This is a genomic window from Paractinoplanes durhamensis, from assembly GCF_016862175.1.
GTDB classification, from domain to species: domain Bacteria; phylum Actinomycetota; class Actinomycetes; order Mycobacteriales; family Micromonosporaceae; genus Actinoplanes; species Actinoplanes durhamensis.
This window is the reverse complement of record NZ_BOML01000018.1, coordinates 1-55,539: the sequence shown is the minus strand read 5'-3', so window position 1 is coordinate 55,539 and position 55,539 is coordinate 1. Positions and strand designations below refer to the sequence as shown.

The window sequence follows — 55,539 nt, the reverse complement described above, 5'->3', positions numbered from 1 at the left end:
TGGCCACGTAGCCGATGAAGACGCCGCCGGGCACCAGCGACCGCTCGACCATGTCGAGCGCTTCCCACGGGGTCAGCATGTCCAGGATGATCCGGTCGAAGCCGGTCTCGGCGTTGTCCGCGACGTCGCCGTTGTGCAGGTGCCACGCCGGGTGCGGGCCGCCGAAGAACGCCTCCACGTTCTTGCGGGCGATCGCCGCGAAGTCGTCGCGCAACTCGAACGAGTGCAATTCGCCGGCGCTGCCCACCGCCCGCAGCAGCGAGCAGCTCAGCGCGCCGGAGCCGGCTCCGGCCTCCAGAACCTTCGCACCCGGGAAGATGTCGCCCATCGCGACGATCTGCGCCGAGTCCTTCGGGTAGATCACCTGGGCGCCGCGCGGCATGCTCAGCACGTAGTCGCTGAGCAGCGGCCGCAGCGCCAGATATTGGGTGCCGCCGGCCGAGCTCAGGACGCTGCCTTCAGGCAGGCCGATGATCGCGTCGTGGTCGAGGGCACCACGGTGCGTGTGGAACGACTTGCCCGGCTCGAGCACGATCGTGTGCATCCGCCCCTTGGGGTCGGTGAGCTGGACGCGGTCACCCACCCGGAACGGCCCGGTGTGCGCGGGCATCGAGTCGTCGACGACGGTGGCAGGCGAACTGGTCACAAACTCTTCTCTCTACTTCATGCCTCGTGGGGTGCGTGGCCGGCGCGGCTCCAGCACCTCGGCGACATCGCCGACCCGGAGCACACCCACCACGTCCTCGCCCGAGGTGACCACGTACTGCCCGGCCGGCTGGGCCTGCAGAGCGCGCACCACCTGCTCGCCGCTGAGCCCGAGCGGCAGCGCGGGCACCGCGTCGCGGGAGCGGGACACGGAGTCCACGGCCACCCACGGGCGACGGTCGACCGGAACCCGCTCGGCGGCGACCGGGTCGACCAGTGCGGTGAGATTACCGGCCGAGTCGGTGACGGCCAGCACCACGTTCGGTCTCGGGTCCTCGGAGCGGCGCCGCTGGGCCTCGCCGAGCGGGGTGCCGGCCGGCACGGTCAGCAGCGGGCGGGCCATCGTGGCCAGGTCGACCAGGGGGAACCGGCGGGTCATCCGGGCCAGCCGGATCGACTGGCCGGCGCCCTGCCACAGGGTGAAGACGACCAGGATGACGAACGCCAGCCCGAACAGCGTGACGAACTCGGCCCGGTAGAGCCAGATCGCCGCCACCAGGCAGACGAACGCGATGATCCGGCCGGACCAGGCGGCCGCCTCGGTGGCCCGGTTACGGTCCCGGATCAGCGCCCACAGCCCGGCCCGCAGCGCCCGGCCACCGTCCAGCGGCAGGCCCGGCAGCACGTTGAAGAGCGCGACCAGCAGGTTGCTGGCGGCCAGCTGGAACGCCACCTGGTCGGCCAGGGTGCGGTCGGGCAGCGCCAGGGTGGCCGCGGTGGCGAGCCCGCCGAGCACCAGCGACACCGCCGGGCCGGCCAGGCTGACCAGGGCGTCGACCTTCGGTGTGGGGGCGTCGCGGTCCATCTCGGTCCACCCGCCGAGCAGCTCGAGGGTGATGCCGCGGACCCCGATGCGGTAGCGGCGGGCGGTCAGCGCGTGGCCCAGCTCGTGCAGCAGCACCGAGCCGAGCAGGCAGACCACGAAGGCCAGGCCGACCAGGTAGCCCACCGGGTCGGGCAGGTCGAGCTCGGCGCGGACCCAGTTGCCGTAGACCACCGTGACGAGCGCCGCGAGCAGCAGCATCGACCCGTTCATGTAGATCGGGATGCGCAGCACGTGGCCGACCGGCCGGGCGGCGCGGCCCGGACGCCGCTGCGGGGTGCTCTCCTGCTGCTCCACCCGGTCGATGCTACGGAGGCGCCGCGTTTTCGTCGTACCCCTGCCCTAGCCTCTCTCTCATGACGGCACAGACGGTCTCCTCACCCCCGCCCGGCGGCACCCCCACGGGTCCCTCGCTGTCGCCGTCGCGGGCGGCCGATTTCAAGACCTGCCCCCTGCTGTTCCGCTTCCGCACCATCGACAAACTGCCCGAGCAGCCCACCGCCGACCAGGCCCGCGGCACCCTGGTCCACGCGGTCCTGGAGCGCCTTTTCGACCTGCCGGCTCTTTCGCGTACGCCGGAGGCCGCGGCCGCCCTGGTCGAGCCGGCCTGGGCCGCGCTGCTGGAGGCCGAGCCGGCCCTGCTCGACATCTTCGCCGCGCCCGCCGCCCCGCGCCCCGCGGTGACCGACCAGGCCGCCCTGATCGCCGAGGCCGACGCGACCGGCCCGGTGGGCGCCGGCGACGAGGCGACCCGCCTGGCCACGTTCCTGGCCGGCGCCACCGACCTGCTGCAGGGCTACTTCGCGGTGGAGGACCCGCAGCGCCTGGAGCCCGCCGAGCGCGAGGCCCTGGTGTCCACCCTGGTCGACGACGAGCTGCTGATCCGGGGTTACATCGACCGCCTCGACGTCTCCCCCGCCGGCGACCTGCGGGTGGTCGACTACAAGACCGGCGGCGCCCCGCGCGAGGCGTTCGAGGGCCGCGCCCTGTTCCAGCTGAAGTTCTACGCCCTGGTCCTCTGGCGCACCCGCGGCGTGGTCCCCCGCGTGCTGCGCCTGCTCTACCTGAAGGATGCGGAGGTCTGCGACTACAGCCCCGACGCCGAGGAACTGGAGCGTTTCGAGCGCACCCTGGTCGCCCTGTCCCAGGCGATCGAGCTGGCCAAACGCACCCAGGATTTCCGCCCCAAACCGAGCCGGCTGTGCGGTTGGTGCAGCCACCAGGCCCTGTGCCCCGAGTTCGGCGGCACCCCGCCCCCGTTCCCGACCGCGCCGGTGGTCCGCATCGACCTGACCCCCGCCGACGACGATCGCCTAGGGTGACGCCCAAGCGCATTCGCCCCTGACCGCCCGCCACCCACCGAGGGCCGGCCGCGGGGCGAGACCGCGGCGGATCGGTGTGAGTGCGGAGGGTGGGTTCGGCGGGGTGAGCGACAGTAGGGCCAGGCCACTGCGCGTGCTGCTGGTCGACCCGGCACCGATGCACCGATCCGGCCTGCGCATGGTCCTCGCAGCCGGATCGGGCACCGGCCGCGACCGCGCGCGCAGCGGCCGCGCGGAGGTAGGCGGCCCGGACGGCGGCGGCCCGGACGGCGGCGGCCCAGATGGCGGCGGCCCGGATGGCGGCGGTGACACGGCCGGCCGTGGCGCGGGCGGCGGTCGCGCGGACGGCGACGGCTGGGCCGGCGACGGCGCGGACGGTTCGCTGGCGCCCGAGATCGTTGTGGTGGGTGAGACCGGGGACGGCGCCGAGGCGGTCGAGCTGGCCCGGCGGCTGCTGCCCGATGTGCTGATCACCGAGATCCCGCTGCCGCGGCTCGACGGGCACGCCGTCGCGCGGGCGGTGACGCAGGCCGGCCTCCCGGTGCGGGTGCTGATCCTGACCGCGCACGACAGCGACGAGGAGGTGCTCGGCGCCATCACGGCCGGCGCGGGCGGCTTCCTGCGCAAGGACGCCCCGCCCGGCGAGGTGATCGCGGCCGTGCGGGCGGTCGCGGCGGGCGGCGCGGTGATCACCCCGATGGTGCTGGCCCGCATCCTGGCCCGGGTGGCCGAGGCGCTGCCCGCCCCCGAGACCACCACCACGTCGAAGCTGGACGCGCTGACCGACCGCGAGCGCGAGGTCCTGGTCCACCTGGCCCGCGGCCACTCGAACGCCGAGATCGCGGTGGCCCTGCAGGTGAGCGAAACCACCATCAAGACGCACGTGGGCCACGTCCTCACGAAGCTCCGCCTGCGCGACCGCACCCAGGCGGTGGTCCTCGCCTACGAAACCGGCCTGGTCAAGCCGGGCAGCTGACCCCACCTGCGTTTCCACCCCGCGGTGCCGCTCTCGCCCACACCGCCACCTTCCACGTCGCCCGCTGCCACCCTCCGTGCCTGCTCGGCCACCGCGCCTGCCTATCCTCCGTGCTCCCACCCCTCTCCGCGATCTTGGAGAGTTGGTACCCCATAAACCTCCAGACTCGACAAGATCGCCCGGTGTCCGCCTGAAGGCGAGCGACGACAGTCGATCTTGTTGACTTCACGCCACGGGCGAACGCAAATTCGACAAGATCGGCCCGCCTGGCCCTGCCAGCACGGCACGCCGGCCGGGCGCCGCGATGCCCGGTGGCGGTAGCCACCGGGCTTGCGGTCAGCGACGTCGTGGGTTTGGGGTGGGGCCTCGGCTCCGGGGCCACTCCGGCGGGGTCATCGCGGCTGCGCGTGTGGAGGCCGGCAGCAGGCGGTGGCGGATGGCGTGGGCTCGGGACTCGAGGGCGAAACGGGAACCGGGGAGCATCAGGCGGCCTTTGCGGTCTCGGTGGTGCGGTGGACGTGGATGTTGCCGCTGGCGGTGCGGATCTTCAGCTCCAAGGACGCCGTGGTGCCGGTCGGGGGGATGTCGCCGGTGGCGGTCAGGTCGCTCGTCGAGCGGCCGGAGGCCGTGTTCAGGTCCATCCAGACGCCCGAACCGGGGGCCACGCCGACCTGGACGTCACCCGACGCCGTCTTGACCGATGCCTTGCCCTGGCGGAGCCGGCCGATCTCGATGTCGCCGCTCGCCGAGCCGGCCCGGACGCCGGATTCGAGGGCTCCGGTGCGGATGTTGCCGCTCGCGGTCTGCGCGTTGACGTCACCGGTGACGTCACCGATGCGCAGGGCGCCGGACGCGCTTTTCGCGACCAGGGCGCCACCGACCCGGCCGATCACGATGTCGCCGCTGGCCGCGTCGAGGTGGGCGTCGCCGGTCACCTCGGCCACGTCGACGTCGGCGGAGGCCACGTTGATCTGGGCCGAGGACCAGACGCCGGCGGCCCGCAGGTCGGCGGCCGAGCTCTTGGCATGCAGGGCGCTGCCGATCGGCACCCGGGCCCTGATCCAGAGTTTCGGGGTGCGGCGCCAGAGCCAGTGCTCGCTGCCGGGGGTCTGCACGATCAGCGTGTCGTCCTCCAGCTCGACGCGGGTCTTCTCGGCCGCCTCCCGGCCGGCGTCGCTGCTGTCCAGCGGCTGGACGTCCACCTCGATATGGAGGCGTTCCTCGGCGATGACCTCGACGAGGCCGCCCTGGGCGCGCAGGACGAGGGTGACGGGTGCGGCGTGGTCGAACTCGTACATGGTCTCTCCTCAAAAAGAAACGAAGGCCTCAAAAAGAAACGAAGGGGGATCAGGCCTGGAAGTAGCCGGTCATCCGCTTCGGGGACCGCTCGGCCCGGCCGGACGGCGGCTGGTTGCGGGAGGTCAGCGCCGAGGTCACCGCGCGGACCAGCCACGCGTTGACCGAGACGCCCTCGGCGGCGGCCAGCTCCTCGACGTGCGTCTTGAGCGACTCGGCCATCCGCAGGGTGAGCCGGGTGAGGTCGCCGGCGTCGCTGATCGGCGGGGCCGGCGGCGTCTCGGACTGCTCGGGGGTGGTGCGGGTGACCACCAGGTCGGCGTCGCGGCCGCGCAGCCGCACCTCGACGGTGGCGTCGCTGAGCCGGGTGGTGATCTCGGCGGCCGCGTCGGAGAGCGCCTCGAGCAGCGCGAGCCGGGCGGATGCCTCCAGCGAGTGGCCGAGCAACTCGGCCGCGCGAGTGGTCTCCGGGCCGCCCGGTGCCGCGGCGGCGGCGAGGTCGGCCCGGAGGGTCTCGAGGTACGGCGTCAGGTCCATGTCACCACTATGACGTCATCGGTGACGTCAGTCAAGCGTCAGCTAGGCGTCACTGATGACATCTCAGGGTCGTCCCTGACACCGGCTCGGGTTCACCCCGTACCGAAATCTCGCGTCCGGCTCCGACTGTGGGCGGACGTTTCGCGCCCGCCGCGCCGAAAGACTGATTCCTGCCGGCCGGGCGAAAGCCCGGCCGGACCAACAGACCAAGTGGGGATCGGACGGCCCGGCCAAACGGGGGCGGAGCCGCACGTCGAGGGGGCAGGACGAGATGACCGGGACACAGGCGCCGGAGCCGATGGCGGCGCGCGCCGAAGAGGTGTGGAAGGTCTACGGGAAAGCGGAGGCGCAGGTCGTCGCGCTCCGCGGGGTGAGTGCGACCTTCGGGCGAGGGCGGTTCACCGCGATCATGGGTCCGTCCGGCAGCGGCAAGTCGACGCTGATGCACTGCCTGGCGGGGCTGGACACGGTCACCCGCGGCACGGTGCACATCGGCGGCACCGAGGTGACCGGGCTGAACGACAAGGCGATGACCAAGCTGCGCCGCGACCGGGTGGGCTTCATCTTCCAGCAGTTCAACCTGCTGCCGACGCTGACCGCGGCGGAGAACATCCGGCTGCCGCTGGACATCGCCGGCCGCAAGCCGGACCCGCAGTGGTGGGACACGGTGATCGAGACGGTGGGCCTGCAGGACCGGCTCAAGCACCGGCCGGCCCAGCTCTCCGGCGGCCAGCAGCAGCGGGTGGCGTGCGCGCGGGCACTGATCAGCCGCCCGGACGTGATCTTCGCGGACGAGCCGACCGGCAACCTGGACTCGAAGTCGGGCGCCGAGGTGCTGTCGTTCCTGCGGGACAGCGTGCGCGAGCACGGGCAGACCATCGTGATGGTGACGCACGACCCGGTCGCGGCCAGCTACACCGATCGGGTGATCTTCCTGGCCGACGGCGCGATCGTGCACGAGCTGGCCAACCCGACCCCGGAGACCGTCCTCGAGGCGATGAAGTCCGGGGAGGTGCTGGTCTGATGCTGCGCGCAACGCTGAAGAGCCTGCTCGGCCGCAAGCTACGCCTGGTGCTGTCCGGCCTGGCCGTGGTTCTCGGCGTGATGTTCGTGGCCGGCGCGTTCGTGGTGACCGACACGCTCGGGCGCTCGTTCGACCAGCTGTTCGCGACCGCGTTCGAGGGCACCGACGTGGGGGTGTCGGCCAAGCCCAAGATCGAGGTCTCGGAGATGGAGGGTGAGCAGGTCGCCTCGACCCTGCCGGCGGCAGCAGTCCAGCAAGTCCGAAATGTCCAAGGAGTCAAGAGTGCCACCGGTGTGGTCAACTCCGATGGCGCCCGGGTGATCGGCTCGGACGGCAAGGTGCTGGCCGGCACCGGCCCGCCCCGGCTCGGCGAGAACTGGGTCGGCACCGACGACCTGCTGCAGCTGCGCGAGGGCCGCGGCCCGACGGCGGACGACGAGATCGCGGTGAACGCGCTGATCGCCAAGCAGGGCAAGCTCAAGATCGGCGACAAGGTGGGGGTGCTCACCCTGGAGCCGAAGAAGATGTTCACCCTGGTCGGCATCTGGGGCTACGCCGGCGACAAGGACTCGATCGGCGGTTCCCAGGAGGTCGCCTTCACCGAGCCGGTCGCCCAGAAGTTGATGATCGGCCGCACCGGCGAGTTCAACATGATCAACGTCAAGGCCGCCGACGGCGTCACCCCGGAGCAGCTGCGGGACCGGATCGCCGCGACGATCGGCGCCGGTTACGACGTGAAGACCGGCGACCAACTGGCCGAGGACAACGCGGCCGGGCTCAAGGAGTTCCTCGGCTTCTTCAACAAGATCCTGCTGGGCTTCGCGAGCGTCGCCCTGTTCGTCGGGATCTTCCTGATCCTCAACACGTTCTCGATCATCATCGCGCAGCGGACCAAGGAGCTGGCGATGATGCGGGCGCTCGGCGCGAGCCGCCGCCAGGTGATCGGCTCGGTGCTGCTCGAGGCGGTGGTGATCGGCCTGGTCGCGGCGCTGCTCGGGCTCGGGGCCGGGGTCGGTGTGGGGGCCGCACTGGGTCAGTTCTTCGCCTCGCTCAACGACGGCTTCGAGATGGCCACCGTCGGGGTGCCGCTGTCCGCCGTGGTCAGCTCGCTGCTGGTCGGCGTGCTGGTGACCGTGGTCGCGGCTCTGCTGCCGGCGTTGCGCGCGTCGCGGATCTCCCCGGTCGCGGCCATGCAGGACGTGGCCACCCCGGACCGGCCGCTCACCAAGGTCAGCGTCGCGGGTGCGGTCGTCGGCGCGACCGGCGGCACGCTGCTGGCGATCGGCCTCTACGGCTCGGGCGGCCTGTGGCTGATCCTCGGCGGCGTGCTGGTCTGTTTCATCGGCATCGCGCTGCTCACCCCGCTGATCTCCCGCCCGGTGGTGGCGCTGCTCGGCCGGCTGTTCTCCTGGTCGGTGCCGGGCCGGCTGGGCCGGCTCAACTCGGGCCGCAACCCGCGCCGCACGGCAATCACGGCGGCCGCCCTGATGGTCGGCATCGCTCTGGTCACCGGAGTGACGGTGGTGATGGACTCGGCCAAGAAGAGCCTGGCCGCGCAGGCCGAGGACACGATCCGGGCGCAGGTGATCATCGGCGGCGATCAGAACGGGCCGCGCCCGCCGACGTTCGACCCGGCGGTCATCGACAAGACCGCGCAGATCGCCGGCGTCCGCGGCGCCGCCGGCATCTGGCAGGACCAGGCCAAGATCAACGGCGAGCTGACGTACGTCACCGCCACCAAGGACCTGGCCGTCCTCGGCGACGCGTTCGGCGGACTGCAACTCAGCCCGCTGAAGGACGATCAGATGGCGGTCAGCACGCAGCAGCTCACCGAGAAGGGCTGGAAGGTCGGCGACACGGTGAGTGTCCAGCTGTCGCACGGCGACGAGCGCCGCTACACGATCACCGAGTCGTACGACGAGGACGCGATGGTCGGCGGCTATCAGGTCCCGTTCGCCGCGGCCAAGGACTTCGGCATCCCGCAGCCGGTGTTCGGGTTCGTCCGGCTGACCGACGGCACCACCGTCGACCAGGTGCTCCCGGCGATCAAGGCGCTGGTCGCGGACAGTCCCGAGGTGAGCGCGACCGACCGCACCACGTTCATCCAGGATCAGCTGGCCGACCTCGACACGATCATCACGATGGTGCAGGTGCTGCTGGCGCTGGCGATCCTGATCGCGGTGCTGGGCGTGGTCAACACCCTGGCGCTGTCGGTGCTGGAACGCACCCGGGAGCTGGGCCTGCTGCGGGCGGTGGGCCTCAGCCGCGGCCAGACGATGCGGATGGTGACGGTCGAGGCCGTGGTCATCTCGGTCTTCGGGGCGCTGCTCGGGGTGGCGGTCGGGTCCGGCCTGGGCGCGGCCGTCGTCCGGGCGCTGAAGGACGACGGCATCGACCAGCTGGTCCTGCCGTGGGGCGGGATGGGCACCTACCTGGTGCTGGCCGCCCTGGTCGGGGTGCTGGCCGCGGTACTGCCGTCGATCAAGGCGGCCCGGCTCAACGTCCTGGCCGCAATAGCTCATGACTGATCAGCAGTGACGCCAGATAGGCGGGGTCCACGCCGACCAGCGATCGGCGCAGGTGGACCCCGTCCGTCGGCGGAAGCTCCAGCTCGGCCGGCACGGCCAGCACGGCCGCCCCGGAGGCGAGCGCGCTGGCCACGCCGGTCGGCGAGTCCTCGATCGCGACGCACCGTTCGATCGGCACGCCCAGCAGGGCGGCGGCCGTCCGATACGGCTCCGGGTCGGGCTTGGGCATGGTGACCTCGTCGCCGCAGACGACGACGTCGAAGTTCTCCCGGCCCAGGGTGTCCAGCGCCGACTCGACCAGGACCCGGCCGGTGGAGGTGACCAGGGCGGTGGGCAGGCCGGCCTTCTTGACCGCGCGGAGCAGCTCGGCCGCGCCGGGCCGCCAGACGAGGCCCTCGCGGAACAGGGTGAAGACCCGCGACGTCAGCCACTTGACGTCGGGTTCCTCGGGACGGTCGGGCTGACCGAGGTCCTCCCGGAAGATCCGCATGCTCGACGCCATGCTGCCGCCGACCATCGCCGCCCGGGCCTGCGGCGAGAGTTCGCCACCCGCCCACGCGGCCAGTTCGTGCAGCGCGATCTCCCAGACCTTCTCGCTGTCCACCAGCGTGCCGTCCATGTCGAAGAGCACCGCAGCGGGATGTTGTGAGTTCATCGCCGCCAATTCTTCCCGCCCGGGCGGGTCTCCGGGCTGCCGTGTGACGCAAGTGGCAGAGTTGACGCCCGTGCAGCCTCCGGAGACGGACTTCGGTACCGACATCGACGTGCCCGCCGCGGTGACCGCGATCGCCGCCGGCCGCCGCCTCACCCCGATCTGGCGAAATGTGGTCGGCGGCCTGACATACCGCATCGATGACGACTATTTTGTCAAATTCGCCCCGAAAGGGGTGAACCTGCCGCTTGCCCAGGAGGCCGGCCGACTGGCGTGGGCCGCCCGCTGGACCCCGGTCCCGGAGGTGGTCAGCGCCGGCCAGGACGACACCGGCGCCTGGCTCGTCACCAAGGCGATCGACGCCCGGTCCGCCGTCGACCGGCACTGGAAAGCGCACCCGGCGACCGCGGTCAAGGCCATCGCCGACGGACTGCGCGAGCTGCACCACGGCGTACCCGTCAAGGAATGCCCTTTCGACTGGAGCGTCGAACGCCGCCTGGCCGGGGCCGACCGCAACCCCGGCAACGGCGCGGCCTGGCGCCGAGCCGCAACCCCACCCCCGATCGACCGCCTGGTCGTCTGCCACGGCGACCCGTGCGCCCCCAACACCCTGATCGGCGACGACGGCCGCTGGCGGGCACACGTCGACATGGCCACCATGGGGGTCGCCGACCGCTGGGCCGACCTCGCCGTCGGCTCGTGGAGCCTGAGCTGGAACTACGGCGACGGCTGGGAGGACCTGTTCTTCGACACCTACGGCATCGCCGCCGACCGGGAACGCATCGCCTACTACCGGTTGCTGTGGGATCTCGGCTGAGCACCGCGTAGGTTCCGACCATGAACGTCGAGCAGGTCACGCCCGAGACGACCCGCCCGGTCGGCCGCCCGATCCTGGGTCAGCGCTGGCTCGACCTGACCTTCCTGCACTGGCCGGCCGATCCGGCGACGGTCGCGCCGCTGCTCCCACCGGGCACCTCCCCCGACCTTTTCGACGGCGTCACCTACGTCGGGCTGATCGCGTTCCGGATGGCCGGCGTCGGCTTCCTGCGGACGCCCGGCGTGCCCTATCTCGGCACGTTCTGCGAGACCAACGTGCGTCTGTACAGCGTGGACGAAAACGGTCACCGCGCGGTCGTCTTCCGCTCCCTCGACGCCGAGCGCCTGCTACCGGTCCTCACCGCCCGTGCCTGGCTGCGCCTGCCGTACATGTGGGCCCGAATGCGCCTGAAACGGGACGGCGAAATCCTCACGTACACGTCGAAACGCCGCTGGCCAGGACCGCGCGGGGCGAGCAGCAGCCTCACCGTCCGCATCGGCGAGGAGATCCCCGAACCCACCCCGCTCGAACACTTCCTGACGGCTCGCTGGGGCCTGCACACCCACGCCTGGGGCCGCACGATCCACCTGCCCAACGAACATCCACGCTGGCCACTGCGCCGCGCCGAGCTGATCGACCTCGACGACGACCTGATCAGCGCAGCCGGCCTGCCAACCCCCACCGGCCCGCCGATCAGCGTGCTCTACTCCCCCGGCGTAGCTGTCACTTTCGGAAAACCACTTCAGGGATACGCTCGCTGAAAAGCCCCCGACCGCACTCGGGCCGCACCCGCCCCAGCAGCCGGCCAGGCGCGGGGTCAAGGCCGTCCCGGGCCGCCGGGTGGCGGGGTGCTGCCACCATCGGGCGCATGGATGACGATCAGTTCAAGGGCAATCCACTGGCGCCGATCGGACTCGTGCTCAGCATCCTCGGCGGCCCGTTCGGCCTGATCGTCTCGTTCCTCGCCCTGCGCCGCTCGGACCGCACCGGTGAGGGCCGCGGCATGGCCCTGGCCGGCCTCCTCATCTCCGCGGCCTGGATCACGATCGGCGTCTTCGTCCTGTCCAACATCGTCAACCCGGCCGATCCCGCGGTCGCCGAGGCCGATCGGGCCCGGCCGACCGGCACCACGGTGACGGTCAACCCGGCGGTCGCCGACGCGACCACGCCCCCGGCCGAGCCGCCGATCACCGCCCGCGAGCTGTCCGCCCTGGCCACCGACCCGGCCGCGGCGAAGGGCAAGAAGTTCTCCCTCCTGGGCGAGGCCGTCACCGCCGACGCCGACGACGTGATCGCCTACGTGCACTCCGCCGATTCGCCGACCGCCACCCGGGTGGTGCTGCGCGGCCCGCTGGTCGGCGACGTGACCGAGGACGACGCGTTCGAGGCAATCGTCACGGTGACCGGCACCAGGGCCGGCGGCCTCCCACTGCTGCAGGTCACCGAGCTCGAGGTGAGCTAGGGCGGTTTCGGGCGACCGGCACTAGAAGTCCAGCCCGCCGGTGGCCCGGATGTTCTGGCCGGTCACCCAGCCGCCGTCCGCCGACACCAGGAACGCGACGACGGCCGCGATGTCGGCGGGCGTGCCGAGCCGGCCCAGCGCGGTGAGTTCGGCGGCCCGGGCGAGGCCCTCGGCGGAGTTGACCGAGCGCAGCATCTCGGTGTCGGTGGCGCCCGGCGACACCGTGTTGACGGTGATCCCGCGCGGGCCGAGCTCCTTGGCCGCGACCGCGGCGACCTGCTCCAGCGCCGCCTTGCTGGCACAGTAGAGCGACAGCCCCGGCCCGGCCGCCACCGTGTTGAGCGTGGAGATGTTGACGATCCGGCCGCCGTCGCGCAGCAGCGGCACGGCCGCCTGGATGGCCAGCAACGGGAACCGGAAGTTGACCGTGAAGACCCGGTCGATCTCGGCCACGGTCAGGTCGGCGATCGTCGTCTGCGACACCGTCCCGGCGTTGTTCACCAGGATGTCCAGCCCGCCCGCGACCCGGTCGAAGATCGCCGCCAGATTGCCCAGGTCGGCCTGGTCGGCCCGCACCCCCACGGTGCCCGGCACCGGATCGGCCGGCTCCTGGTGCGCGTAGGTGAACACCACCTCGGCCCCCGCCGCCGCGAGCCGCTCGACGATGGCCCGCCCGATCCCCCGCGACCCGCCCGTGACTACCGCCGTCTTCCCGTTGAGCGTCATGCCCTCGAAGGCTAGACAGCCGATCGCGGCCGGTCTTGAACAATTGCGCGCAGTTCCCCCGGCGTGACCCCGGCCATGGCCCGGGTCTCCCTGGTCAGGTGCGGCTGGTCGGCGTAGCCGCCGGCGGCCGCGACCTCGGCCAGCCCGACGCCGTCGCCGATCAGCCGCAGCGCCCGCTGGAACCGCGCGATCCGGCCCACGGCACCCGGCGACAGCCCGAACGAGCCGCGGAAGTCGCGCTCCAGCCCGCGCCGCCCGACGCCGAGCTCGGCCGCCAGCTCCCCGATCCGCAGCCGCCCGCCGGACTGTTGGAGTCGCCGCCAGGCCGCACCGGCCACGCCTGCGCCGCCGGTCGCAGTCCCGTCGCCGCCGGCCCTCCCGGAGCCGAGCCGGGCCGCCAGCAGTTCGTCGAGCAGACGGAACCGGCTGCTCCGATCCGGGGCCTGCGCCAACCGCTCGGGCAGCTCCGCAGCATGCGCGCCCGGCAGGTCGTCGAGGGTGAGGGTCGCGCCGACCAGCTCCCGCATCGGGACCCCGAGCAGCGCGTGCACCCCGGCCGGGGTCAGCCCCACGGTGACGCCGTGCCCCCAGGTGGTCGGCCCGTCGGTGGTCGTCGCCGCGCGCGGCCCGGTGACGACCGCTCGTCCGCCGGCGAAGTCGACGATCAACGCGGCCACGCTGATCGGCAGCAGCCGGTGCGCGATGGCCCGGCCGTCCGCCGAGCGGAAGCCGCCGTAGCCGAGCACGTGCCCGCGCAGCGCCGGCGCCGCGGCCCGCTGGACCGTCTCGCAGCCGGCCGCCCCCGCCCGGACCGGCACCGAGTGGATCATCGGGAGAGCCTGAAGTCCGCCACGCTGTCAGCCTGGCGCGGCTGTCAAGGGCTCAGACCTTGGTCGGCAGCCGGCGGTGCAGCTCGGCCAGGAGTACGTCCGGGCCCGGCGACATCAGGCCGACGTCGACCAGGTAGGAGACCTCGCCGCCGCGCTTGCGCATCCGGGGCGCGCGGCCCGGGCCGTCACCGGGCGTGGCGAAATCCGGGGCGACCGGGGTGACGACCAGCTCGGTGAACGGGCCCCGGTGCCGCAGCGCGACCGTGGCCACGCCGGCCCAGGGCAGGTGCACCGGCTTGCGGCCGGTGGCGGCGAAGTCGAGGCCGTGCATCGAGCTGTGCAGCCAGCCCAGCCGCTTCCACGCCATCAGCAGGATGCCGGCGGCCGTCACGACCGGGACGATCAGCGCTATCTCCAGGTAGGTGACCACGTCGTCGCCGGAGAGGGTGTCGCCGACCGCTAGCCGGACGAGGATGTGCAGGCCGAGGCTGACCACCCACACGGCCGCGATCACCCACAGCATGGTCACGTAGACCATGGCCCGGGGCTGGAAGAACGTCACGGTGTCGTCGGCCGGTCCGAGGACTTGGTCGATGTGCGCCACAGTTGCATTATGCGGGTTTATACAACGATTTGTCGGTCTCAACGGGATTATGACGGTATGACGGCGATGGCCACGGAGACGGTGCACCGGCTCACGGCCACCGACGACACCCTCTTCGGCGACGCCGCCGCACTCTTCGACGAGTACCGGCAGTACTACGGCGCCAACCCGGCCCCGGAGGCGGTCGCCGAGTGGATGCTCGAACAGGTGATGTCGTCCCGGACCAGGATCTACGTCGCCGGGACCGCGGCCGAGGCGTACGGCATCTGCTCGATCGCGGTCGTACCCGCCGCCCTCACCCTGCGCACCGCCTGGCTCGTGCGTGATCTCTACGTCGCGCCGCAGGCGCGCCAGAAGGGCGTCGCCAAGGCTCTGCTGGAGTTGATCGCGCACGACGCCCGGACGTCCGGCGCGCACCGGCTGTCACTGCAGACGGAGACCACCAACGTCCGGGCCATCGAGCTGTACGCGAAGAGCGGTTACTCGGTGCTGACCGACGTGGCCCTGATGGACCACGTGCTGTGACTCAGACCGAGACGACGTCCACCGGCTCCCCGGCCTGCGCCGGGATCACGGCCATCTTGCGCTCGTACGTCCGCGTCGCCGTCCACAGCTTGTAGATCAGCAGCAGCTCGAAGCCGGCCAGCAGCACCGCCGAGATGAGCGTCGTCCCGATGATCCAGTTCACCACCGGGCCGATGATGAACACGAACATCATGAACTCGATGCCGCTGATCACGTGCGCCCGGATCCGCTGCCGGATCAGCGCGTTGCGGATCGTCATGAACAACCCGAAGCGGTTCTTGAAGTCGCTGTACATGTCGACGGTGTCGTCCTCGGGCGCGGTGAGCTCCTCCGCGGTCTCCTCGACGACGAGCGCGGGGCCGTGCAGCTCCGCCAGGTTCGTCTTCATCTCCGTCTTGACCTTGCCCATCTGCAGGGCGTTCAGGTAGCGGAACATGTCGAGGAAGAGCACCAGGCCGGCGAGCCACACGTAGACGAAGTCGTGGGTCCGTTCGTACTGCCCGCCGAACAGGCCGACCGCGCACGCGGCCACCCGCAGCCGGTCGAAGACGTAGTCGAGCCACGCCCCGAACACCGACCCGGTCCCGTTCAGCCGGGCGATCTTGCCGTCCATGCAGTCGAGCACGAAGCTCAGGTGGAACAGCAGCGCCCCGACCAGCAGCCAGCCGTAGCTGCCCTGCCAGAACGCGGCGGCCGAGCCGATCCCGATGACGAACGCCGCCGACGTGAGCAGGTTGGGGGTGACCCACCGCCACGGCGCGACCAGCCACACCAGCCGCGAGGCCAGCGGGTCGACCAGCCACACTGTCCACCACGCGTCCCGCGTCTTATAGGTGCGGGACCGAATTTCGCCGAGCGAGACCCGTTGCGCCATGCAGCAACTCCACCAAGGTGCCGAGAAGATGAACAGTCGGACGCGCGGACCTTACCGGACCCTGAAGCGAACACGAAAGCCACCAACCTGGTCCATTTCCCGTTTGCCGCACCGTGGCAGGATCTTCACAACGACAAATCTCGTCGGCCTCGGGAGGGCACACACGGTGGATGCCGGCCACGTGGCAGACGATCTGGAAACGGTGATCCTCACCGAGGAGCAGATCCTCGCCCGAGTCGCCGCGCTCGCCGCTGAGCTGCACGAACGCTATGCCGACGCGACTCCGGTGATGATCGGTGTGCTGGGCGGGGCCGCCACCTTCACGGTTGATCTGGCCCGCGCCTATCCCGCCCAGGCCGAGATCGCCTGGATGGCGATCAAGTCGTACGCGACCCGCAACCGCGCCTCCGGCTCGGTGCGCCTCCGGAAGGACCTCGAGGTCGACATTTCCGGTCGCGACGTGATCATCGTCGATGGCGTCATCGACACCGGCCTCACGATGAGCTGGCTGATCAGCAATCTTGCCCAGCGCGCGCCCCGATCGATCGCGGTCTGCGCGCTGCTCCGTAAGCCGGACACGGCACGCTTCGCCGACACCCCCACGCACGTCGGCTTCGACGTCGGCCCCGGCCTGATCGTCGGCTACGGGTTGGACTACCAGGGGCGTTACCGAAACCTCCGCTGCGCAGCCGTACTCAAGCCGGGTCTTTGATTGGATTTTGCGGTTTTTTGTCGCTTTTATGCATGCTGTGATTCGGCTCTCTGTAGTGGGCCGGGCGCGGCGAGCGCGGCGCGGCCGATGAGTGCCGCACACGCACCGCACGTAGGCTGTCACCTATGACTGAGTTCGACGGCCTCCCGGTCCTTCGCAACCCCGTAGCCATCGCCGCCTTCGAGGGCTGGAACGATGCTGCGGATGCTTCCACCGCGGCCGTGGAACACCTCGAGCAGGTGTGGCAGGCACGGGAGATCTCCGCGATCGATCCGGAGGACTTCTACGACTTCCAAGTGAGCCGCCCGACCATAACGATGGCCGAGGGCGAGACCCGGAAGATCGAGTGGCCGACCACCCGCTTCATGGTGGCCAGCCCCGAGGGCGCCGACCGCGATGTGGTGCTGATCCGCGGCATCGAGCCGAGCATGCGCTGGCGCACCTTCTGCGAGCAGGTCCTCGAGCTCTGCCACAGCCTGGAGGTCGAGCGGATCGTGCTGCTCGGCGCCCTGCTCGCCGACGTGCCCTACACCCGCCCGCTGCCGATCAGCGGCTCGGCCACCGACACCGACATCGCCGACAAGTACAAGGTGGCGCCGACCCGGTACGACGGCCCGACCGGCATCGTCGGTGTGCTGCACGAGGCGGCCGGCCGCGCCGACCTCGAGGCGGTGAGCTTCTGGGTGCACGTCCCGCACTACGCCAACAACCCGCCCTGCCCGAAGGCGACGCTCGCCCTGCTCAGCCGCCTGGAGGACGTTCTCGACCTGCCGGTCCCGATGGCCGACCTGGCCGAGGAGGCCGACGAATGGGAGAAGCGCGTCCGGGTCGCCGCCGAGCAGGACGCCGAGCTCGGCGAATACGTTCGCGAGCTGGAGGAGCGGGTCGGCGACGAGGGCATCCAGCCGCTGACCGGCGACGAGATCGCCAGCGAGTTCGAGAAGTACCTCCGCCGCCGCGGCGGCTCGGCCGGCCCCACCGCCGGCTCCTGGTAGCTGCTTTCCCCGGCTTCTTTGGCCGTGGCCCTCCGGGGTCACGGCCTTTTCGGCGTGTCGCGACCCCGGACACACCCCTTCGGGGCATCCTAGGAACCTAGGGTTCGGAGGTCGGCATGACGATCAATCCAGGGGCGGCGGAGTTCCCGCACCGCCAGATCGCCTCGCAGCTGCGCGAGCGCATCCGCCGCGGTGACTGGCAGCCCGGCGAGCGCCTCCCGTCCATCCCGGCGATGGCGGAGATGTTCGGCGTGGCCAAGCAGACCGTGCAGCGCACCGTCGATCAGCTGCGGGTCGAGGGCATCCTGATCACCAAGCCCGGATCCGGTACGTACGTCCGCGGCACCCGCCGCCGTCTCAACCGGCTGTCCCGCGGCCGCTACGGCGCCCATCGCGGTTACCACGCCGACCTGGCCGCCCGCTATCGGCAGCAGCTGGTGTCGGTCGCCCGCGAACCCGCTCCCCCGGAGGTGGCGGACGCGTTCGGGGTGCGCGACGGCACCGAGATGCTGGCCCGCCGGCACCTCGTGCGCACCGACGACGCCACCGTCGAGGTGGGCGCGTCGTGGTTCCGGGTGGCGGACGTGTCCGGCACCTCGCTGGAGCGGGCCGAGGCGTTCGGCCGCCCGCTCTACCAGGAGGCCGAGGATGTCCTCGGCAAACGCTACGCGTCGGCCACCGACACGATCAGCGCCCGGCAACCCAGTCGCGACGAGGCCGAGATCCTGCAGATCCGCCCGGACACCCCGGTGCTGCACCTGCTGCACGTGGCCTTCGACGAGACCCGCAAGCCGATCGAGGTGGCCCAGGCGACCTGGCCGGGCCCGATGACCACGCTCACCGAGGAATACCGCATCCCGGCCCCGGTCCCCACCCCCGACCCCGGCCCGGGCCTGACCCTCACCTGAGCAGCTTGCGCAGGAATCGCGGGAGGTGCGGGTCGCACCGTGCCGGGTCGATCTCGCCGGGCGCGACCCAGCGCATCCGGTGGAACTCGCCGGCGTCCGAGCCTTCCGTCCGAGCCTTCCGTCCGAGCCTTCCGTCCGGGGCCTGGAACGGCGAAGACCCGAGGGGCCCAGTGGGCTCCTCGGGTCTCAGTTGTCAGTGCTGGAGTGCAACAAGGCTCCTGCTACCGACGAATGTTGTCAGAGACGGCCGATGCCGGTACCCAGCACGCCGATGCCGATGTTGCTGAGGAAGTTGAACTCCTGCGTGTTCGAGTTGTCCAGGAACAGGAAGTCGTCACCCTCGTCATCGAAATCGTAGTCGTGGTAGCTGCTGCTGTGGTGGTGGCTGCACTTGCCGTGGTGGTTGTGGGAGGACGCGGCGGAGGCGGGTCCCGCGAGAGCAAGGCTCGCGCCGGTGGCCAGGAGCAGGCCAGCGAGGTACATACCCGGACGACGCATGTTGGTTCCCTTCGAGCGAAATTAGGACTGCGAAAAGTTTGACCTTTCTGCCGGGAAAATGTGGCCGTTTTCTGAAAAGTCCGACGAAAGCCTAGTTATTTCCCAAAAGCCCTCGGAGCGTTGCGGTCAGAGCTACAGTGCCAAGCTCTCTAGCTGCAGTAATGCCGTTTCGGAGCGCTACCGAAGTGGGCACGCTGCGGTGCTGGCGCCATTTTTCGGGCCGCCGATCGCGACACGCCGAAGGGCGACCGCGACACGCGACCGCCCTTCGTAACTGTTCACCAGGTCCGGCCGAACGTCCCGCAGGTCAGGCTGTTACTCGATGATCGGCCGGAAGGCAGCGGCCAGGCTGCCGACTTCGCGGAAGTTGGGGCCTCACCGTCGCAACATGAGGCCGAGATCCAGGAAATCGAGGTCTCGTCGCAACATGAGGCCGAGATCCAGGAAATCGAGGTCTCGTCGCACACCCGAGGCCCCGACATCAAGAAAATCGACGTCCTGACCCGCGTCGCGTAGACCGCTATCAAGGAAATCGGGCTGACCGACCGGCCTCACGCCGACTACGGCTACGGCTACGGCTACGGCTACGGCTACGGCTACGGCTACGGCTACGGCTACGGCTACGGCTACGACCATCCCCCGTGAATGATCGCGAAGGCGGTTTTCCGGATGGCGCTCGGCGACCCGGCGCGTCCGGTCGGGCGGCATCTGGCCGGACAGACGGCATCAACCCGACGGAGCAACCAGCTGAACCAGTTGGGTCCTTCGGGAACAGCAGTTGTCAGAGGCGAATGCCCAGCAACGCGTCCACCGTGCGCGACATCAGCGCCGGCGACGATTCGTCGTCGCCGGTGGCGGTCAGCGCCGCCTCGCACCAGGCGTCGACGACCGCCAGCACCGCCGGAGTGTCCAGGTCGTTGCCGAGGCTCTCCCGGACGGCGGCCAGCAGGCCCTCGCCGGACGGGCCGGTCGGCGCGACGGCCGCGGCCCGCCAGCGGGCCAGCCGCTCCGCACCGGACTTCAGCACGTCGTCGGTCCACTCCCGGTCGGCCCGGTAGTGCCCGGACAGCAGGCCGAGGCGCACCGCCATCGGGTCGACGCCGTCGCCGCGCAGCCGGGACACGAAGACCAGGTTGCCCTTGGACTTCGACATCTTCTCGCCGTCGAGGCCGATCATGCCGGCGTGCACGTAGTGCGCGGCGAACGGCTCCGCGCCGGTCAGCGTCTCGGCGTGCGCGGCCGAACACTCGTGGTGCGGGTAGAGCAGGTCGTTGCCGCCGCCCTGCACGTCGATGGTGTCGCCGAGCAGGCCGAGCGCGATGGTCGCGCACTCGATGTGCCAGCCGGGGCGGCCCGGGCCGAGATCGCCGCCGTCCCAGGCCGGCTCGCCGTCGCGGGCGCCGCGCCACAGCAGCGGGTCGAGCGGGTCACGCTTGCCGGCCCGCTCCGGGTCACCGCCGCGCTCGGCGGAGAGCACGGTCATCTCGTCCCGGCCGAGGTTGGACTCGTAGCCGAACCGCGGCGCCGCCGCGATCGTGAAGTAGACGTCGCCGGTGCCGTCGTCGAGCGTGTAGGCCGACCCCGCGGCCACCAGCTCGCGCACGTGCTCGGCGATGGCCGGGATGGACTCGACCGCCCCCACGTAGTGGGCCGGCGGGATGATCCGCAGAGCCTCCATGTCCTCGCGGAAGAGAGCGGTCTCCCGCATCGCGAGGACCACCCAGTCCTCCCCGTCGCGGGCGGCCCGCTCGAGCAGCGGGTCGTCGATGTCGGTCACGTTCTGCACGTAGCGGACGTCGAACCCGGCATCGCGCCAGGCCCGGTTGACCAGGTCGAACGTGATCATCGTGGCCGCATGACCCAGATGGGTGGCGTCATAGGGGGTGATGCCGCAGACATACATCGTCGCGGTCTCCCCCGGCGCGGTCGGCGACACCGCCCGCCGGGCCGAGTCGAACAGCCGCGGCGCCGGCGCCGCCCCCGGCAGAGTCGGCACGTCGTGCCCGGTCCATGCGTCCATGGTCACGAGCCTATCGAGCAGTTATGACAGAAATCGAAGCCGTGAGGTTTACCTCACGGACACAAACCCGGTCAGAGGTTGGTCTGGGCCTCCAGGAAGTCGGGGTACCGGCCGCCCTGGATCTCGATCTTGTCCGACAATGCGGTCAACCGGTGCAGATCGTCGCCGGACAGCTCGACGTCCGCCGCGCCGAGGTTCTCCCGGAGCCGGTGCGGCTTGGTCGTGCCCGGGATCGGCACGATCCACGGTTTCCGGGCCAGCAGCCAGGCGAGCGCGACCTGGCCGGGGGTGGCATCGTGGGTCGCGGCGATCGCGGTGACCTCGTCGACCATCGCCATGTTGTGCGACAGCGCCTCGGCCGCGAAGCGCGGGATCTGCGCGCGGAGGTCGGTGCCCTCGGCGAAGGTGGTCGTTGCGGTGACCGTGCCGGTGAGGAAGCCCTTGCCGAGCGGGCTGAAGGGCACGAAGCCGATGCCCAGCTCCGCGCACACGTCGAGGACCTCCTCCTCGGGCCGGCGCCACCACAGCGAGTACTCGCTCTGCACGGCGGTCACCGGCTGCACCGCGTGGGCCCGGCGGATCGTGCCGGCCGCCGCCTCGGACAGACCGTAATGCTTGACCTTGCCGGCCTCGATGAGCCCGTTCACGACGCCGGCGAACTCCTCGATCGGCACGTCGGGGTTGATCCGGTGCTGGTAGTAGAGGTCGATCGCCTCGACCCGCAGCCGCCGCAGCGAGCCCTCGACAACCCGGGCCAAGCCTTCGGGGCGCAGCAGGCGACCGGTGTTCGTCCGCTGCTCCGGGTCGATCTCGGCGGCGAACTTGGTCGCGATGACGACCTGATCGCGGAACGGCTCGAGCGCCTCGCCGACCAGTTCCTCATTGGCGTGCGGCCCGTAGATCTCGGCGGTGTCGAAGAGGGTGACGCCCTGCTCCACCGCGGCCCGGAGGAGGGCGATCATCTCGGGACGCTCGGGTGCGCCGCCGTAGCCGCCGGTCATCGTCATACAGCCCAGGCCGAGGGCGGAGACCTCCAGCCCGCGGGCACCGAGGGTGCGCTTCTGCATCGTGTTCGCTCCTACGATCGGTCGGCCTGCTCCGGCGTGATCTTCGCGCGCCTCGTGGTGCGGAACTCCCGGATCTCGGCGCGGTTGTCCATACCGATGACGCTACGTCACCGGCCCGGCGCGAGAGGGGTGGAGATTGTCCCCCCGACAGGCGCGCCCTGCCGGACCTCCGGCGGGGCGCGGTTGGATGAGTTCATGCCCGATGCGCCGCATGCCCGTACCGTCCTGGCGGTCGGCTCGCTGGGGTTCTTCCTCATCACGCTCGACATCTCGATCGTCAACGTCGCGCTGCCCAACATCACCCGGGATCTCGGCGGCGGTGTCACCGGGCAGCAGTGGACCATCGACGGCTACACGCTGTTGTTCGCCTCGCTTCTCCTGTTCGCCGGGAACCTGGCCGACCGGGTCGGGGCGAAGAAAGCGCTGATCCTGGGGATCGTCGTGTTCACGCTCGCGTCGGCGGCGTGCGCGGCCGCTCCCGGCATCGGTGCGCTCGTCGCCGCCCGCTGCGTTCAAGGGGCCGGGGCCGCGGTCATGCTGCCGGCCTCGATGGCGCTCATTCGGGAAGCCTTTCCGGACAGCGGGCGGCGGGCGCGGGCCCTCGGGGTGTGGGCCGTCGGCGGGGCGGTTGCCGGGCTGGTCGGCCAGCCGCTCGGCGGCCTGCTCACCACCGTGGACTGGCGGCTGGTGTTCACCATCAACCTGCCGGTCGGCGTCGGCATGGTGCTGTTCCTGGTCGGGGTGGCCCGCTCGCCCGTCCGGCCGGCCCGCTTCGACTGGGCCGGGCAGGTCCTCGCCGTCGTCGCGCTGGCCGGGCTCGTCTACGGGCTGATCGAAGGCGGGCACCTCGGGTTCGGCTCGCCGGCGGTCGTCGCCACCCTCGTGGTCGCCGCGGCCGCGGTCGTTGCGTTCGTCCTCGTGCAGGCCCGGGTGGCGCATCCGATGATGCCGCTCGGACTGTTCCGGTCGGCGGGCTTTCGGATCGCGCTCTCGGTCGGGTTCGCCTTCATGGTCGGGAACTACGGCAACGTCTTCGTCACCAGCCTCTTTCTGCAGCAGTACCTCGGGCTGTCGCCGCTGCGGGCCGGGCTCGTCTACATCCCGTCCGCGGTCTTCGCGATCATCGGCAACCTGAGCAGTGGGCTGCTCACCAACCGGTTCGGGGCGCGGCTGCCGGTCGTCGGCGGGCAGCTGATGATGGTGCTCGGCCTGGCCGCGCTGCTCGCCACCGTGCATCTGCGGTCGGTGCCGCTGGTCGCGCTGTGCGTCATTCCGATCGGGGCCGGTGGCTCGCTGGCCATGCCCGCGGTCACCTCGGTGGTCCTCGACGGGGTCGACCCGGCCCAGGCCGGCACCGCCAGCGCCGTCTTCAACACGTTCCGCCAGGTCGGCGGCGCGGTCGCCATCGCCGTGTTCGGTTCCCTGATCGCCGGCTCGGCCACGTTCCTGCCCGGGGCACGGGCGAGCCTGGCGATCGCGGCCGTTCTGCTGCTGGTCACCGCCGTGATCAGCCTGCGGGTCCGCCCTCGGCAAACCGCCCAGCCGCCGGTATAGGCGGCCTCCGGCCGCCGTTCGCGGCGGCCGGAGCTGGAGCGCCTACTCGTCGCGATTCACTCTGACGGGCCGGCCACCGGAGCGGGGGTGTGGCGGGGCAGCTCGAAGTGGGTGATCACCCGCTCGGCGGTCTCGGCCGGGGGCAGGTCGGTGTTGTCCACGCGGAGGTAGTCGGGGTTTCCGGTGAACTCGTCGGTGGAGTTGAGGCGGTGGCCGGCGTCCAACTCCAGCAGGAGTTCTCGGGAGCGGGTTACGTCGCGTTTCGATGGTTTCTCGGCCAGGCGCCACTCGTGTTCGTTGCGGCGCAACCTCTCCTCCTGCGTCGTCTCCAGCTCGACGTAGAGGATCCGGGCCCCGGCCGCGCGGAACGCCTTTGCGTAGCGGTCCACCGACTCGTCGCAGGCCGGCAGGTCGAACGCCCAGACGTAGGTGAAGATCATGCCGGGGAGCTCGCTGGCGGCCACCTCCTCGAACAGGGCGCTGCGGAAACCCTCGACCAGGCGGGCGAACGGCGGGCTGCCGAACTCGAAGAAGCGCAGCACCGGCTCGATCGTCATGTGGTTGTGGAACAGCGGGAACCCGGTGCGTTCGGCGATCTCGTGGCCGACGGCCGCCTTCCCGACGGCGGGCGGGCCGATGATGAACAGCAATGTCGGTGCGGGCACCCGGCGAGGGTAACGGCCCATCGGCGGACGCAGCCGCCCATTTTCGACGGCTGCGCGGTGGCAGCCCAGCGCCTTCGGCGGCGACGGCCCGGTGGTTCTCGGCCCAAATGGTTCGCGGCCCGGTGGGTCGGCGGCGTCAGCCGCCTGCTTTGGGGCCGGGCCCGCCCGGTGTGGCGTGAGGAGAACGAGTGGCACTCAGCGGGGCGCAGCGGCGGGGACTCGTCGGGCCCTCGTATTTATAGAGTCTTTGAATTTCAGACCGGAGGCCATGGGATCGCCGGCCAGTCCTGCGGGGGTTTGGGGAAGCGGCCGGCTCGTTGCAGGCGGCGGACCCGCAGGCGGACCTGCTGGACCTCGGTGACCGTGAGGTGTTCCTCGAGGGTGCTGCCCAGGGGGCCGTCGAGGTCGGTGGACAGCCTGGTCAGGACGTCGGTGGCCTCGCCGATCAGGGCCTTGCCGGTCCAGCCCCAGAGGACGGTGCGCAGTTTGTTCTCCACGTGGAAGCTGACGCCGTGGTCGACGCCGTGGATCGCACCCGTGGCGGGGTAGAGGACGTGGCCGCCCTTGCGGTCGGCGTTGTTGATCACCGCGTCGAAGACGGCCAGGCGGGCCAGGCGCTGGTCGTCGGCGTGGGCCAGGGCGAAGGCGTCGCCGTCGTCGTCGCGGGCGTTCGCCACCGCTATCCAGCCCTGCGGGACGTCGTAGGCGGGCACGAAACCGATCAGCGACTCGGCGTCCTCCGGCTCGTCGATCCACAGTTGGAGGGCCCCGGGGCCGAGCGGACCGTCCCGCAGGATGGTCGGCGGGACCAGGCCCCAGCCCGTGGCCTGCGAGACCAGGAACGCGGAGACCTCGCGGCCGGCCAGGGTGCCGTCGGGGAAATCCCAGAGTGGGCGTTCGCCGCGGACCGGTTTGTAGACGCAGCGGCGGGTCAGGCCGTCGAGGGTGATCTCGGCGCGCAGCGTCGTGTTGGACGCGTCGACCAGGCGGCCCTCGATCTCGATCTGCCCGCGGGCGAGCAACTCCAGTGCTTCGCTCTCCGCCAGGGCGGCCGAGGGCTCGGTGGTCACCGGTGGTAGCCGTTGTGCCGGGGGCAGAGGTGGCCGGCCGGGTCGAGCGGCTGGCCGCAGAGCGGGCACGGTGGGCGGCCGGCGGCGACGACGCGGCGGGCGCGGTCGATGAACGCCCTGGTCGCCTCGGGGCTCAGCCGGACGCGCAGGCGGTCGAGGTCGTCGTCGGGCTCGTCGTCGTCTTCGTCATCGTCGTCATCGGTGTCGTCGTCATCGGTGTCGGGGGCGTCGTCGTCCTCGCCGAGCTCGATCTCCACCTCGGCCTCGCCGGCCTCGATCGCCTCGATGACCACGGTGCCGCTGTCGACGTCGAAGGCGAGGCCCAGCGTGCCGACCCGGAACTCCTCGTCGACGGGGGTGTCGAGCGGCTCGTTGTCGTGCACGGCGAGAATCGGCGCCTCGGGCAGGTCGACGCCGAAACGCTTGTTGGCCTCGACGAGCAACTCCTCCAGCTTCTCGGCGAGGAGGGACACCTGGACCTTCTCCAGGGCGACGCTGATCACCCGCCCGGCGCCGCGGGCCTGGAGGAAGAACGTCCGGTCGCCCGGCTCGCCCACCGTGCCGGCCACGAACCGCTCCGGCGGCTCGAACGAGTGCACCTGGTGGCTCATGCGAACAACCCTATCGACCCTTGCCGCGGATCGCGCACCCTGCGTGCCCCGGTTCGCCGAGGGCGCAACCGACACCCACCAGGGGTAACACGCCGGTCACACAAAGGTGTCAGACGCCCGCGCCGGCCCCGCCGCCGACCGCGGCGTCCGAGTCGGTGCCGGTGCTTTTGGGGGGTACGAGGGTGCGCAGGTCCCCGCCCTCGTTGACCCGGACGACGAACGGCCGGGTCGGGGTGTACCGGATCACGCTGATCGAGGCCGGGTCGGCGACGATCCGCTGGAACTGGTCGAGGTGCAGGCCGAGCGCGTCGGCGATGATGGCCTTGATCACATCACCGTGGGTGCAGGCGAGCCAGAGCGCCTCCGGCCCGTGCTCCTCGGTGATCTTGGCGTCCCAGCGGCGGATGGTGCCGATGGCCCTGGCCGACATATCCGACATGGCCTCACCGTTCGGGAAGACCGCCGCGCTCGGGTGCTGCTGGACGACCGACCAGAGCGGCTCTTTGCTCAGGTCCTTGAGCTTTTGACCCTCCCAGTCGCCGTAGCCGCACTCGATCAATCCGTCATCTTCGTATATGTCGGATTCGGGCAGGGCAAGCTCGACCGTGTTGCGGCAGCGCTTGAGCGGGCTCGACACCACCGCGGCCAAGGGCAGGGGGCGCAGCCGATCCCCCGCCCGCTCGGCCTGCGTACGGCCGGTCTCGTCGAGGTCGACCGGACGGCGGCCGGCCAGCTCGCCACTGGCGTTGGCCGTCGTGCGCCCATGCCGCAGCAGGAGGACGGTGGCCATTATTCGGCCACGCCGGACTCTTCGTACGCCTCGGCGACGATCCGCAGGGTGTCGATGCCGCTCTTCAGATCGCCGACGTACGGGCTGATCGAGAGGGTGCCGACGCCGGCCGCCGCGTACTGCTTGATGCGTTCCTTGACCTGGATCTTGTTGCCGACGATCGAGGTGCGCTCGATGAACTCCTGCGGGATCGCCTCGGCCGCCTCCGCCTTCTGGCCGCTCAGATAGAGATCCTGCACCTTCTTGGCGGCGTCGGCGTAGCCCATCCGGACCGCGAGCTGGTTGTAGAAGTTCTGCTCCCGGCTGCCCATGCCGCCCACGTAGAGCGCCGCGTACGGCCGCACCACGTCGGCGCACCAGGCGGCGTTGTCGCCGATCACCACCGGGACCGTCGGCGCCACGTCGAAACCGGTCAGGCCGAGCCCGCGCTTGGCCCGGCCGCGCTCGATGTGCTGCAGGTATTCGCCCGCGGCGTCGGGCGCGAAGAAGATCGCCAGCCAGCCGTCGGCGACCTCACCGGCCAGCTCCAGGTTTTTCGGGCCGACCGCGGCCAGGTAGATCGGGATGTCCGTGCGCGGCGGCCGGAAGCCCAGCTTGAGGGCCTTGCCCGCGCCGTCCGGCAGCGGCAGCGTGTAGTGCTGCCCCTGGTAGGAGACCGGCTGGCGGGCCAGCGCCATCTTGACGATGTCGACATATTCCCTGGTGCGCTGCAGCGGCTTGGCGAACCGGACACCGTGCCAGCCCTCGGAGACCTGCGGGCCGGAGACGCCCAGGCCGAGCCGGAACCGGCCGCCGGAGAGCGCGTCGATGGTGGCCGCGGTCATCGCGGTCATCGCCGGGGTGCGCGCCGGGATCTGCATCACGGCCGCGCCCAGATCGATCTGCCGGGTCTGGCCGGCCATCCAGGCGAGCATGCTGACCGCGTCCGACCCGTACGCCTCGGCCGACCAGGCCACCGCGAAGCCGAGCCGATCCGCCTCCTGGGCCATCGCCAGGTGATCGGCGGGCGTCGTCCACGCCGCCTGATATCCGAGGCTGATTCCGAGCCGCACGTGTCCTCCAGGTTTTGCCGTTCCTGTCTGCGAGCCTATCCACCCACGCTGCGTAGTTTCCGTCCGGTAACCGACGCGGTTGACCTGGGCCGGAGCATTTCCCTACGGACACAGTGCGAATAAGGTTCACTCGTGCAACAGCGACCGCTCGGCCGAAGCGGGCTGGCGGTCTCCCGGCTCGCGCTCGGCACCATGACCTGGGGACGGGACACCGATCCCGACGACGCGGCCGCCCAGCTCAAGTTCTACCTGGAGGCCGGCGGCACCACCATCGACACCGCCGATGTGTACGGCGATGGTGACGCCGAGGCGGTGATCGGCTCGCTGCTCGACCACCTGGTGCCGCGCGACGAAGTGGTGATCGCCACCAAGGCCGGCCTGACTCCGTATGGTTACCGCCGCCGCGACGGCTCCCGGGGCAACCTGCTGCGCTCGCTGGACGCGTCGCTGCGCCGGCTCGGCACCGACTACGTCGACCTGTGGCAGGTGCACGGGTACGACACGGTCACCCCGCTCGAGGAGACCCTGGCCGCGCTCGACCACGCCGTCTCGTCCGGCCGGGTCCGCTACGTCGGCGTGTCCAACTTCGCGGCCTGGCAGACCACCCGCGCCGCGACCTGGCAGTCCGCCTATCCGGGCCGGGCCCCGATCGTCGCCAGCCAGATGGAGTATTCGCTGCTGGAGCGCGGCATCGAGCGCGAGCTGCTGCCCGCCTCCACCGCGCTCGGGTTCGGCGTGCTGGCCTGGTCGCCGCTGGGCCGGGGGGTGCTCACCGGGAAATACCGCAACGGCCGGCCGCTCGACTCGCGGGCCGCCACCGAGCACCTGGCCGGCTTCGTGCAGACCTATCTGGAGCCGCGCAGCTCGAGCATCGTGCAGGCGGTGGCGACCGCGGCGGCCGGCCTCGGGGTCTCCCCGATCGAGGTGTCGATCGCCTGGGTCCGCGACCGGCCCGGCGTGGCCGCCCCGATCCTGGGTGCCCGCACCGCCGCCCAGCTGCAGGGCGCGCTGCAGAGTGAGGACCTGACACTGCCCGCGGAAATCGCCGGCGCGCTCGACGATGTGTCCGCCATCGACGTCGGATATCCCGAGCGTGAGGGCGTCGGGTACCCCGATTCCGAGGGGTAGCCGACCGGTGGATCGTGAGCGCATATTAGACGTCATGGATTACGAATATGCGCCGCTGCGATTGCCCTCGAACGTCGATCGGTTGACCGCAGCGGCGCAGCTCGCGATACAGGCGGAGTTCTCCGGCTGGGAGTTGGCCCGGGTGCAGCTGTTCCGGGACGGCAGCCGGAAAGTGGTGCTCCGGCGCCGCGTCCAGCCGAACTCCCAGCCGGGTCTGTCGTACTAGTCAGCTGCTAGTGGTTGTGCCCGGCGTGGTCCTCTTCCTCATCGGGAAGGAACGGGTGCTCGTCGAGCCGGCCCACGAGCAGGTCACCCTCGCGGGGGGCGAACGGGCCGTCGCCGTCCGAGTCCTCGAAGGCCTCGAGGTCGAGCGGCTCCGCGATCTCGCTCACGGTCAGCAGGCCGTCGAGCGGCTCCAGCTCGGGCACGTCGAGCGACGACAGCGAACCGTCGCCGGCCTGCAGCAGCTCGAGCACGGCCTCGCCGACACTCTCGACCGCACCGGCGGCCTCGTCCTCCGGCACCGAGTTGCGGCGGGCCGCATCGGCCACCCGCAGCAGCGCCGAGACGCTCGGCACCCGGTAGTCGCGGCGCTGGCGCACCGAGATCACCTGCGGGTAGGGGTCGGTCGACTCGGCCGCGTCGTAGCCGTCGACGCCCAGGCCGAAGCGCTGGTCGGCCTCGTCCGGGTCGATCGACTCGACATCCCACGGCGTGACCTCACCGAACGCGTCGAGAAGCTTCTCGTCGTACGCGAATGAGGCGTTGTTCAGGTTGACGTACGCCTGCCAGACGTCGTCGTCATCGATACGGCCGGCGGCCGCCTTGACCGCCGCGAGATGCGCCTTGGCGGCCTCAACTACCGCCTCGAGAGCGGCATCGAGTTCCGCGTTCTGGTCGGTCATCTATCGGGTCCCTCCGGGAAAACGGAAAAATCAACTGTTTCGGAGCAAGCGGTCCAGTACACGCACGCCGAACTCTAGTCCCTCCACCGGAACCCGCTCGTCGATGCCATGGAACAGCGCGGCGAAGTTGAGGTCCGGGGGAAGGCGCAGCGGCGCGAACCCGAAACAGTTGATACCAAGCGTCGCGAACGCCTTCGCGTCGGTGCCCCCGGACATGAGGTACGGCACCGTCCGGGCCCCCGGGTCCTCGGCCCGCAGGGCCGCCCCCATGGCGTCGACCAGCGCCCCGCCGAACTCGGTCTCCACCGCCGGCTGCTGCTGAATGTGCTCGATCTCGATGTCCGGGCCGATCAGGTCGCGCAGCTCGGCCAGGAACGACTCGGCCTCCCCCGGAAGGGTGCGGCAGTCGATGGTGGCGGACGCCCGGCCGGGGATCACGTTGTCCTTGTAGCCGGCCTGCAGCCGGGTCGGGTTCGCGGTGTTCCGGATGGTCGCGCCGATCAGGTTGGCGATCGGGCCCAGCTTCGACACCGCCAGCTCCGGGTCGTCCGGGTCGAGGTCGATGCCGAGCGCGTCGGACACCTCCTGCAGGAACCGGCGGACGGTCGGGGTGACCACCACCGGGAACCGGTGCCGGCCGACCGCGGCGACCGCCTCACTCAGCGCGGTGACCGCGTTGTCGTCGTGGATGAACGAGCCGTGCCCGGGCCGGCCGGTGGCGTGCAGGCGCAGCCAGTTCAGCCCCTTCTCGGCGGTCTGCACCAGGTAGAGGCGCATGTTGTCGTTCACCGTGTAGGAGTACCCGCCGACCTCGCCGATCGCCTCGGTGCAGCCCTCGAACAGGTCGCGGTGCTTCTTGACGAGGAACTGCGAGCCGTACTCCATGCCGGCTTCCTCGTCGGCGGTGTAGGCCAGCACGATGTCGCGGGGCGGCACGTAACCGGTGCGCTTCCAGTCGCGGACGACGGCCAGCATCATGGCGTCGAAGTCCTTCATGTCGATCGCGCCCCGGCCCCACAGGAAGCCGTCCTTCTCCTCGCCGGCGAACGGCGGGACCGACCACTCGGACGCGTCGGCCGGGACCACGTCGAGGTGGCCGTGCACGAGCAGGGCCCCGCGGGTGCGGTCGGCGCCGGGGATCCGGGCGATCAGGTTGGCCCGTTTCGGGGCTGACTCGTGCACCTCGTACTCGATGCCGACTTCGTCGAGCTTCGCCGCCACGTACTCGGCGGCAACGCGTTCCCCGACCGTGGTCTCCGGGTCGCCGGTGTTCGTGGTGTCGATGCGCAGCAGATCACGGCAGATGCTCGTGACCTCCGCGGCGGCGGTCGTGTTCATCCGCCCTTCTTACCAGGAGTTTGATAAATCATCCGGTCGGGTACCGGCGGTGCCGTGTCCGCGCTGAATCTTCCCCCGCTCCCGCCGGTCGGCGGCGAGACCACCGGTCGCAACGTGATCGATGTCCTGAACGAGCAGCATCTCTCACTCGTGTCGCTCAGCGATCGTCTCCGCGACGATCCGGAGAACCGGCGCCTGGCGAGCGTCATGATCGCCGAGCTCTCCCGGCACCTCTCCGCCGAGGAGCAGTACCTCTACCCGGCCATCAAGAAGGTGGTTCCGGGCGGCGAGGACCTGGCGGCCCGCGAGCTGGCCGAGGACAACGCCCTCCTGGTCCTCCTCAAGAAGCTCGACCGGGGTGAGCCGGCCGCTGCCGAGGTGGCCGAGGCGGTGCGACGGCACGTGGCGGCCGACGCCGAGGAGTTGCTCCCGGTGCTCATGCAGATGGTCCCGGTGGAGGATCTGATCCGGGTCGGTAACCGGGTGGAGATGGCCGAGGAGGCCGCGCCGACCCGTCCGCATCCGGGCACCCCGTCGACCCCGCCCTGGAATAAGATTGTCGATCCGGCCGTCGCGGTGGTCGACAAATTACGCGATGTCGTTACTAGACGTACGACATACCTCGGCGATTTGTAATGTTACCGCCCGGTTACGTAACTGTTTTGTCACACGTAGCGGATCTTTCGGCAGGCTCCAGGGCTAGCCTTCGATGCATTTGAAGCCCTAACGTCACGCTATGAACCTGGAGTTGCGACATCTCAAGGTTGTCTGTGCCATCGCGGAAACCGGCAGCGTGACCAAGGCGGCGTCACAGCTCGGGCTTGCCCAGCCTGCCCTGACCGCGCAACTTCAGCGCATCGAACGCACCCTCGGCGGTCCCCTGTTCGAGCGGGACCGGCGCGGCGCCCGGCCGACCGCTCTCGGCGAGCTCGTCCTCTCCCGCGCCCGGGTGCTGCTGCCCGCGATGAAGGGCCTGCAGGACGAGGCGGCCCGGCTCGCGGGCGCGTCCGGGTCCGAGACGATGAGCCGCTACCGCGTCGGCGCCCTCGGCGGACCGATCCTCGGCGGCATGATCTACCGGCTCTCGATGGCCCAGCCCGACGCCCAGATCACCACCCACGCGTCGTACTACGTGGAGGAACTGGCCACCATGCTGCAGGGTGGCAAGCTCGACTACGCCCAGGTGGGCGTGTGCGGCGACGCGATGCCGGCCGCCGACTACGGCCTGGTCTGGCAGACCGTCGCGGTCGACGCGGTCTGCGTGCTGATGCCCGACGACCACCCGGCCACCAAGGAGGTCGACGTCGACCTGGCCGAGCTGGCCCACGAGCAGTGGGTGGGCAGCACCGGCGACGGCTGCTTCGCCGAGTGTTTCGCGGCGGCCTGCGCCCGGGCCGGCTTCACCCCGCGCCGGGTCCTCGAGACCGACGTGCGCGGCTGCGTCGACATGGTCGAGTCCGGGCTCGCGCTCGGCCTGTGCCAGCCGACGTTCCGCCCGCCGGCCGGGCTGACCTCCCGGCCGATCCGCACCGCCCCGCTGCGCTGGCGGCAGGTGCTGGGCTGGCACCCGGAATCGCCGGCTGCCCGCAGCGCCCCCAAGCTGATCGAGATGGCGCAAGCCGCCTACCAGGAGGTGGTGGCCCGGAATCCGCTCTATGTGGAGTGGACCCGGGACTACCCGCACCTGGGAGGCGGCTCGGTGGAGAACATGACGTCCTTGAGCGCGACCTGAGACTCAGACCTGGAAGCTCAGCTTCCCGTCGACCACGTCGACCTTGACGGTCTGGCCGGCGATCAGGTCGGAGCCGAGCAACAGCTTCGACAGCCGGTTGTCCAGCTCACGCTGGATGGTCCGGCGCAGCGGCCGGGCCCCGAACTCGGGCTGGAAGCCCTTGTCCGCGAGCCAGTCCACCGCCTCAGTGGTGATCTCCAGGGCGATGCCCTGCGCCTCCAACCGGCGCCGGGTCTCCTGCAGCATCAGCTCGGTGATCTGCCGCAACTGGTCGGTCTCCAGCTGCCGGAAGACGATGATCTCGTCGATCCGGTTGATGAACTCCGGCCGCAGCTGCTCCTTGAGCCGCCGGTCGAGGCGGTCCCGCAGTTCCTCATTTGCGGCCCCGGCAGACCCGGTGCCGAACCCGACACTGCGTCGCGTCCCGCTGATCAGGTCGGAGCCGATGTTGCTCGTCATGATCAGCACGGTGTTCTTGAAGGACACCGTCCGGCCCTGGCTGTCGGTCAGCCGCCCGTCGTCCAGCACCTGAAGCAGGATGTTGAACACGTCCGGGTGCGCCTTCTCGATCTCGTCGAGCAGCACCACACTGTACGGCCGGCGGCGGACCGCCTCGGTGAGCTGCCCGGCCTCGTCGTAGCCGACGTATCCCGGGGGCGCACCGACCAGGCGGGACACGGTGTGCCGCTCCTGGAACTCGCTCATGTCGAGCCGGATCATCCGGTCCGAGTCACCGAACAGCGCGTCCGCGAGCGACCGCGCCAGCTCGGTCTTGCCGACGCCGGTCGGGCCGAGGAACAGGAAGCTGCCCACCGGCCGGCCCGGGTCGCCCAGGCCGGCCCGCGAGCGGCGAACCGCCTCGGCGACCGCCTCGACGGCGTCGTCCTGACCGACCACCCGGTCGTGCAGGTGCCCCTCGAGGCGGAGCAGGCGCTCCTTCTCCTCCTCGGTGAGCTGGCTGACCGGGATGCCGGTGGCCCGGGAGACCACCTCGGCGATGTCCGCGCCGGTGACCTGCGGGATGCCATCTGCCGGCTGAAGAGCCTGCTCCAGGCGCGCCCGGATCTCGTTCATCTCGTCGCGCAGTGCGGAGGCCTTCTCGTACTCCTCCGCCGCCACCGCCTGGTCGCGGTCGCGGGACAGCTGCTCGAGGCGCCGCTCGTCGTCCCGCGTGTCGGCCGACGGGGTCTTGACCCGCAGCCGCACCCGGGCGCCGGCCTGGTCGATCAGGTCGATCGCCTTGTCCGGCAGGAACCGGTCGGTGATGTAGCGGTCGGACAGCTCCGCCGCGGCGTCGAGCGCCTCGTCGGTGATCCGCACCTGGTGGTGCGCCTCGTAGTTGTCCCGCAGCCCGCGCAGGATCGCCACGGTGTCCTCGGCACTGGGCTCGCCGATATGCACCGGCTGGAACCGCCGGGCCAGGGCCGCGTCCTTCTCGATGTACTTGCGGTACTCGTCCAGCGTGGTCGCGCCGACCACCCGCAGCTGACCACGGGCCAGCGCCGGCTTGAGCATGTTGGAGGCGTCCATGCCGCCACCGTCGCCGCCACCGCCCGCACCGACCAGGGTGTGGATCTCGTCGAGGAAGACGATCAGGCCGTCGCCCTCGCTCTGGATCTCGTCGATGACCTTGCGCAGCCGCTCCTCGAAGTCGCCCCGGTAGCGGGTGCCCGCGACCAGGCCGGCCAGGTCGAGCTGGATGACCCGCTTACCCTCCAGGGTCAGCGGCACGTCACCGTCCACGATGCGTTGGGCGAGGCCCTCGACGACGGCGGTCTTGCCGACGCCGGCCTCACCGATCAGCACCGGGTTGTTCTTGGTGCGCCGGGACAGGATCTCCACGGCCTGCTCGATCTCGTCGGCCCGCCCGATGACCGGGTCGAGCTCGCCACGGCGGGCCATCTCGGTGAGGTCCACGCCGTACTGCTCGAGGGTGGGGGTCTTGCCGTTGCTGCTGGTCGGGGTGCGCGCCGGGGCCTGCGGCTCGCCGCCCTGCAACGCCTGCGGGTCGAGCTTGCCGGCCAGCAGCCGGCCGGCCGCCGAGTCCGGGTTGAGGCCGAGCGCCATCAGGATGTGCTCCGGCCCCACGTAGGAGGAGCCGAGCGCCCGGGAGATCTGCAGGCTGTCCAGCAGGGCCCGCTTCGCCTGCGGGGTCAGCGCCACCTGCTCGGGCGGGTTCTCCCGCACCCCGGCCGGGCGGCCCAGCGCGGCCAGCAGCGACTCCGGGTCGGCACCGGCGCGGCGCACGGTGTGCTTCATCGCGTCCTGCTGGAGGGCACCCCACAGAAGGTGGTCGGTGTCCAGGTCGGCGATGGTGCGGTCCGGATCGGCGAGCTCAGCGGCACGGCGGGCGGCCGCGGACAGCACCTCACGAGCGTCGCCGCTCATGTACTTCGTGATGTCTATGCGCTGCTGCCGGCGCGGCTCAGCCGCCCCGAAGAAGCGCGCGAACAGGTCGTCCCAGTTGCCCGGGCCACCAGGCCCGATCGGTCCGATGCTCATAAGTCTTCTTCTCTCCTGGTACGTCCTCTGTTGCCCCCGATGCAGCACGCCCGGCCATCGGTTGATTCCCACATTTCACGGAAACTTGACACGGGTACGCTCAACTTCATGACCGTACCTCTGGTGATCGTCGACGGTGCCAACGTTGTCGGATCCGTGCCCGACGGTTGGTGGAAAGACCGGCCCGCGGCGGCCGTCCGGCTCCGCGACAGCCTCGCCGCGATCATCCCCGACGGCCTGCCTGACCTGCCCGGACCCATCGAGGTGACGCTGGTGGTGGAAGGCAAGGCCCGGGAAATTCCGCAGGCTGACAACGGGGTCACCCTGGCGAGGGCGACCAACTCCGGCGACGACAAGATCGTGGATTTGGTACGCGGTGAGCACCGCACCCGCCGAGTGGTGGTCGTCACCGCCGACCGCGGCCTGCGCGACCGTGTCGTGGCTCTCGGCGCCGAGGTGCGCGGACCGTCATCGGTCCCCCGGCGCTAGTCTTCTGCGGTGACCACCCCACCGCGCGGCATCACCTGCCACCAGCCGCCGTGGGCGAGCCGTGCGTCGGCGGCGGCGCAGCTGATGCTCGCCCGGTGGGTCACGCCTGATCTTCCCCTCTACGGCAACGATCACGACCGGGCCGACTTCGCTCCCTGACCGCTGCGGTTTCCAGCGCGTCCCCCTTTCCTTTCTCATCGCCCGGGAGCGATGTCATGCCTGCTGCCTCCGTCGTCCTGCGCGCGCCGCAGGTCCCGCTCGTCCTCATCGCCAGCCAGGTGGGCCGGCTGCCGACCGCGGCCGCACCCCTCGCCCTGCTGCTGTTCGCCCGGCAGTCGGTCAGCCTCGCCGTCGCCGGCATCGTGGTGGCCGTCTTCACCGCCGGGATGGCGGTCACCGCCCCGGTGCTGGCCCGCGGCATCGACCGCTGGCGCCAGCCGCCGGTGCTCTACGGCTCGGCGTCGCTGTCCGCCGTCGGCTACCTGATCGCCGCCCTCAGCGCCGGCCATCCGGCGCCCCTGCTGATCGGCGCGGCCCTGGCCGGCATGGGCACTCCCCCGCTGGAGGCCTGCCTGCGGGCGCTGTGGCCAGATCTCGTGTCGGCCGCCGACGTGACCGCCGCCTACGCCCTGGACATCGCCCTGCAAGAGGTGATCTTCGTGGTCGGCCCGCTGGTCACCCTGGGCGCCGTCGCGGTCGCCGGCCCGGCCGCCGCCCTGATCGTCGCCGCCGCGCTCCAGCTCATCGGCGTCGCCGCCTTCGTGGCCGCGCCCGCCACCCGGCACTGGCGCGGCCGGCCGGCGCACCGGCACTGGGCCGGCCCGCTGCGCGTCCCGCGCCTGGTCACCCTGGTCGTCGGCATCGCCTGCGTGGGCGCCGCGGTCGGCAGCATCCCGGTCGTCCTCACCGGTTACGCGGAGTCGGCCGGCGACCGCGGCCTGACCGGCTGGCTGCTGGCCTGCCAGGCGCTGGGTGCGCTGGTCAGCGGCCTGCTCTACACCCGGGCCCGCCCCGGCACCCTGCGCCGCCTCCCGCTGCTGGCGGCCTGCTTCACCGTCGGTTACCTGCCGCTGCTGCTGGTTCCCGCCCCCGGCTTGATGTACGTCCTGCAGTTCGTCAGCGGCTTCGGCCTGCCCCCGCTGCTGACCGCCGCCTTCCTGGCCGCCGACCGCCTGGCCCCGCCGGGCACCGCGGTCGAGGCGTTCGCCTGGATCTTCACGGCCTTCACGGTCGGCAGCGCGACCGGAGCCGCCTTGGCCGGCCCGCTGACCGACGCCACCATCCGCACCGGCTTCGCCTTCGCCCCGATCGCGGGGCTGCTCGCGATCGGAGCGATGGCCGCTACCGCCGGTCGGCCCTCCTCCGCCAGGCCGGCCCCCTCCGCCGGGCCGGCCCCCTCCGCGCCGCACGCGGGTGGATGAACGATTCACTCGGAGGGTCAATCCTGTTCACTCCTGCGTCGGATCTCGGACTCGGCAGGGCGGGGAGCAGGGCAGCGGGCCGATGCTTCGGGCAAGCGCTCTCCCCGCTCCCGCAAATGGGGTGTGCGGGGACGGCGGGGCAGGAAGGGGGCAGTAGGCTGAGGTCGGTAGTCGGGTTCCGCACAGCAGGAGGCTGCACGGGTGGCCAGTGTCGCCGAGGTCAAAGCGGCCGTGGATGCCGCGCTCCAGCAAGTGAGCGAGGGGCAGGCGGCGATTCAGGCGGCCCGGGAGAAGCTCGGCGAGGCGCAGCAGAGCCTGGCCGCGGCCCTCGACGGCAGCGGGAGCGACGCGGTGGGGGCAGCGCATTCGTCGCTGTCGCAGGCCGACCAGTCGCTGGAAGAGTGCCTCGGCGCCACCTCGCTCGCGGTGGAGCAGGCGCAAAACTACACGGCGATGCTCTGACGCGATGTCGCTGATCCAAGAGCTCGGCGCCCAGCTCCGCGCCACCTCCGACGAACTTCCCACCGGCCTGGTCTCGGTCGCGATGGAGAAGCTGCGCAGCGCCACCGAGATCCTCATGTGGGTGCGCGAGACGTCCGTCGACCCGGTCGGCGTGCCGCAGCTGGGCAACGCCACCGAGCACGCCGAGCGGGCCGCGGCCGCGCTGCGGATCGCCCAGGACGCGATCGCCACCTACCTGGCGAGCGTCGGCCTCACCGGCGACGCCGCCGCCCCGCCCGACAAGGACTGGAAGGCCGGCCTGGAGCGCCCCGAGGTCAAGCAGCAGGACGCGCCGCCGCCGGAGGAGAAGGAGAAGCTCGGCCCGTGGTGGCACCAGCGGGTCGCCCAGCTGACCGGCGAGCCGGATCGCGAGGACGGCAAGGAGCAGAAGGAACAGCAGGCCGACACGGCCGAGCTGTTGCGCCGGGTCGCCCAGGGCGTGCGCTCCGGCGACAAGGCCCGGGTCGGCCGCGACCTGCACTCGGCGAGCGCCGCCACCGGGCTGGCGCTCAGCGCGGTGACGTCGCCGGTGCTGCATCGGCTGGCCGGTGACCTGCTCGGCCACGAGCCCCGGCCGGAGGATGTCGACCGGCTGCGCCAGGCCGCGGCGGGCCGGGTGCGGTCGCTGCTGCCGGGCACCTCACCGGCGGTGCTCGACACGCTGATCGCCCGGATCTGCCGGGTGCCGGTCGCCCAGCAGGGGCAGTCCGGCCACCCGGCCGACAACGCTGTCACGGCGGGCGTGCTGACCGGCGTGCTCCTGGCCCGGCTCGGCCGCGACGCGAACACTCTCGACCCGAATGCCCCCGAACCGTTGCGCCGCCCCGAGGCCGCCGACGCCAAATGAAACGTTGATTGCCCATGTCTGAGTCGACAACGCAGCAAGTCATGGACATCCGGGCCGGGCTCTCGCATGCCCTCGGCGCGGCCGAGAACGCGCTCTCCGCGGCACGTGCCGCCTATGAGGCGGCGGTCGAGCGACGGCAACGGGTGGTGGAGGCGGCCATCGCCCGTCGCCGCAACGTGGCCGAGGCGCGTGATCAGCGGATGCGCGAGATCGACGAGCAGAGCGCGGAGGACCTGTCCGCGTTCGCCGACGCCGCCGCGGCGGCCGCCGACCGGGCCGCGCCGGGGGCCGCCGGCGATCCGTGGGACGACTGGCAGCTGTCCCCGCTCGACACCGCGGCCGAGCTGCGGGTGGGCCGGCTTCTGCTCCCGCATCCGGAGGACGTGCCGGCGCTGGTGCCGCTGCTCGACCACGGGCACGTGGTGGTGCGCGGCGATCGTGCCGTCGGCGACGAGGTGGTCGCCGGGTTGCTGCTGCGGGCGCTGGGCACGGCCGCGCCGGGGGCGCTGCTGCTGACCGGGTACGACCCGGACCACCTCGGTGGCGGGCTGGCCCGGTTCGCCACGCTCGCGCCGGCCGGGGTGCTGAAGTTCGCCGGGCCGGGCGAGCTCGGCACCCTGCTCGACGACCTGGTCGACCACGTGCGGCGGATCAACGAGACGGTGCTGGCCGGGGAGTTCACCTCGCTGCGGGAGCTGTCGGCGGCGACCCACCGGCGGCCGGAGCCGTGGCGGCTGGCGGTGCTGCTCGGCGCGGGCGAGCTGAGCCGGGCCGAGCAGACCCAGCTGCAGCGGCTGCTGCGCACCGGGGCCGCGGCGGGCGTGCACCTGGTGATCCAGGGCATCCCGGTGCAGGCCGGGCCGGGCATCGAGTTCATCACCGCGCAGCCGGGCGACAACGCGCACATGAGCAGCGCGGGTGCGTTACCCGTACGGCTGGATGGTGGTCCGCCGCAGGCGGTGGTGGCGGCGGCCTGTCGCCGGATCGCCGAAGCTGTCGCCGCCGGTCCGGCCCCGGTGGCGCTGGACAGCCTGCTGCCGGCCGAGGTGTGGCAGGAGAGTTCGGCGACCGGGTTGTCGGCGCCGCTCGGGGACAGCCCGCAGGGCGTGCCGGTGACCGTGACGCTGAGCGACTACCCGCCGCACGCGTTGATCGCCGGGCCGTCCGGCACCGGCAAGACCAACCTGATCTACGCATGGATGGGCGCCCTCGCGGCCCGCTACTCCCCCGACGAGTTGGCCTTCTACCTGCTGGACTTCAAGGAGGGGGTGTCGTTCGCCCGGTTCGCGCCGGGCCGGCGGGACCCGAGCTGGCTGCCGCACGTGAAGCTGGTCGGCGTCAACGTCAACACCGACCGTGAGTTCGGGCTGGCGCTGCTGCGGTTCCTCGGCGAGGAACTGCGCCGCCGCGCGGACGCCGCGAAACGGTACGAGGTGACCAACCTGGCCGAGCTGCGGGCGGAGGACCCGGAGGGCTCCTGGCCGCGGATCGTGGCGGTGGTCGACGAGTTCCAGGTGCTGCTGTCCGGCCGCGACTCGGTCGCCACCGAGGCCGTCGACCTGTTGGAAGACCTGGCCCGGCGCGGCCGCTCGCAGGGCATCCACATGATCCTGGCGTCGCAGGACGTCTCCGGCATCGAGGCGCTGTGGGGCCGGCCGGCGCTGGTGGCGCAGTTCTCGCTGCGGATCGCGCTGCCCCGGGCCCGGCGCGTCCTGGCCGAGACGAACACCGCCGCCGAGTCGCTGCCGCGCTACCACGCGGTGGTCAACGCCGACTCGGGCGCGATCGAGGCGAACCGGGTGGTCCGGGTGCCGTCGGCCGGCGACCGGGACCGGTGGAACGCCCTGCAGCACCGGCTGTGGCGCAGCCGCCCGGAGGGCCAGGGCCCGCCCCGGCTGTTCGACGGTGACGTGATCCCGAGCCTGAGCGACAGCCCTGACTACCGGCGGCTCGCGCCGGCCGAGGGCTCGCCGGCGCCGATGGTGCTGCTCGGCGAGACCATCGACGTGGCGTCCCGGTCGGCCCGGACGGTGCTGCGCCGCGCCCCCGGCCGCAACCTGGCGATCCTGGGCACCCGCACCGAGGAGGCGTGCTCGATCCTGGCCACCGCCGCGGTGTCCCTCGCGGCGCAGTTCCCGCCGGAGGGTGCCCGGTTCTCGATCCTCTGCCTCGACCAGGACGCCCGGCCGGCCGCCGAGGCGCTCTGCGCGGAGCTGCCGGACTGCGGCCTGTTCTGGGCGGACAACGCCGACTGGCTCCTCGAGGATGCGGCGAGCGAGGCCTCCGCCTCCTGGCCGGCCGATCGGCCGCACTTCCTTCTGGTGTACGCGGCGGACGCGCTCCCCGGCGGCAAGGTCGTCGCCGATCAGCTGCGGACCATCATGCGGCAGGGCCCGGAACGGCGGATCCACGTGCTGGGCTGGTGGCGCGGCGCCGGGCTGCTGCGCGACGCACTCGGCGGGCACGGGTCCCGCACCGATCCGATCGGCGCCTGGGTGGCGCTGGACGTGCACGGCAGCGAGCTGGCCGCGTTCTACCCGGGGGCCGGCGCGCCCGTGTGGTACCCGCGGCCGTGGCGGGCGCTGCACTTCGACCGCTCGGTGCATCGAGGCGCCGAGGTCATCATCCCCTACGGACAATTATGAGTGACGTACAACCGGCTGATTTCGACACCGCCGACTACCGCAGTGTGCTGCGGCGGCTGACCACTTTGGAGGAAGAGGCGGCCAACCTGCGGGCCGAGGCGGTGCGCTGGCACGACGGCCGGGTGTCGGCGGCGGACGAAGCGGTCCGCAAGGCCGACGAGGCGCTGCGGGCGGCCGAGCAGGCGGCCGTCGACGCGCAGCGCACCATGGAGCGGGTGGACGCCCGGGCGGCCGGGCTGTGGTCGGAGTACGTGCACAAGGTGGGCCCGATCGCCGAACGGTACGGCCGCACCAAGCCGCCGCCGTCGATCCCGCGGCAGCGCACCGAGAAGGACGCGGCCGACTACCTGGACGAGGTCGCCACCAAGGTCAAGTACACGGCGCCGGCGCGACCGATCACGTTCGGCGTGAAGGTGCTGTTCGCGGCGTTCGGGGTGGCCGGCGGCCTGGTCGGCGCGGTGGTGTTCCGGGCGCTGCGGCAGAACGCGCACACCTCCCAGACCGGCACCTGGCGCGACGCCCTGCCGGTGGTCGCGCTGGTGGTCCTGCTGGCCTGCCCGATCCTGGCCGTGGTCGGGGCCAAGCGGGTGGCCGACCGGCGCGGAGTCGGGCTGGACGCCTCGACGATCGCGACGATCCTGGCGGCCGGCCTGGCGACGGCCGGCATCGTGCTGGCCGCCGCCGGGATGGGATAGCTCAGGCCGGGACCACCAAAGCTTCGCGGAGCAGCCGGCGCGCCAGGACCAGGCGGTCGTCGCCGGTCTCCAGCAGCAGGTCGCCGACCCGGGTCGGCTCGCCGCTCAGCGCCTGACGCAGCGCGGCCGCGCAGGACGCCGGGAAGCGCAGCGTCCGGCCGGTCAGCCGGAGCACCACGTGGTCGGGCCCGTCCTCGGCCAGTCGCCAGCGCAGGCCGCCGCGGGCCGCGACGGTGTCGGCCGGGCCGAGCGCGTCGGCGAAGTCGAGCTGGGCGAGCGGGGCGACCGGGGCCGGGCGGGCCGACGGCCAGTCCCGGGCGGCGAGGCGGTCGGCGAGCTCGGCCGGGCCGGTGCCGGCCAGCCAGTCGCGGAGGGCGTCGACAGTCTCGGTCATCTCCGGCTCGATCGCGTCGGGGTCGGACACGTCGAGGCCGAACGGCAGGGTCGCGCGCAGCCGGGCATCCTGGGTGGCCATCGCGAGCAACTCCTCCACCAGGGCGTACCGGGTGAGGGCCCGGATCCCGATCGTCACGTGCAGCGAACGGGTGCCCTGGGCCTGGGCCGAGTGCAGCCAGCCGCGCGGCAGGTAGAGGGCGTCGCCCGGGCTGAGCACCACGTCCAGGGCCGGCTCGCCCTGCGCGGTCGCGCCCACCTCGTCGGCCCGGCCACCCCACGGCTGCTTCTCCAGCGGGTCGGCGAGGACCGGCTCGTGGATGCGCCACCGCTTGGTGCCGTCGATCTGCAGCACGAACACGTCATGGGTGTCGTAGTGGGTGCTGAAGCCCTGGCTGGCCGGTGGGGTGAGATACGCGTTGACCTGCAGCGGGCGGCGCAGCTCGGCGCCGAGCTCCCGGGCGTAGTCGATCAGCGGCGGCCAGATGCGGTGCAGGCCCTGGAGGACAAGGGTGGCGCCCTCCGCGTACAGCCGCATCACGTCGTCGTCGACGACCTGGTCACCGATCTCGGCACCGGCCCCGCCGGAGCCGGTGAACCGGCCGGCCGGGAGGACCTTGCCCTCCTTGGCGGCCCGCAGGAACGGGGTGCGCAGGCCGCGCCGGCTGAGCAGCTCGTCGACCGCGGCCGGGGACAGCAGGTCGGCGAAGCCGTCCGGGCCGGCCAGCTCGGCGGCCCGGCACAGCAGCGGCGCCCGCCCCCAGTGCGCGGCCGCGAACTTGTCCGGTTCGATGGTGGTGACACGGGAAAGTGCCGGGCGGAAGCCGCCCGGCACCTCGATCGTCATGCCGGTTCCGTCTCAGACCGCGGAGCCGTCGGCGCCACCGTCGTGGCCGGCCGGGTTCGCGCCGCCGTCGGCCGGGCCTTCGCCACCGGCCGAGCCGTCCGCGCCGCCGTCGTGACCGTCGGCGTTGGCGCCGCCGTCCGCCGGGCCTTCGCCGGCCGAGCCGTCCGCACCGCCGTCATGACCGGCCGGGTTGGCGCCGCCGTCCGCGGGGCCCTCGCCGCCCGCCGCCGTGCCGGTGGTGATGTCGTCGTCGCTGAGTGACATCGGGATCTCCCTGGGTTGTCGGTGTCCTGCAGACCCGGTTTACCCAGCTTGATCGCCGCTAACCCAGCAACTCGATCAAGGTCGAGGCGTTGCGCTGGGCGTAGTCCGAGTAGCAATTATTGAGGAAGATTTGGGTCCGGTCGGTCTTCTCGGCCAGATCATGCAGGCGCGGCGCCCACTCGCCCAGCTCGGCCGGCGAATATTCGTACCCGAATTTCTCGTGGATGTCCTTGCTCGTCCATTTGTCGCTGTGGCCGTGGAAGCGGACCACCGCGATGTCCGCGGTCGCCTCGACGAGAGGCGGGACCGACGACTTGTGGCCCTGCGGCATGTCGACACAGACGAACGGCAGTTGGTGGTTGCGCAGGAAATCGAGGGTCTCGTTGCGGTTGGCGCCGTCGAACCAGGAGGCGTTGCGCAACTCGAAGACCGCGCGCAACGGCTTGCACCGGGCCGCGACCTCGAGCATGTACTCCTTGTTGGACCTACGGATGCCGAACCACGGCGGGAATTGGAAAAGCACGGCGCCGAGCTTCCCGGCCTGATCGAGCGGGTCCAGCGCCGAGAGAAAACGGCTCCAGACTTCCTCGTACGCCGATGGCGGCAGATCATCCGGGTAGATGTTCTTCTTGTCGGTCTCCGGCCGCAGATCCTTGTAGATCGCCGAGACCTTGGTCGGATGACCGGTCAGCAGGCTGAACGCCTTGATGTTAAAGGTGAAGTTGTCCGGCGTCCGCTGCGCCCACAGTTTCGTGGTCTGCTCGGCCGGCGGCCCGTAATAGGTCGAGTCGACCTCGACCACCGGGAACTGCTTGGCGTAGTAGGCGAGCCGTTTCTCCGGATTGTCGGCGGACGCGGGATACCACCCGGAGGCCAGCAGCGTCCGGTCGGTCCAGGAGGCCGTACCGACCTCGATCACGCCCAAGAACACTCCCGGGGAAACGGCGGGTCCGCCGCAGCCCAGCGGCGGACCCCCGAATGTTTGTTTTCTAGCTGGCCCGGCGCTCGCGGTTCGACTTGCAGTGGACGCAGCTGGTCGCCGAGGGGAAGACCTCGAGCCGCTCCACCGGGATCGGGTTGGAGCAACCCTCGCAGTTGCCGTAGGTGCCGTCGTCCAGGCGCTGCATGGCGTGCTCCGCCTGCGTCCGCCGGTCGAGAAGGGTCCGCAGCAGCGACGTGGCCGCGTCGCGCTCGGCGGTCTTGGAACCGCTGTCGGCCTGGTCGTCGCCGGCCGCATCGCCGATCTCGACCAGCCGGAGCTTGTGGTTCTCCGCGAGGGCCAGTTCGTACTCGGAGTTCAGGTCGTCGAACCTGCCCCGGAGGATCGCCCGGATCTGCTCGGTCTCCTCGACCGAACGCCCCTTGGCGGCACCCTTACCCGTGATAACCGCTCCATTGACGAGCATGCGTTCCCCCTGCCCTTCCTCTGCCCCTGCCGGCGGTCCCCCGAGAAGCAGCCCATCGCACCATGGTGCCGCCTCATACCCGCCGCCGAAGATCCCAAACGGGGCCTCCGCTGAAAAAAGTAACCGGAGCATAACTGTCAGTGGTCGACTCCGCTACAGACTCGCTTCACCAACTCTGCTCATTCACGTTCCACCACGAGCGCCGGGCGCCGGGGGTCGTCGAGCCGGACGACCACGTCGGCGAACGCCGCCGGGGCGACCTCGGCGGCGTACCGCTCGAAGGCCGGCAGGGTCCACTCCTGGCCAGGTGGGGTGCGGCGGCGCAGGGCGGCCGGGGTCAGCTCCAGATGAACGCTCACCTCGAAGTCCAGGCCGCCGCCCAGCAGCACCGGCCCGCTCACCAGCACGATCGCCCCCGGCGCCAGCTGGTGATACGGCTCACGGGCGGCCCGATCGGTCTCCGCGTTCCAGAATCTGGTGAGAATCTTGCCGGTGCCGCCCGGACCGGCCGGACCGAGGACCTCGCGGGCCAGCACGGCCTCGTCGAACCAGCCGGCGTAGAACGAATCAGGGTTGGTGCGGCCCAGCTCCAGGCGCAGCGAGGCGGGCCGGAGGAAGTCGGCGGTATCGACCCGCACCGCCGGGCGGCCCCGCAGCCGCAGCGGCGCAACGAGGGCGTCGGCGAGCCGGCCGGGGTCGGCCGCAGCGGGCCCGTCGATGCCAACTCGCAGGAAACTGTCAGCTTCCCGACTCACTATGTGGGAAACCAGCTCATCGACGAGACCCTCTACGGACACCGGACGCACACGCACGCCCGGCAACGCTACTGGATTGTGGTACCCCGCTCCGACCTCAGAGCGGAGTAAAGGCCCACACACAGAAGTGCTACCAAAGCTCGAAGCCGACCCGACCTTGCTGCCCCGCATCAGTGGCCGGCCGAGGTCGGCACGCTCCTGCTACATCCGCCGACCGGAAACGCCCTCGAGGTTGTTCACCAGCTTCGCCAGAGCGACCTTGGGGCGGCAGTAAAGTGCACGGGTGCAGCTCCGCTACACCTACCGGCTCTACCCGAACGCCGACCAGCGCCAAGCGCTGGCCAGGGCGTTCGGGTGTGCGCGGGTGGTGTTCAACGACGGGCTGAGCCTGCGTCAGCAGGCATGGAAAGCAGGCGAGATGGCGCCGCCCCGCTTCCGTTCTCGCAAGGACAACCGGCAGGCGATCCGTTTCACCAAGAACTCCCGATTCAAGGTCCTCGACGACGGCCGGCTACGACTGCCGAAGATCGGTGACCTGGAAGTCCGCTGGTCTCGCGACCTTCCGTCCGCCGCCAGCTCGGTGACCGTGATCAAGGATGCGGCGAGCCGGTACTTCGCCTCGTTCGTCGTCCAGATCACGCAAGACGAGACACTGCCGACGGTCGACTCCGAGGTCGGCATTGACCTGGGACTGACTCACTTCGCGGTGCTCTCGGACGGTACGAAGATCGCGACCCCGAAGTTTCTGCGTCGTGCGGCCCGCAAGCTGAAGCGGCTGCAACAGGCTCTGTCCCGCAAGCAGCGCGGGAGTCAGAACCGGAAGAAGGCCGTTGTCAAAGTCGCCAGGACGCACGCCCGGGTGGCCGACGCCAGGCGCGACTGGCAGCACAAGTTGTCCACGGCGATCATCCGCGACAATCAAGCGGTGTTCGTCGAGGACCTGTGTGTAACCGGTCTCGGCAGGACCCGGCTCGCCAAAAGCGTTCACGACGCCGGCTGGGCCAGCTTCACCAGCATGTTGGAATACAAGGCCGCCCGGTACGGGCGTACCTTCGCTCGCGTGAACCGGTTCTTCCCGAGCACGAAGATGTGCTCGAACTGCGGCCGGATCACCGACAAGACGGCTCTCAACGTCCGAACGTGGGATTGCCCGTGCGGAGCAACCCACGATCGAGACGTCAACGCCGCCAAGAACGTGTTGGCTGCCGGACAGGCAGACAACCCAAACGACCGTGGAGCGAGGGTAAGGCCAGCGTTCGCGCTGGCACCACGCTGCGAAACGGTAACCCACCCGGACGCCGCGTGTTCGACACGCGGCGTCGCGGGGATCCCCGTCCTTTAGGCGGGGAGGATGTCAATCGTGTGGCTGGACCACCACGCGAGCCTCGTCGGAGAGCCGGTAACCCACGCCGTAGACGGTGGTGATCACCGGCAGGTTGCCGCCGAGCTTGAGGCGCAGCCGGCGGACGTGCACGTCGACCGTGCGCTCCCCGGTGTGCTCGTAGCCCCAGACGCCGGCCAGCAGCTGGGCGCGGGTGAAGACCCGGCGGGGCCGCTCGGCCAGGAACAGCAGCAGGTCGAACTCGAGGCGGGTCAGCGGCAGCGACTCGCCGTCGAGCAGCACCTGCCGGGAACCGGTCAGCATGCGCACCTCCGGACCGGAGGAGGCCGGCTCGAACGCGACCGGCGCGGCCGGTTCGAGCGTGATCGTGCCCTGACTGATCTCGACAAGCTCCCGCACGGCCTCGATGAGCCGGTGGGCCTGCGGGGTGAGTGCATCGGTGGTGAGCGGAATGGCGACCGTCACGGTCAACGCGGGATCGGCGGGCCGGCGTGGTCCGGAGCTGCGGCCCGGACCTGTGACATGGCGGTTGACACGAGGCGACAGCGCGCTTACCGGCATGGTGAAAGAGCCCCCTGAAATTGCATGGTCGGTAACCGTATATAACCGATCACCCTCCGTAAATTCGGGCTGAATAATTCCGCTACGGAGGATGGTGGGTCAAGACGGCAACCACACTGTGGGAAAATCGTTCCACATCTGCTTTGACTGTGGGAAATGCATTCTAGGAACGGATTCTGTCAGTCTGTTTAAGTGTTGCCCAACGACAACCGGGCTGGTAGTTGCCGCGCAAGGCAAGCAAACAGGCACTGTGGACGGTTCACCAGGGCACTTCTCTGAGACGCGCACCACAGGAAGACGAATCAACAAGTACGAATACAAAAAGAGATCCCGCGCCGCAAAGGTTTGCCGCGCGGGATCTCTTATGGGTCAGTTGCCGCCGGTCAGCCGCCGTCCGACGGACGCGATCAGGCGGTCCAGCTCGGAACCGAACGGGTTGTCGTGCACGAGGTAGGTCCAGGTGGCACTGGGCCGGACCAGCTCGGCGCGCTCGGGCTCCCAGCCGTCGGTGAGGTCGGTCTCCTCGAAGGTCGCGATGGTGCGGCGCTCGATCTCGGTGAAGACCTTCTGGAAGGCCGGGACGGCGGCCCGGTGGAACTCGTCCAGCGGGTCCAGCTTGCCCAGCGCCCGCAGGTGCACGCCCTCGCGCACCTCGTTCAGCTCGGCCAGGTGCTCGGCCCAGAGCCGGTCGAGGTGGAACAGCGCGATCGCCCGCGCCGCGTCCGACAGGATGTCCTCGTCGGTCTCCTCGGCCTTCTCCTTGGACTGCTCGAGCAGCATGATCGCGGCGACCTCGGAGGTGAGCAGCCGCTCCCGGCGCTCGGCCATCGCCACCCGCTGCTGCTCGATCACGACGCTGTAGCGCCAGGTGTTGCGGTGGATCTCGTGGTTGACGCCCTCGGCGACCCGCTGGGCGTGCTCCACGGCGTACTCGACCTGCTCGTCGTGGACGACGCCGTCCATGTCCATCCGCGGCGAGGCCGGCAGCGCGTCGCCCGCGTGCCGGGTGACCAGCTCGTCCTCGAGGCTGACGAAGAACACCGAGCGGCCCGGGTCACCCTGCCGGCCGGCCCGGCCGCGCAGCTGGTCGTCGACCCGGCGGCTGTCGTGCCGGCCCGCGCCGATCACGTAGAGGCCACCGAGCTCGACCACTGCCTCCCGGTCGGCCTCGTCGGAGCCGCCGAGCCGGATGTCGACACCGCGGCCGGCCATCTGGGTGGAGACGGTGACCGCGCCGAGCGCGCCCGCCTCGGCGATGATGGTCGCCTCCTCGGCGTCGTTCTTCGCGTTCAGCACGTTGGACGGGACACCGGCCGAGGCCAGCTGCTTGGCCAGCAGCTCGGAGGCCTTCACGTCGAGGGTGCCGATCAGCACCGGGCGGCCCTTCTCGTGGGCCAGCTTGATCTCCTCGACCAGCGCCTCGTCGCGGGTGTCGTGCGCCGAGAAGATGCGGTCGTCGTCGTCCTCGCGGATGTTCTCGGTGTTCGACGGGATGACCGCGACCTCGAGCTTGAAATACTCCCGGAGCTGCTCGCCGACGTGCACCGCGGTCGCGGTCATGCCGCACACCGTCCGGTAGAGGGCGATGAACGCCTGCACGGTGATCGTGTCGAGGACCTCGCCCTCGGCGGTGGCGGTCAGCCCCTCCTTGGCCTCCACGGCCGCCTGCAGCCCGTCCGGCCAGCGGCGGCGCTGGGCGACCCGGCCGCGCATCTCGTCGATCAGCTCGACGCCGCCGTTGCGCACGATGTAGTCGACGTCCCGGCGGAGCAGCGCCTGCGCGTGCAGCGCGACGTTGACCGCGGAGAGCTGCTCCACCTGGTCGTCGGCGTAGAGGTCGATGTCGCCGAGCTTCTCCTCGATCCGCTTGAGGCCGGTCTCGGTGAAGGCGACGCTGCGACCGTCCTCGGCGACCTCGAAGTCCTTACCGGGGCGCAGGTCGCGGACCAGGTCGGCGGCCTCGTGCACCGGGTCGCTCTCGGTGGCGATCGAGCCGGCCAGCACCATCGGCACCCGGGCCTCGTCGATCAGGATCGAGTCGGCCTCGTCGACGATCGCGGTGGCCAGCTCGCGCTGCACCCGGTCGGCGACGTCGGTGACCAGCTGGTCGCGCAGGTAGTCGAAGCCGGCCTCGGAGACCGACACGTAGGTGACGTCGTCCAGGTAGGCCGCGCGGCGCTCCTCCGGCGTGGACGCCTCGGTGACCCAGCCGACGGTCAGGCCGAGCAGCGTGAAGACCGGCTCCATCCACTCCGCGTCGCGGCGGGCCAGATAGTCGTTGACGGTGAGGATGTGCACCGGGCCGTGGCCCAGCCGCACGTGCCCGTAGGCGGCGACGGCCGCGGTCAGCGTCTTGCCCTCACCGGTGGCCATCTCGGCGACCTTGCCGGAGAGCAGCGCCATCGCGCCGAGGAGCTGCACGTCGTAAGGCCGTTGCTCCAGCGCTCGCCACGCCGCCTCGCGACCCACCGCGCAGATCTCGGTGTAATCGCTCGCCTCGCCGGCCGCGGCGGTCAGCGCCTCGTCGTCGAGCTCGCGGAGCGCTTCCTCACGAGCGTCGATCGCCGGCAACCGCTTACTGAACGGCGCCAGGTCGACCGTTGTGCCCGGACGCTGCAGAAACTTGCGGAACCGGCTCTTCAACCGCTGCGACACACCCATGGCGGGCTACGGTACTTCATTTACCTGAAAGCGTGGTCACGACACCAGCAGCTGATGGGTGGCCAACTCACGGTAGAGCGGGCTCGTATCGAGAAGTTCGAGGTGGGGGCCGATCGCGACGACCCGGCCGGCGTCAATCACGACGATCCGGTCGGAATCCACCACGGTGCTGAGCCGGTGCGCCACCACGATCAGGGTGCGGCGCACCGCGGCCGAGGCGATGGCGGCGCGCAGGGCCGCCTCGTTGCGGGCGTCGAGGTTGCTGGTCGGCTCGTCGAGCAGCAGGATCGGCGCGTTGCCGAGCAGCGTGCGGGCGATCGCCAGCCGCTGCCGCTCCCCGCCGGACAGCAGCACGCCGCCCTCCCCCACCTGCACGCCGAGCCCGTCCGCCGATCGGGTGACCAGGCCGCTCAGGTTGACCTCGGCCAGCGCGGCGAGCAATTCATCGTCGGTAGCTTCCGGCGCGGTCAGCAGCAGGTTGTCGCGCAGCGTGCCGGCCAGCACCGGCGCCTCCTGCTCGACGTAGCCGAGCCGGGCCCGCAGCGCCGCCCGCGGCACGTCGCGGATGTCGAAGCCGTCGACCAGGATCCGCCCGCCGCTCACCTCGTAGAACCGCTCGATCAGGGCCAGCACCGTCGACTTGCCGGCGCCGGACGGTCCGACCAGGGCGATCCGGCTGCCCCGCGGCACCGTGAAGGAGATGTCGTGCAACACCGGGCCGTCGCCCGGATAACCGAAGGAAACCCCGTCGAAGGTGACGGCCGGGGCGGTGCTTGCGCTTGCGTCAAGTGCTTGAGGTGTACGGGTGGAATCGCCGGCCGCCTCCGCCGGTATCTCCAGCATCTCCTCGATCCGCTGCAGCGCACCCAGCCCGGTCTGCAGTTGGGTGTACGACCGGAGCGCCTGCCCCAGCGGCATGGCCAGGAAGAACAGGAAGAGGATGAACGCGACGAGGCTCCCGACGCTGATCGCCCCGGACGCGACCCGCACCCCGCCGACCCCGAGCACCAGCAGGAAGGCGCCCTGGATGGCGGTGTCGGCGACCGGCCCGACCACCGCCTCGAGGCGGGCCAGCCGCATCCCGGCCTGGTAGGCCTCCTCGGCCCCGTGCGCGACCGTCGCCGCCTCCCGCTCCTCGGCCCGGCCGGCCCGGATCGTGCGGGCCGCCGAGATCGCCCGCTCGACCGCCGAGGTCATCTCGCCCAGCCGGGCCTGCGCCTCCGCGGAGAGCCCACGGGTGCGGCGGGACGCGGAGATCGCCACCGACATGCCGACCAGCAGCGCGACCAGGGCGACGGCCAGCAGCAGCGGATCGACCACGGCCATCGCGACCAGGGCACCGGCCACCATCACCACGCCGGAGACGATCTCGAACAGACCCGAGGTGACCACCGCCCGCAACAGCGTGGTGTCGGCGCCGACCCGGGACAGCAGGTCCCCGGTGCGGCGCCGGTCGTACTCGGCGATCGGCAGGAGCAGCAGGTGCCGGGCGAGCCGGCGGCGGGTGGTCAGCACCACACCCTCGGCGGTGCGCTGCAACAGATAGTCGCGCACGGCGCGCAGCCCGGCGCCGGCGAGCAGCAGCCCGACCAGCCCCGTCACCGGCACCGCGACCGGGCGGTGGCCGGTCACCCGATCGAGGACGTCGCGGATCAGCACCGGCTGGACCAGGGCGGCGCCGGCCGCGATCACCGACAGGACGCCGACGACCACGAGGGTGCCACGATGCCGCCGCAGATAGGGCAACAGAGCCCGCAACCCGACCCTGCCCGCTGCCATGCGGCCGACATTAGCTCGGACGTGCGACACCCCGCGGCACGGTCTGACGTTTGCCTTGGTGTCGGGGCGGGCACTGGAACGCACACAAGGTGGCATTGCGCACGGGAAGGAGACGAATTGCCCAGTCAACTCGTCTGCCGACCGGTGAGCGACCGGCCCGTGGCGGTACTCCGCCTGAGCGGCACCCTCGACCAGGTCACCGGCGACGCGTTGCAGCAGGCCGTCCGGCACAGCCTCGCCGCCGAGCCGCACCGGCTCCTGCTCGACGTCTCCGACCTGCGGGTCGGTGACCCGATCGGGTTGTCCGCACTCAGCGCCGTGGCCTGCCAGACCTCGGACTGGCCGGACGTGCCGATCGTGCTGTGCGGCGCCTCCCCGGAGACCGAGGCCGCCGTCCAGGCCGCGCCCGAGTGCGCCGGGCTGGGCCTCGCGCCCGACTGCGAGGCGGCGATCGCCGAGGCCCGCGCCGAGCCCGAGCCCCCGCTGATCCGGCTGCGGCTGCGACCGGTGCCGGACGCCTGCCGCGAGGTACGCCAGATCGTCGTCCAGGCCTGCGAGACGTGGCACCGCTCCGACCTGTCCGGCACGGCCGCGCTGATCGCCACCGAGCTGGTCGCCAACGTCGTGCGGCACGCGCACACCACCATGGAGTTCACCTTCGGGCTGCGCGACGGCCGGCTGCGGATGAGCGTCCGCGACGGCAGCCGGCGCATGCCGAAGCCCGCGGCCCCGGGACTGACTTCCCCGGGAGGCCGCGGGCTCTGGTTGGTGCGAGACCTCACCGACGCGTGGGGCGTGATGCCGGTCAGCGACGGCAAGGTGGTCTGGACCCGCCTGCCGGCCGCCGCTTAGCTCGGGCCGCCGTTTCGCGGCGGGAGGCCGCTCGGCGATCCCTCGGTGTTCTTCTCGCCCCCGCCGAGCGGGCGGTTCAGCTGGCCCATCTGCGGCGATTCCAGCGGCGGGCGGTTGCGGCGGGCGGTCTTCGGCTCGGCCTGCGGCGCCTGGTTCGGCAGGGCCGACTCGCCCGTCTGCGGCGGCTCCAGCGGCGCCCGGTTGGGACGGCCGGTCGCGGCCAGGCCACTGGGCTCGGCCCCGCCGCTGCCGCCGAAGCGGTTGGCACCGTCCTGCGGCGACATCAGCGACGGACCGATGCCGCTCTGGTCGTGGTCCGCGGCCGGGAGCGAACCCAGGCCACTCGGCGGCGCGACCGGACCGCCGGCCTGCAGACCACTGGGCTGCGCCGCGGGACCGCCGAGGCCACTCGGCTGCGGCGCCGGACCACCCAGCCCACCGCCGCTCAGCCCACCGCCACCAAGCCCGCCGCCGCTCAGCCCGCTCGGCTGCGGCGCCGGACCGCCGCGACCGCCACCGCCGAGCGCACCCGGCTGCTGAGCCGAGCCGGCCAGGCCGCTCGGCTGCTGCGCCGGGCCACCGAGGCCACTGCCAGCCGGCTGCTGCGCCGAACCACCAAGACCACTGCCACCCGGCTGCTGCGCGGGGCCACCGAAGCCGCCCGGCTGCTGCGCCGGGCCACCAAGGCCGCTGCCGCCGGGCTGCTGCGCCGGGCCACCGAGACCGCTAGCGCTCGGCTGCTGGGCGGGGCCACCAAGACCACTACCGCCCGGCTGCTGGGCGGGACCGCCGAGGCCGCTGCCGCTCGGCTGCTGGGCTGGGCCTCCGGGCTGCTGGGCCGGGCCGCCGAGGCCGCTGCCCTGGCCGCTGGGCTGCGCGGGCGCCGGCAGTGCGGAACTGGCCAGGCTGCCACGGCCCATCGGCTGCTGGCCGAGGGCGGCGCTCGACTGCTGCAACGAGGCGTTCGGCTGCTGCGAGGGGCCGGCGAGCGAGCCATTGCCGTAGCCGGCCGCGGCCGGTCCGCCGAAGCCGGTCGGCGAACCGGCGGGCGGCTGGCCGCCGGCCATCGGCTGCATCGGCGAACCGGACTGCGCGACCGGCGGCTGGCCCGGCCGGCCCAGGGTGGCGGCGAAACCGGAGCCGTTCGACGGCGGCGGGCTGACCGGGCGGGCGGCCGGCGAGACCGGGCGGAGCGGCGCGGCGGGCGGCTGGTTCACCGGGGCCGGCGCCATCGGCGGGGCGTTCAGGGCGGTCGGGCCCGGGCGGGCCGACGGCGCGAAGTGCGGGGCGTCGAGCGGCCGGTTCTGCTGGTGGTAGGTCTGCGGGCCGGCGAGCAGCAGGTCGACGTCGGACGGGTAACTCGCGGCCGGCGGGCCGGCCGGGCTGACCTGCGGGCGGGCGGGGCTGACCGGGCCGGCGGCCGGACCGGCCGGCGGCGCCATCGGCGCGGCCTGTGTGCCCGGCGAGCCCATCGGAGCGGGCCGGGTTTCCGGCTGGGCGGTCGACCACGCGGCAGCTTCGGGCTGAGCGGAAGACCACGCCGCCTCGGGCTGAGCAGACGACCATGCGCCCGCCTCAGACTGGGCCGGCGACCACGCCGCCCCGGGCTGAGCAGACGACCGCGCGCTAGCCTCCGGCTGAGCAGACGACCACCCCGCCTCCGGCGGAACCGACAACCGCACGGCAGCCTCTGGCCGAGCGGACGACCACCCCGGCTCGTCAGTTTGTGCAGAGGACCACGCCGCCTCGGGCTGACCGTAAGACTGCGCGCCGGCATCCGGGCGGCCATACGACTGCCCGCCGGCATCGGGCCGACCAAACGACTGGCCGCCAGCGTCCGGCCGGCCATACGACTGGCCGCCGGCGTCGGGCCGACCAAACTGCTGCCCGCCAGCGTCCGGGCGGCCATACGACTGGCCGCCGGCGTCCGGCTGGCCGTACGGCTGTGCGCCGGTGTCAGGCCGGCCGAACTGCTGCCCGCCGGTCTCGGGGCCGCCGGACGACCGGGCGCCGGCCTCGGGCTGAGCAGTGGACCACGCTGCTTCCGGCTGACCGTACGACCGCGCTGCGGTCTCGGGCTGAGCGGACGACCATGCTCCGGCCGACGGCTGGGCGGCGGACCACGCGGCCTCGGGCTGGGCGGACGAATGAGCCGACGAATAGGCCGGCGGCTGAGCGCCCGAAGGGGCCGACGAGGGAGCCGAGGGCTGGGCGGTGGACCACGCCGGGGCCTCGGGCTGGGCGGAGGCCTGGCCGTAAGAACGTGCCTCGGCCTCGGGCTGGGCGGCGGACCACGCCACCGCTTCGGAGTGCCCGGGCCACGCCGTGGCTCCCGGCTCGGCGGGCCGGTGCCCGGCCACCGGCTGCTCCGGCGACGAAGGGAACGGACCGGCGGGCGGCATCGGCCCGGGTGGCGTCATCGACGCCCCGGACGGCGCCAGGCCGGCCCGTGCGGCCAGCGCGCTCGGCGGCTCCCCCAGCTCGTCGTGGCCACCGTGCGCGAGCCGCGCCGGATCGGCCCCGCCAACCGGCGGCCCGTCGACCGGCGGCAGGTCGAAGGAGAAGTTCCCCGGCACCGGCGGCTTGTACCGGGGCGGTTCCGGCATGAGCGACGGCTCGGCCCAGGAGTCGGCCGGCGTCTCGCCCCACGATTCGGCGGCCGGCGGCCCGGCCGGCCCGCCCGGCCCCTGCCCCGCCGCGAACGACAGCTCGACCGGCCCGCCACCGACCAGCGGGCTGCCGGCCGACGGCCCGTTCCAGCCCGGCCCCGCCGCCGGCGGCGCGTCAAAATCGTGCGGCGCATCGTGCAGCGCATCGCGACCCTGCGGCGTGG

At 71.5% G+C, this 55,539-nt stretch carries 53 protein-coding genes and 1 pseudogene (1 of these 54 only partly in view); 25 read left to right on the top strand and 29 right to left on the bottom strand.

What is annotated here, in order from left to right:
- Both Adu01nite_RS09610 and Adu01nite_RS09605 read right to left on the bottom strand, forming a co-directional pair.
- On the bottom strand, positions 1-610 hold the 5' portion of the coding sequence (locus Adu01nite_RS09610) for a tRNA (adenine-N1)-methyltransferase (protein WP_203726246.1). The gene continues 308 nt to the left of window position 1, outside the view; the window shows 610 of its 918 coding nt (coding positions 1-610); its start codon is at positions 608-610; its stop codon lies off the left edge, out of view.
- A 48-nt stretch (positions 611-658) separates the two neighbouring features.
- Positions 659-1,825, bottom strand: coding sequence for a site-2 protease family protein (locus Adu01nite_RS09605; protein ID WP_203726218.1), 1,167 nt, complete (start codon positions 1,823-1,825; stop codon positions 659-661).
- 59 nt (positions 1,826-1,884) lie between these two features.
- Here Adu01nite_RS09605 and Adu01nite_RS09600 point away from each other — a divergent pair, with 59 nt between their 5' ends.
- A complete protein-coding gene (locus Adu01nite_RS09600) occupies positions 1,885-2,850 on the top strand; it encodes a RecB family exonuclease (RefSeq protein ID WP_203726217.1) in 966 nt (321 codons plus the stop codon).
- A 382-nt stretch (positions 2,851-3,232) separates the two neighbouring features.
- Positions 3,233-3,826: a LuxR C-terminal-related transcriptional regulator gene (locus Adu01nite_RS09595; RefSeq protein ID WP_379138889.1), complete on the top strand. Its 594-nt coding sequence runs from the start codon at positions 3,233-3,235 to the stop codon at positions 3,824-3,826.
- Positions 3,827-4,308: 482 nt separating this feature from the next.
- Here the strand turns inward: Adu01nite_RS09595 and Adu01nite_RS09590 are convergent, their stop codons facing one another.
- Together Adu01nite_RS09590 and Adu01nite_RS09585 are read right to left on the bottom strand one after the other, a co-directional pair.
- The gene (locus Adu01nite_RS09590) at positions 4,309-5,124 is read right to left on the bottom strand and encodes a DUF4097 family beta strand repeat-containing protein (RefSeq protein WP_203726216.1); all 816 of its coding nucleotides are present in this window, start codon (positions 5,122-5,124) and stop codon (positions 4,309-4,311) included.
- 49 nt (positions 5,125-5,173) lie between these two features.
- Positions 5,174-5,659, bottom strand: a complete 486-nt coding sequence (locus tag Adu01nite_RS09585) for a hypothetical protein (protein ID WP_203726215.1) — start codon at positions 5,657-5,659, stop codon at positions 5,174-5,176.
- 271 nt (positions 5,660-5,930) lie between these two features.
- Here Adu01nite_RS09585 and Adu01nite_RS09580 point away from each other — a divergent pair, with 271 nt between their 5' ends.
- A complete protein-coding gene (locus Adu01nite_RS09580) occupies positions 5,931-6,683 on the top strand; it encodes an ABC transporter ATP-binding protein (protein ID WP_203726214.1) in 753 nt (250 codons plus the stop codon).
- Complete coding sequence (locus tag Adu01nite_RS09575) at positions 6,683-9,211, top strand: ABC transporter permease (RefSeq protein ID WP_203726213.1); 2,529 nt, start codon at positions 6,683-6,685, stop codon at positions 9,209-9,211. The genes Adu01nite_RS09580 and Adu01nite_RS09575 overlap by 1 nt, the downstream gene beginning before the upstream one ends.
- Here Adu01nite_RS09575 and Adu01nite_RS09570 read toward each other — a convergent pair.
- Complete coding sequence (locus Adu01nite_RS09570; RefSeq protein ID WP_203726212.1) at positions 9,180-9,866, bottom strand: HAD family hydrolase; 687 nt, start codon at positions 9,864-9,866, stop codon at positions 9,180-9,182. The genes Adu01nite_RS09575 and Adu01nite_RS09570 overlap by 32 nt on opposite strands.
- A gap of 70 nt (positions 9,867-9,936) precedes the next feature.
- Here Adu01nite_RS09570 and Adu01nite_RS09565 point away from each other — a divergent pair, with 70 nt between their 5' ends.
- The 3 genes from Adu01nite_RS09565 (at position 9,937) to Adu01nite_RS09555 (ending at position 12,142) form a co-directional block, all read left to right on the top strand.
- On the top strand, positions 9,937-10,680 hold the full coding sequence (locus Adu01nite_RS09565; RefSeq protein ID WP_239132263.1) for an aminoglycoside 3'-phosphotransferase: 744 nt from the start codon (positions 9,937-9,939) through the stop codon (positions 10,678-10,680).
- Between the two features lie 20 nt (positions 10,681-10,700).
- A complete protein-coding gene (locus Adu01nite_RS09560) occupies positions 10,701-11,441 on the top strand; it encodes a YqjF family protein (RefSeq protein WP_203726211.1) in 741 nt (246 codons plus the stop codon).
- Between the two features lie 107 nt (positions 11,442-11,548).
- Positions 11,549-12,142 carry a DUF4190 domain-containing protein gene (locus Adu01nite_RS09555; protein WP_203726210.1) on the top strand — a complete coding sequence of 198 codons (594 nt, stop codon included), beginning with the start codon at positions 11,549-11,551 and terminating at the stop codon, positions 12,140-12,142.
- Positions 12,143-12,163: 21 nt separating this feature from the next.
- On the opposite strand, the gene Adu01nite_RS09550 is transcribed toward Adu01nite_RS09555, so the two are convergent.
- From Adu01nite_RS09550 to Adu01nite_RS09540, 3 genes are read right to left on the bottom strand one after another with little or no spacing between them, the layout of a single operon-like run.
- Positions 12,164-12,868 (bottom strand): SDR family NAD(P)-dependent oxidoreductase, encoded by a 705-nt coding sequence (locus Adu01nite_RS09550; protein WP_203726209.1) that lies wholly within the window; start codon positions 12,866-12,868, stop codon positions 12,164-12,166.
- A gap of 11 nt (positions 12,869-12,879) precedes the next feature.
- Positions 12,880-13,698, bottom strand: coding sequence for an AraC family transcriptional regulator (locus tag Adu01nite_RS09545; RefSeq protein WP_203726208.1), 819 nt, complete (start codon positions 13,696-13,698; stop codon positions 12,880-12,882).
- Between the two features lie 52 nt (positions 13,699-13,750).
- Positions 13,751-14,302: a hypothetical protein gene (locus tag Adu01nite_RS09540; protein WP_203726207.1), complete on the bottom strand. Its 552-nt coding sequence runs from the start codon at positions 14,300-14,302 to the stop codon at positions 13,751-13,753.
- A gap of 57 nt (positions 14,303-14,359) precedes the next feature.
- Between Adu01nite_RS09540 and Adu01nite_RS09535 the strand changes: the two genes are divergently transcribed.
- On the top strand, positions 14,360-14,827 hold the full coding sequence (locus Adu01nite_RS09535; RefSeq protein ID WP_203726206.1) for a GNAT family N-acetyltransferase: 468 nt from the start codon (positions 14,360-14,362) through the stop codon (positions 14,825-14,827).
- 1 nt (position 14,828) lies between these two features.
- On the opposite strand, the gene Adu01nite_RS09530 is transcribed toward Adu01nite_RS09535, so the two are convergent.
- The gene (locus tag Adu01nite_RS09530) at positions 14,829-15,701 is read right to left on the bottom strand and encodes a CDP-alcohol phosphatidyltransferase family protein (RefSeq protein ID WP_203726205.1); all 873 of its coding nucleotides are present in this window, start codon (positions 15,699-15,701) and stop codon (positions 14,829-14,831) included.
- A 181-nt stretch (positions 15,702-15,882) separates the two neighbouring features.
- On the opposite strand from Adu01nite_RS09530, the gene hpt reads away from it, so the two are divergent.
- The 3 genes from hpt (at position 15,883) to Adu01nite_RS09515 (ending at position 18,316) form a co-directional block, all read left to right on the top strand.
- Positions 15,883-16,413: a hypoxanthine phosphoribosyltransferase gene (gene hpt, locus Adu01nite_RS09525; RefSeq protein ID WP_239132262.1), complete on the top strand. Its 531-nt coding sequence runs from the start codon at positions 15,883-15,885 to the stop codon at positions 16,411-16,413.
- Between the two features lie 125 nt (positions 16,414-16,538).
- Entirely contained in the window at positions 16,539-17,408 is an 870-nt protein-coding gene (locus Adu01nite_RS09520) for a PAC2 family protein (RefSeq protein WP_203726204.1), read from the top strand.
- Between the two features lie 116 nt (positions 17,409-17,524).
- On the top strand, positions 17,525-18,316 hold the full coding sequence (locus Adu01nite_RS09515) for a GntR family transcriptional regulator (RefSeq protein ID WP_203726203.1): 792 nt from the start codon (positions 17,525-17,527) through the stop codon (positions 18,314-18,316).
- 237 nt (positions 18,317-18,553) lie between these two features.
- Here the strand turns inward: Adu01nite_RS09515 and Adu01nite_RS09510 are convergent, their stop codons facing one another.
- The 3 genes from Adu01nite_RS09510 to Adu01nite_RS09500 form a co-directional block, all read right to left on the bottom strand.
- Positions 18,554-18,814: a hypothetical protein gene (locus Adu01nite_RS09510; protein WP_203726202.1), complete on the bottom strand. Its 261-nt coding sequence runs from the start codon at positions 18,812-18,814 to the stop codon at positions 18,554-18,556.
- Positions 18,815-19,595: 781 nt separating this feature from the next.
- Positions 19,596-20,834, bottom strand: coding sequence for a cysteine--1-D-myo-inosityl 2-amino-2-deoxy-alpha-D-glucopyranoside ligase (mshC, locus tag Adu01nite_RS09505; protein WP_203726201.1), 1,239 nt, complete (start codon positions 20,832-20,834; stop codon positions 19,596-19,598).
- Positions 20,835-20,905: 71 nt separating this feature from the next.
- On the bottom strand, positions 20,906-21,901 hold the full coding sequence (locus Adu01nite_RS09500) for an aldo/keto reductase (RefSeq protein WP_203726200.1): 996 nt from the start codon (positions 21,899-21,901) through the stop codon (positions 20,906-20,908).
- A 195-nt stretch (positions 21,902-22,096) separates the two neighbouring features.
- Here Adu01nite_RS09500 and Adu01nite_RS09495 point away from each other — a divergent pair, with 195 nt between their 5' ends.
- The gene (locus Adu01nite_RS09495) at positions 22,097-23,455 is read left to right on the top strand and encodes an MFS transporter (RefSeq protein WP_203726199.1); all 1,359 of its coding nucleotides are present in this window, start codon (positions 22,097-22,099) and stop codon (positions 23,453-23,455) included.
- 56 nt (positions 23,456-23,511) lie between these two features.
- On the opposite strand, the gene Adu01nite_RS09490 is transcribed toward Adu01nite_RS09495, so the two are convergent.
- The 5 genes from Adu01nite_RS09490 to Adu01nite_RS09470 all read right to left on the bottom strand — a co-directional run bounded on the left by Adu01nite_RS09490 (position 23,512) and on the right by Adu01nite_RS09470 (position 27,643).
- On the bottom strand, positions 23,512-24,120 hold the full coding sequence (locus Adu01nite_RS09490) for a DEAD/DEAH box helicase family protein (RefSeq protein WP_203726198.1): 609 nt from the start codon (positions 24,118-24,120) through the stop codon (positions 23,512-23,514).
- A 254-nt stretch (positions 24,121-24,374) separates the two neighbouring features.
- Entirely contained in the window at positions 24,375-25,190 is an 816-nt protein-coding gene (locus tag Adu01nite_RS09485) for an SCO1664 family protein (protein WP_203726197.1), read from the bottom strand.
- Positions 25,187-25,801 carry a DUF3090 domain-containing protein gene (locus Adu01nite_RS09480; protein WP_203726196.1) on the bottom strand — a complete coding sequence of 205 codons (615 nt, stop codon included), beginning with the start codon at positions 25,799-25,801 and terminating at the stop codon, positions 25,187-25,189. Before Adu01nite_RS09480 ends, Adu01nite_RS09485 begins: the two co-directional genes overlap by 4 nt.
- 109 nt (positions 25,802-25,910) lie before the next feature.
- The gene (locus Adu01nite_RS09475; protein WP_203726195.1) at positions 25,911-26,591 is read right to left on the bottom strand and encodes a histidine phosphatase family protein; all 681 of its coding nucleotides are present in this window, start codon (positions 26,589-26,591) and stop codon (positions 25,911-25,913) included.
- Positions 26,591-27,643, bottom strand: a complete 1,053-nt coding sequence (locus tag Adu01nite_RS09470) for an LLM class F420-dependent oxidoreductase (protein WP_203726194.1) — start codon at positions 27,641-27,643, stop codon at positions 26,591-26,593. The genes Adu01nite_RS09475 and Adu01nite_RS09470 overlap by 1 nt, the downstream gene beginning before the upstream one ends.
- 132 nt (positions 27,644-27,775) lie before the next feature.
- Here Adu01nite_RS09470 and Adu01nite_RS09465 point away from each other — a divergent pair, with 132 nt between their 5' ends.
- Together Adu01nite_RS09465 and Adu01nite_RS09460 are read left to right on the top strand one after the other, a co-directional pair.
- On the top strand, positions 27,776-28,771 hold the full coding sequence (locus Adu01nite_RS09465; RefSeq protein ID WP_203726193.1) for an aldo/keto reductase: 996 nt from the start codon (positions 27,776-27,778) through the stop codon (positions 28,769-28,771).
- 34 nt (positions 28,772-28,805) lie between these two features.
- Positions 28,806-28,997 carry a DUF5703 family protein gene (locus tag Adu01nite_RS09460; protein ID WP_203726192.1) on the top strand — a complete coding sequence of 64 codons (192 nt, stop codon included), beginning with the start codon at positions 28,806-28,808 and terminating at the stop codon, positions 28,995-28,997.
- Positions 28,998-29,004: 7 nt separating this feature from the next.
- On the opposite strand, the gene Adu01nite_RS09455 is transcribed toward Adu01nite_RS09460, so the two are convergent.
- Together Adu01nite_RS09455 and Adu01nite_RS09450 are read right to left on the bottom strand one after the other, a co-directional pair.
- Positions 29,005-29,676, bottom strand: a complete 672-nt coding sequence (locus Adu01nite_RS09455; protein ID WP_203726191.1) for a hypothetical protein — start codon at positions 29,674-29,676, stop codon at positions 29,005-29,007.
- 30 nt (positions 29,677-29,706) lie between these two features.
- Entirely contained in the window at positions 29,707-31,014 is a 1,308-nt protein-coding gene (locus Adu01nite_RS09450; RefSeq protein WP_203726190.1) for a M20/M25/M40 family metallo-hydrolase, read from the bottom strand.
- Between the two features lie 54 nt (positions 31,015-31,068).
- Here Adu01nite_RS09450 and Adu01nite_RS09445 point away from each other — a divergent pair, with 54 nt between their 5' ends.
- Positions 31,069-31,650 carry a hemerythrin domain-containing protein gene (locus tag Adu01nite_RS09445; RefSeq protein WP_307836610.1) on the top strand — a complete coding sequence of 194 codons (582 nt, stop codon included), beginning with the start codon at positions 31,069-31,071 and terminating at the stop codon, positions 31,648-31,650.
- Between the two features lie 100 nt (positions 31,651-31,750).
- Positions 31,751-32,746 (top strand): LysR family transcriptional regulator, encoded by a 996-nt coding sequence (locus tag Adu01nite_RS09440; protein ID WP_203726189.1) that lies wholly within the window; start codon positions 31,751-31,753, stop codon positions 32,744-32,746.
- Positions 32,747-32,749: 3 nt separating this feature from the next.
- Here Adu01nite_RS09440 and Adu01nite_RS09435 read toward each other — a convergent pair whose 3' ends face one another.
- On the bottom strand, positions 32,750-35,248 hold the full coding sequence (locus Adu01nite_RS09435; RefSeq protein ID WP_203726188.1) for an ATP-dependent Clp protease ATP-binding subunit: 2,499 nt from the start codon (positions 35,246-35,248) through the stop codon (positions 32,750-32,752).
- Between the two features lie 108 nt (positions 35,249-35,356).
- Between Adu01nite_RS09435 and Adu01nite_RS09430 the strand changes: the two genes are divergently transcribed.
- The 7 genes from Adu01nite_RS09430 (at position 35,357) to Adu01nite_RS09400 (ending at position 41,846) form a co-directional block, all read left to right on the top strand.
- Positions 35,357-35,737 carry a hypothetical protein gene (locus tag Adu01nite_RS09430; RefSeq protein ID WP_203726187.1) on the top strand — a complete coding sequence of 127 codons (381 nt, stop codon included), beginning with the start codon at positions 35,357-35,359 and terminating at the stop codon, positions 35,735-35,737.
- Positions 35,738-35,746: 9 nt separating this feature from the next.
- Positions 35,747-35,896, top strand: a complete 150-nt coding sequence (locus Adu01nite_RS09425; protein WP_203726186.1) for a hypothetical protein — start codon at positions 35,747-35,749, stop codon at positions 35,894-35,896.
- A gap of 56 nt (positions 35,897-35,952) precedes the next feature.
- Positions 35,953-37,158: an MFS transporter gene (locus Adu01nite_RS09420; RefSeq protein ID WP_203726185.1), complete on the top strand. Its 1,206-nt coding sequence runs from the start codon at positions 35,953-35,955 to the stop codon at positions 37,156-37,158.
- Between the two features lie 201 nt (positions 37,159-37,359).
- Positions 37,360-37,620, top strand: a complete 261-nt coding sequence (locus Adu01nite_RS09415; protein ID WP_203726184.1) for a hypothetical protein — start codon at positions 37,360-37,362, stop codon at positions 37,618-37,620.
- Between the two features lie 4 nt (positions 37,621-37,624).
- The gene (locus tag Adu01nite_RS09410) at positions 37,625-38,506 is read left to right on the top strand and encodes a hypothetical protein (RefSeq protein ID WP_203726183.1); all 882 of its coding nucleotides are present in this window, start codon (positions 37,625-37,627) and stop codon (positions 38,504-38,506) included.
- A 14-nt stretch (positions 38,507-38,520) separates the two neighbouring features.
- On the top strand, positions 38,521-41,151 hold the full coding sequence (locus Adu01nite_RS09405; protein WP_203726182.1) for an FtsK/SpoIIIE domain-containing protein: 2,631 nt from the start codon (positions 38,521-38,523) through the stop codon (positions 41,149-41,151).
- A complete protein-coding gene (locus tag Adu01nite_RS09400) occupies positions 41,148-41,846 on the top strand; it encodes a hypothetical protein (RefSeq protein ID WP_203726181.1) in 699 nt (232 codons plus the stop codon). Before Adu01nite_RS09405 ends, Adu01nite_RS09400 begins: the two co-directional genes overlap by 4 nt.
- A gap of 1 nt (position 41,847) precedes the next feature.
- Here the strand turns inward: Adu01nite_RS09400 and Adu01nite_RS09395 are convergent, their stop codons facing one another.
- The 5 genes from Adu01nite_RS09395 to Adu01nite_RS09375 all read right to left on the bottom strand — a co-directional run bounded on the left by Adu01nite_RS09395 (position 41,848) and on the right by Adu01nite_RS09375 (position 45,568).
- A complete protein-coding gene (locus Adu01nite_RS09395; protein ID WP_203726180.1) occupies positions 41,848-43,086 on the bottom strand; it encodes a cupin domain-containing protein in 1,239 nt (412 codons plus the stop codon).
- A 12-nt stretch (positions 43,087-43,098) separates the two neighbouring features.
- Positions 43,099-43,350, bottom strand: coding sequence for a BatC protein (locus Adu01nite_RS09390; protein WP_203726179.1), 252 nt, complete (start codon positions 43,348-43,350; stop codon positions 43,099-43,101).
- A gap of 58 nt (positions 43,351-43,408) precedes the next feature.
- Positions 43,409-44,275, bottom strand: coding sequence for a DUF72 domain-containing protein (locus Adu01nite_RS09385; protein ID WP_203726178.1), 867 nt, complete (start codon positions 44,273-44,275; stop codon positions 43,409-43,411).
- A gap of 64 nt (positions 44,276-44,339) precedes the next feature.
- Positions 44,340-44,756, bottom strand: coding sequence for a TraR/DksA family transcriptional regulator (locus Adu01nite_RS09380; protein WP_203726177.1), 417 nt, complete (start codon positions 44,754-44,756; stop codon positions 44,340-44,342).
- 179 nt (positions 44,757-44,935) lie between these two features.
- Positions 44,936-45,568 (bottom strand): nucleoside/nucleotide kinase family protein, encoded by a 633-nt coding sequence (locus Adu01nite_RS09375; RefSeq protein ID WP_203726176.1) that lies wholly within the window; start codon positions 45,566-45,568, stop codon positions 44,936-44,938.
- A 226-nt stretch (positions 45,569-45,794) separates the two neighbouring features.
- On the opposite strand from Adu01nite_RS09375, the gene Adu01nite_RS09370 reads away from it, so the two are divergent.
- The gene (locus Adu01nite_RS09370) at positions 45,795-46,853 is read left to right on the top strand and encodes an RNA-guided endonuclease InsQ/TnpB family protein (RefSeq protein WP_203726175.1); all 1,059 of its coding nucleotides are present in this window, start codon (positions 45,795-45,797) and stop codon (positions 46,851-46,853) included.
- Positions 46,854-46,865: 12 nt separating this feature from the next.
- Here the strand turns inward: Adu01nite_RS09370 and Adu01nite_RS09365 are convergent, their stop codons facing one another.
- The 3 genes from Adu01nite_RS09365 to Adu01nite_RS09355 form a co-directional block, all read right to left on the bottom strand.
- On the bottom strand, positions 46,866-47,414 hold the full coding sequence (locus Adu01nite_RS09365; RefSeq protein WP_203726174.1) for a winged helix-turn-helix domain-containing protein: 549 nt from the start codon (positions 47,412-47,414) through the stop codon (positions 46,866-46,868).
- Positions 47,415-47,783: 369 nt separating this feature from the next.
- Entirely contained in the window at positions 47,784-50,075 is a 2,292-nt protein-coding gene (gene secA2, locus Adu01nite_RS09360) for an accessory Sec system translocase SecA2 (RefSeq protein WP_203726173.1), read from the bottom strand.
- Between the two features lie 36 nt (positions 50,076-50,111).
- Positions 50,112-51,854: an ABC transporter ATP-binding protein gene (locus tag Adu01nite_RS09355; protein ID WP_203726172.1), complete on the bottom strand. Its 1,743-nt coding sequence runs from the start codon at positions 51,852-51,854 to the stop codon at positions 50,112-50,114.
- A gap of 159 nt (positions 51,855-52,013) precedes the next feature.
- On the opposite strand from Adu01nite_RS09355, the gene Adu01nite_RS09350 reads away from it, so the two are divergent.
- On the top strand, positions 52,014-52,706 hold the full coding sequence (locus Adu01nite_RS09350) for an ATP-binding protein (RefSeq protein ID WP_239132261.1): 693 nt from the start codon (positions 52,014-52,016) through the stop codon (positions 52,704-52,706).
- Here the strand turns inward: Adu01nite_RS09350 and Adu01nite_RS09345 are convergent.
- Positions 52,703-55,539, bottom strand: a pseudogene (locus tag Adu01nite_RS09345) (hypothetical protein); the annotation flags it as partial. The gene Adu01nite_RS09350 and the pseudogene Adu01nite_RS09345 overlap by 4 nt on opposite strands.

Excerpts from the sequence above, each read along its gene's own strand:
- Adu01nite_RS09600 (WP_203726217.1), top strand. The coding sequence starts at position 1,885 with ATGACGGCACAGACGGTCTCCTCACCCCCGCCCGGCGGCACCCCCACG.
- Adu01nite_RS09590 (WP_203726216.1), bottom strand. The coding sequence starts at position 5,124 with ATGTACGAGTTCGACCACGCCGCACCCGTCACCCTCGTCCTGCGCGCC.
- Adu01nite_RS09585 (WP_203726215.1), bottom strand. The coding sequence starts at position 5,659 with ATGGACCTGACGCCGTACCTCGAGACCCTCCGGGCCGACCTCGCCGCC.
- Adu01nite_RS09580 (WP_203726214.1), top strand. The coding sequence starts at position 5,931 with ATGACCGGGACACAGGCGCCGGAGCCGATGGCGGCGCGCGCCGAAGAG.
- Adu01nite_RS09575 (WP_203726213.1), top strand. The coding sequence starts at position 6,683 with ATGCTGCGCGCAACGCTGAAGAGCCTGCTCGGCCGCAAGCTACGCCTG.
- Adu01nite_RS09570 (WP_203726212.1), bottom strand. The coding sequence starts at position 9,866 with ATGAACTCACAACATCCCGCTGCGGTGCTCTTCGACATGGACGGCACG.
- Adu01nite_RS09560 (WP_203726211.1), top strand. The coding sequence starts at position 10,701 with ATGAACGTCGAGCAGGTCACGCCCGAGACGACCCGCCCGGTCGGCCGC.
- Adu01nite_RS09555 (WP_203726210.1), top strand. The coding sequence starts at position 11,549 with ATGGATGACGATCAGTTCAAGGGCAATCCACTGGCGCCGATCGGACTC.
- Adu01nite_RS09550 (WP_203726209.1), bottom strand. The coding sequence starts at position 12,868 with ATGACGCTCAACGGGAAGACGGCGGTAGTCACGGGCGGGTCGCGGGGG.
- Adu01nite_RS09545 (WP_203726208.1), bottom strand. The coding sequence starts at position 13,698 with ATGATCCACTCGGTGCCGGTCCGGGCGGGGGCGGCCGGCTGCGAGACG.
- Adu01nite_RS09535 (WP_203726206.1), top strand. The coding sequence starts at position 14,360 with ATGACGGCGATGGCCACGGAGACGGTGCACCGGCTCACGGCCACCGAC.
- Adu01nite_RS09530 (WP_203726205.1), bottom strand. The coding sequence starts at position 15,701 with ATGGCGCAACGGGTCTCGCTCGGCGAAATTCGGTCCCGCACCTATAAG.
- Adu01nite_RS09520 (WP_203726204.1), top strand. The coding sequence starts at position 16,539 with ATGACTGAGTTCGACGGCCTCCCGGTCCTTCGCAACCCCGTAGCCATC.
- Adu01nite_RS09515 (WP_203726203.1), top strand. The coding sequence starts at position 17,525 with ATGACGATCAATCCAGGGGCGGCGGAGTTCCCGCACCGCCAGATCGCC.
- Adu01nite_RS09510 (WP_203726202.1), bottom strand. The coding sequence starts at position 18,814 with ATGCGTCGTCCGGGTATGTACCTCGCTGGCCTGCTCCTGGCCACCGGC.
- mshC (WP_203726201.1), bottom strand. The coding sequence starts at position 20,834 with ATGGACGCATGGACCGGGCACGACGTGCCGACTCTGCCGGGGGCGGCG.
- Adu01nite_RS09500 (WP_203726200.1), bottom strand. The coding sequence starts at position 21,901 with ATGCAGAAGCGCACCCTCGGTGCCCGCGGGCTGGAGGTCTCCGCCCTC.
- Adu01nite_RS09495 (WP_203726199.1), top strand. The coding sequence starts at position 22,097 with ATGCCCGATGCGCCGCATGCCCGTACCGTCCTGGCGGTCGGCTCGCTG.
- Adu01nite_RS09480 (WP_203726196.1), bottom strand. The coding sequence starts at position 25,801 with ATGAGCCACCAGGTGCACTCGTTCGAGCCGCCGGAGCGGTTCGTGGCC.
- Adu01nite_RS09475 (WP_203726195.1), bottom strand. The coding sequence starts at position 26,591 with ATGGCCACCGTCCTCCTGCTGCGGCATGGGCGCACGACGGCCAACGCC.
- Adu01nite_RS09460 (WP_203726192.1), top strand. The coding sequence starts at position 28,806 with ATGGATTACGAATATGCGCCGCTGCGATTGCCCTCGAACGTCGATCGG.
- Adu01nite_RS09455 (WP_203726191.1), bottom strand. The coding sequence starts at position 29,676 with ATGACCGACCAGAACGCGGAACTCGATGCCGCTCTCGAGGCGGTAGTT.
- Adu01nite_RS09450 (WP_203726190.1), bottom strand. The coding sequence starts at position 31,014 with ATGAACACGACCGCCGCCGCGGAGGTCACGAGCATCTGCCGTGATCTG.
- Adu01nite_RS09440 (WP_203726189.1), top strand. The coding sequence starts at position 31,751 with ATGAACCTGGAGTTGCGACATCTCAAGGTTGTCTGTGCCATCGCGGAA.
- Adu01nite_RS09435 (WP_203726188.1), bottom strand. The coding sequence starts at position 35,248 with ATGAGCATCGGACCGATCGGGCCTGGTGGCCCGGGCAACTGGGACGAC.
- Adu01nite_RS09430 (WP_203726187.1), top strand. The coding sequence starts at position 35,357 with ATGACCGTACCTCTGGTGATCGTCGACGGTGCCAACGTTGTCGGATCC.
- Adu01nite_RS09420 (WP_203726185.1), top strand. The coding sequence starts at position 35,953 with ATGCCTGCTGCCTCCGTCGTCCTGCGCGCGCCGCAGGTCCCGCTCGTC.
- Adu01nite_RS09410 (WP_203726183.1), top strand. The coding sequence starts at position 37,625 with ATGTCGCTGATCCAAGAGCTCGGCGCCCAGCTCCGCGCCACCTCCGAC.
- Adu01nite_RS09405 (WP_203726182.1), top strand. The coding sequence starts at position 38,521 with ATGTCTGAGTCGACAACGCAGCAAGTCATGGACATCCGGGCCGGGCTC.
- Adu01nite_RS09400 (WP_203726181.1), top strand. The coding sequence starts at position 41,148 with ATGAGTGACGTACAACCGGCTGATTTCGACACCGCCGACTACCGCAGT.
- Adu01nite_RS09395 (WP_203726180.1), bottom strand. The coding sequence starts at position 43,086 with ATGACGATCGAGGTGCCGGGCGGCTTCCGCCCGGCACTTTCCCGTGTC.
- Adu01nite_RS09390 (WP_203726179.1), bottom strand. The coding sequence starts at position 43,350 with ATGTCACTCAGCGACGACGACATCACCACCGGCACGGCGGCGGGCGGC.
- Adu01nite_RS09380 (WP_203726177.1), bottom strand. The coding sequence starts at position 44,756 with ATGCTCGTCAATGGAGCGGTTATCACGGGTAAGGGTGCCGCCAAGGGG.
- Adu01nite_RS09365 (WP_203726174.1), bottom strand. The coding sequence starts at position 47,414 with ATGCCGGTAAGCGCGCTGTCGCCTCGTGTCAACCGCCATGTCACAGGT.
- secA2 (WP_203726173.1), bottom strand. The coding sequence starts at position 50,075 with ATGGGTGTGTCGCAGCGGTTGAAGAGCCGGTTCCGCAAGTTTCTGCAG.
- Adu01nite_RS09355 (WP_203726172.1), bottom strand. The coding sequence starts at position 51,854 with ATGGCAGCGGGCAGGGTCGGGTTGCGGGCTCTGTTGCCCTATCTGCGG.